We start from the raw sequence: 57,671 nt of genomic DNA on the forward strand, positions 1-57,671 counted from the left end.
CATAAATACCATTGGGGAAATTTTCATCTTGCCACTTAGATATTTCAGCAATATGCCTGTCACCACTAATTAATATTGGGTTTTTAACATTTGATTTTGCAATCAAATCAAAAAGTTTTTTTCGCTCATTGGGGAAATTAGACCATTTTTCATAAGGATGTTCAGTTGGAATATATTGGATTCCAGAAGCTATCAAATTCACTTGCGCTGTACTATTTCTCAATTCTTGTTCCAGCCAAGCCCATTGTTCCTCCCCAAGAATACTACCTGTCAGATTTGGCTGATAAACTTTATCCTCCGTGTAAAGCGTGTCTCGATTAAACCTAGCATCTAACAAGATAACTTTTACTTTTTGAGCGCCTATTCCATACTCGTAAGAGGCATAGGCCCCTTGCTGCTTTCTTCTTGGACTGTTAGCCTTCTCATCTAAAAAGTCTAATAGTAGTTGAAGAGATTCTTCTTTTTTACTATAAAATTTTCCACCATCGTTGATGCCATAGTCATGATCGTCCCAAACTCCAATTATTTGTGATTTCTCCTTCAATGTTTGATATGCTGGAATAGCGTTTTGAGCCATATACTTTTGTTTGAGCAAGGCCATATCATGAGTATCGCCATAAATGATATCTCCGAGCCACATAAAAACTTCCGGGTTATCTTGAGTGATTGGTTTCCACAAGGGTTGAGGAAGATCATGTTTATTGCAGGATCCAAAAGCAATTTTTGTAATAGTGTATTGCTGTGCCAAAACCGAACTACTAACAATCAAGGAACACAGCATGATGGCTGTGATAGCACTGATGATTTTTTTTAAATGCATTTTTTAGATGAATTAATCTTGTTGATAAATTGATATTGTGAATTACTTGAGTTTTCAATCTTTAACTTTTCTAACTTTTTTAGCAACTTCGATGTGGTTTGTCTACTTAGGCCTGACATCTGACTTACGTCTACAATAGTAAGCAATGAATTCACTGAAACAGTTGCTCCTTTAGCATCTACAACGCTTTCAGAAAACTCCTGAAATAACGCTTGCAACCTGCTGATGGGACTCATCGTGCAAATTTTAAACAATCGAGTTTCCATCCTACACCACCTCATAATTGTGGACCGATTAAACCAATCCGAAATAATGGGGTCATGGACAATCATTTTTTTGTAAAAACCTAATTCAATGGTGACAATTCTACAATCAGTTAAGGCCTTCGCAAATTCAAAAAACTGCCCGTTGAGATACCTTAAATTCCCAAAAACCTCATTTCGATATAAGATATCATAAGACACTTCTGTACCGTCCTCCAAATAAGTTCCTATTTTAACTGCACCTGCTTTGACCTGAAACATTTCTAAAGGCTTATTGGGGGGTATATAAATGTAAGCCCCTTTTTTAATGACTTTTGTGGTAATCAGGTTAGCATACTCCTCTTCAGAAAGGACCTCTTTAAAATAAGCAAGAATATCCATTTTTATTTTAAAAATGAGAAAGAGCTAAAAATAAATCTATACCCTTCCTCATTTTTTACAATAACTTAATTTTCACTTAATCACAAAGCCATGAACTAGAATGAATATCTAAGCCCCAGTTGAATTCTCCAAGGTGTACCATTGATAGGCAAAACACCTACACTTTGCTCCACATTGTAGATATATTGTTGAGTGGCTTGATTAAATCCCCTGATGCTTTGAAGGTTTCTGGAGCTACTCAAATTATTATTGACTCCCCAATCCTTGCTTAACATATTCATAAAGTTAAAGACATCTGCAGATAATTCTAGTTTTTGGTTTTTGACAATATTGATGTTTTTGAGCAACCTTAAATCCAGGTTATAAAACATGGGGTTTTCTCCCCCGTTTCGTTCAGCAATTCCTCCAAAGCTTTCTCTTAAATATTGCTTAGCGCTTTCGGCTGTGTTAGGATCATTAAGAATTGCATTATATCCATCACGGATAGCCTCAGGTGTATTGGGGTCATTAGGATCAAAAACGAAGGCTAGGGCATTGTTTAAAGGAAAATCACCTTGTAACGACCCGTTTGACACTAAGAATGAATACCTAGAACCTCCAATTCCTATCAATGTGGCTCCCATTACGAAGCCTTTCCAGGTAGGTGTGGCACCGTTCAACACGATCTTATCTCTAAATTGATTGTCAGAGTAGGACCAATTTAATTTTCTTGAATCATCTACAACAGGAAGGAAAGTAGAGGTATTTGCTACACAGCAATTGTAGGAACTATTGTCAAATGCTTGATTAAAGGTATATGAAGCGGTGAAATATCCATCTTTACCAATCCGAACACTTCCATCTACAATCAATGCATACTGATAACCTGCTGCAATTGAATTTAACTCTAGTACTCTTCCGACCTCTTGAGACTTTCTCGAATTTAGCCAATTGGTTTGACCATTGGCACCTATGGTGTTTGCTGGTACAAAAACTCCTCTATTCCCCTCATTAGTCAATCTAAAAAATGGCTCATCTACTAAATTACGCTCTAAATAAACATAGTTATTGAACGTATGTGAGTAAATCATATTGACCCCTGCCCGAAAGCGGTCATTGAATAGTTTGTTATAATTCAAATTCGCTTTAAAGGTATTGGGTACCCTAAAATCATCTGCAATACTATTAATGGTAGAGATAAAACTGGCACCTTCTGGGATTCCTGGAGCTTCTACACCATTCCTGTAACCAATGAAATCAGCTTCAGGAACCAAAGCCCCTTGCACATCTATTGCCGCTAGCATCACACCAGAATTTTGAATATTATTTACTTGGGCATAGTAATGCGGTTGCGCTGCAAACAAACCTGTTCCAAACTTCAATACATCTGTATTTTTTCCTTTAATATCCCAGGTCAATTGAACTCTCGGCTGAATATTTCTATAATCTGCAGGCTTATTGTCCGTGCGAAGGCCCAACTGATTGAAAACACTTGGATTAAATGCAGCTTCATTCATGAAAATAGTAGCATCGTACCTTACTCCCAACACCAGATTCAAATCTCTATGAGGATTGTATTCCATTTGACCAAAAGCTGATAAATCAACAACTGTTTGCTTAACAATCGGTAATCCTTGAAGTGGAACCTCTCTAGCATATCTAAATGGGTTGTTATTTTCAAAATCTTGCATTGAATTGTAAAAAAAGCGTCCATTTTGCTCATTTGACAACAAGGTTTCCAAATAAGTGACCATGTTATCCGTTCCAAAGGTGAAATTAAACTTCCCTCTTTGCATGTACGTGGTATTGACAATATGTACTTGCTGCTCTTTGTTGGTTTCGGGGAGGAAACGTTGCCCACCAATTTGCACATTCGTTGTCTGAATTGCGTTGGGATTGTTTTCCGTAGGGAATGGTGAAACTATCCGAACGATGGCTCGGGGCATGTTTGAGACAGGCAACTGTCTATTGACGGAAAATGCCCGTTCTGCATGCTGAAACTGAACCTTCAACTCATTAGTTGTACTTGCGTTTGCAATAGAGCGCAAAGAAAACAATAAGCTATTTTCTCTGGATGAAAAATCACCCCAAACTTCCGCCAAATTGATCGCAGTATTATCATTTACAGAAAAAGGGTTATTCCAATCTGTGTAATTGTTCCTTATGGTAAGTTTGTTATTCTTATTAATCTGCCAATCCAATCTGGCAAAAAAAGTGTTTGCTACGGTTTTCCTAGAAAATTCACCCACTTGTTGTTCAGGACCGACTCCATAAAGCCTTCTTGCCACATCAATAAATTTATCCAACGAATCTTTTCTTATTCTAAGTCTGCGTTCATCATCCTCATCCCGGATATCGGCAATAAATACAGGTTCTCCAGCATCCTGCCTATCAAAAACAGTGAAAAAATGAAGCTTATCTTTGATGATAGGACCACCCAAGCTAAAGCCCCATTGATAGTTGTAGAAACTCACATCCCGACGATTGCCTCGGATGTCATTAGGGCTTGCAAGGTTATCATTTCGATGATACATAAATGCAGAACCTTCAAGTGTATTCGTGCCAGCTTTGGTTACAGCATTCAAAGCTCCGCCTGCTTGCCTTCCTTGAGTCACATCATATGAGTTTGTGGCAACCTCAAATTCACGAATTGCTTCTATGGATACGGTGTATGGCCCCCTTCCGATTTCACCTGCTGTGAGCTGATTACGTGCATTAACCCCATCCAAAGTTACATTCGTAGATGTTCTCCTTTGCCCACCTAAATTGAGACCTCCACCACCTTGGAGTGGCGACAATGCAGTCAAATTAGTGAAATTCCTTCCTTCTGTAGGTAAATTTTTGATTTGTTTGGAATCAATCGCAGTGACAGCACCTAGCTTATCCAGTTGATTTTTAAAACTATCACCGGAGACGACAACCTCTGCCAAATCTGAATCCCCATAATCCATGGCAATTTCTAGGTTAACTCTATCCCCTTGATTCAACTGGTAACCCGTAAGTTTTTGAGGATTAAAACCAATGAAAGAAATAGAAACAGAATAAGGCCTTCCCAAAGGAAGCTGCTGTAGTTGAAATCTTCCATCCACTCCAGTAACCGTACCGGCTTCAAAGCCTGTGGACTCATTTCTAACTACCACCGTTGCTCCAACCAGTGGTTGTTTAGAATCATCTAGCACAAGTCCCGCAATTGTTGCGTTCGTAGCTTGTGCGTTCACTTCATTGAGCGAAAAAAGGGCTATAAGGAGTACTAGGACTCCCAAGCCTTTCGCAATTGAACTAACTGTTAATTTGGTAATCATGTGATAAAGATTGATGGTTTGTATACCACAAATCTCTATGCTTCCAAATTCCTCAAATGTTAAAAATTAACATGTTAAGCATTAGTAAATATTCCTTCACATTGAATTAAAACCGATTTAAAATAACTGGGGCACAAACTGACTTAAATAAATGCGCCAATTTCTCCAGATATGCCCACCTTCAGTTTCTACATAAGTGTAAGGCATCTCCACGGTATCCAACTTTTTGATAAACTCCTGATTAGCATCATACAAAAAGTCGGTTTTCCCTATGGCTATCCAATACAATTGATAGCCATTATCCCGCTGTTGCTGTAAGGTAGCATCGATATCCTTATAAACTCTTCCGGTAGCATCTTCCCTTGGCATAATAGCCGCCGAAAACAAGCCTACATAATCAAAGGTATTGGGATAGAAGCGGGAAATATGCAGCGTATGAAATCCACCCATGGACAGCCCTGCAATGGCTCTTTGGGATTTTTCTTTGTTCACCCGGTAATTGGCTTCTACAAAATCTATTATTTCGTTGAAATTGGCTTCATAAGTACCATCCATGGTTTGCGGAATCATAAATTGAGGTTTATAAAAACCCCGACTTCCCTCTCCTGGAGCAGCATCTTGGATCACATTTCCATTGGGCATTACAACAATCATCGGTTTTGATTTGCCTTGGGCTATGAGATTATCCATAATCTGGGCAGTTCTTCCCAAAGTTATCCAAGCTTCCTCATCTCCTCCTGCACCATGCAAGAGATATAACACCGGATAGGCTTGCGTAGAATTTTCGTATCCTGGGGGAGTGTATACCGTCAATCTTCTTTCCATTCCCAAACCCACTGAAGGGTACCATCTCTTGGCCACTGTCCCATGAGGTACCTGCTGTACTTTGTACAGATCGGCTTGTGCTCCTCCTACAATGAAAATATTGGTAACTGAAGCTACATCTCTAATCAAAAAAGGATTATTAGGGTCAATGGCAGGAAGTCCATCAACCAAAAAGGAGTAACTATACAACTCAGGAGCAAGCTTATCCGCTCGAAACTCCCAAACGCCTTTTTCATCTTTTGTCAATAATACTTTACCTGGCGCATCTACAGTTCCCATGGATGATTCTACTTTAATAGAAGGTAAAAAATCACCAGTAATTTCTACTTGTTGAGCCTGAGGAGCGAAAAACCGAAAGGTGACTGCATCACCCTCAATTTCAGGAGAAATCAAGTTTTGAGACCGAAAAATTGCCTCTTGAGCATAGGTGCTAGTTGCAAACAATAGAAATGCAAAGAAACGTAACATTTGATTTTTCATAAACCTTAAAATTAATAATGGATTTAAGTCCACTCAATTGAATGGCTTTTCTTAGGTAAGAATCGGTACACAACCTGTAAATGATTTAGAAACCATCAACTCTAGTAAAGATATTAAAAAAACGTGGTTAACAATCGCTAATACCCCATCACGACAACCACATTCCCCTTTTTTCGCCCGCTATCCACATACTGGTGTGCATCTGCTATGGCTTCCAAGCTAAAAACTTTGTCGATAACTGGTGTCAACTGTTGTTCCTCTGCCAATTTCTTTATCAGTTTTAACTGATCGACTGACTCAGATGCGTACTCAAATCCACCAACAGTTTTAAACACACCCCTTGCAGCCAAGTAAGGTTTGATTGTATTTTTGGAATACTTACCCACGGCATCCAAGATGAAATCGAACTTGCCACCAAGAGCCTGGAGCCCATCAGCATCGTAAGTAATTACATACTCGAGACCCAATCGTTTCACAAGGGATAAACCATCACTACTACAAACAGCCGTGACTTCTGCGCCATAGTATCGAGCCACTTGTACGGCTGCAACTCCGACCGAACCGGTCGCTCCCAAAATCAGTACCCGAGGTTTGGTGAGAGGAAGCTTTTTTAGGAATTCCAAGAAAAAAATAGCTGTCTGTCCTCCAAATATCAAGGAAGCAGCTTCTTCGTAACTTGTATTGCTAGGCATGGCAAAAAGGTTCCCATTTTCTGAAATGCACAAGTATTCGGCATGTGTCCCAAACTTAAATCCAGTCATCCCAAATACCTGATCTCCAACCTTAAACTTGGTTACCTTAGCTCCAATAGCCTCGATTTCTCCGGCAAATACGGTTCCCAAAATTGGATTTCTCGGTTTGGTAATCCCGATTGCCAAGCGCATAAACACCTTCATGATTCCCTCCGCAACCAATCCTCTCACCCGCACATCACCGGAATTGACCGCAGTAGCTTTCACAGCAATCAATACTTCATGACTTTTGGGCTGAGGCTTAGGTACCTGAGCGATTTTCAAGACTTCAGGGCCTCCATAGGCTGTACATAGAGCTGCTTTCATTGAAATTTAAAACAAAACAATTGAAATACTCACCTCACCTTTTCCAACATACTCATCGCTTGCTTCTGAGTTTGGGCATTAGATGAATGCGCTAAAATTATTCGTTGATTTTGGTTGAAATTCATGTCAAAGTACTCCGTAAGCGTTTGAGTCATCTCTCCGAAAAGTTCAATAGGACAATCAAATTCAAAATCAATTCTTTGCAGAGTTGGATTGAAACTATAGGTTCCTGTTCCACAAGCACCAAAAGCAGAATAAATGAAGTTATTGTCTTTCAGAAGTTCTAACTTAAATCCATCCTCGACATCATTCCATTCCCAAGCAGTTGGATTGGTGGACCCATCAGCTAGATCAAAGGACTGTATTTGCACCCATTTACCTAAAATTCTTTCAGATACTTGGGATTGATCCATAAAATCATTTTCATTGTCACACGATGATAAAAACAATGAAAATAGTAAAATGAAGACGGTTGTAAAGCTACTTTTGATTTGCATAAAAGATTACTGAGTTAATTGAAAATCACCACATTTAGAAAAATACCCCCATCTCCAAGTTGCTTGAAAGAAATAAGTGGTTTTTCCGATAGGAAAGATAAACTAAATCTTTATATATTTCCTAAATACGAAGATTTTAAATTTACTTTGCCGTTTAACTTTGGGAGGTTCTATCGCTGCGGTGGTTGCGTTCAATCGAAGTGATTGTTGCGTGAACTCATATTTCTGAAACTTCCCATCACTTACTTTTTTTCTTGGACGATTGTAACTGCTTCAACAATCGCTCTTCTTTGACAATACTGTATAAAATCAACACGATAATCCCTCCTATGGAAACAGCTCCTGAAACCTGAATATAGGTATAAAATCCCTGTGAAAAATATTCTTTAAAATAGGGCAATAGCAATGTATAACCTATGATATACGTAATGATACAAACAGGCGTGATCAGATAGTTGATAACCCGTCGAATGCCATAATACTTTTTAAGATAGGCATGATAAGAGTTGTGATCCATAGCAATTAATCGGCTTTCTTTTCGATAGATTGAAAGTAATTCAATGATCACTCTCAATACCAAACTTGAAATCATCAGTAAGAGCCCTAGATTAAAGCTATTCCATTGATTGAAAGCGTATAAAAAAGCATACACGCTCAATATGACTACCGTAAGCATCAACACTAGGATGCTGATGTATTGCCCTTTTCGTTGTTTTTTAGCCTTTAACAGGATATCGTCGGGAGTAAATGAGGGCATTTTTCCCCCTTGTTGATTCCACAATTCTTGTAATTTATCAGATTCCATGTTTGATACAGTTGAGTAATGATTTTCGAATTCGGCTCAATCGGGTTCGCAAGGTTCCATGCGCCAGCCCCACACTTGCCGCGATGGTTTCTTGAGGGATATTTTCAAGCTCCATTAGAATCAGCGTTCTGTTTTGCTCGCTCAATTGACTTATACAGCTATACATTTTTTCTATAGTTTCTCCCTCATCATTGACTGGCTCTTCAGTGATGGATTCCGTCAATAGCTCTTCTTTGACGATCACCTGCTTTTTAATCTTCCGAATATCTCCCAAACAAATATTGGTAGCAATTCTATAAATCCATGTGTCTATAGAAGAGTCTCCTCTGAATGCATTTCTATGATTCCATACTTTGATAAATGTCTCTTGCAGCCATTCATTGGCAAGATCCAAATCACCAGAGGAATAGCCTAAGCATAATCGGTGGACTTTAGGTGCATAGGCATGGTAAAGCTGGTTAAAGTCCTGTTCAGTCATTTCTTTGATGCTAAAATCTGCTGGATTTGCTCCATAAACCAATCGGGTTTATCTAACATCACAAAATGCGCACTATCTTCTGCGATCACAAGACTATAATCATTTAAATTAGCGTATTGACCGGTATAGGTTTGTCTGACCATGGCCTCGCCGTATGGATTGGTAGCTGCGATAATCGTAACGGGAATCGAAATAGCTTTCAACCCTTCTCTCATATCCAATTTCAGGTAATCGGTATACCCATAAACATACGTTTCTCTGTCAGCTTCTAACATCCAAGTATGTATCCGCTTTTGCTCGGCTTCCTTGATACTCATCCCCTTAGACATAAACGTGGCCATTTGTTCAAATGCTGCATCAGTCATGTCCAACTGCTGCTTGTTGTAGGGACTCTCATAGGCTAAGTTATCAGGATTAAAGTCGGGAAACATTAATGCTCCGGCAGCTGGCAGGGCATCCACCAAAACAAGTTGAGCGAGGCTCAAATCACTTTGGGTCGCAAGCCAAGTGGCCACAGTTCCTCCCAAGCTATGCCCAATGATGGTAGCCCCTTGCAGGTCTTTGGATACAATATAATCCTTAATGGCTTCATTTACCTGTGGAAGCCATGGAAAACCAATAGGCTCCTTTCCTCCAAATCCTGCCAAGGTAATGACATGGCATTCATAGGTGCTTTCCAATGCCTTGACAACTGGCTCCCAAACCTCTCCCGGTACGGTAAATCCAGGGATAAAAAGAATTGGATGCCCTTTTCCTGAAACCTCCACATGTATGGCTTGTCCATAAAGATTGGCATGCATGGAGAAATGAATGATTAATGCAATGAATGTTACTGCGATCTTTTTCATGGCTTTTAACGTTTGTTTTGCCTTTAGATGCAGAAAATCCAAAATGTTACATGGGATTGAAAAGTTTTTTCGAAGGATCATCCTTCCTGGTAGGCACAATAAAAATTAAAAGGCAACCAATCAGCTGATAAAAATGATGCTAGAGCTGACTGGATCAGTACGTTTGTATGTTGATGGTTTACTATTGTAATTGTTGCTTGAAGCCGCTTATTACCGGTACCCTCTTTTCAACTTTTGACCTCAAAATTTAACTGCCTTCCTTCCTTTAATGCTTTTTTATCTATATTAGAGCCAACAGCCATCCCAATTACCATCCCGATGGGTAATCCAATCCCTAAAAGCCCAATATTTCCCAGACTTAAACCAATCGATACTCCCATAGGCAATCCAAATGTAGTCATCCCGAGAACTAACCATAAATTACGGTAATAATTGATAGGAACTACTTTCATCTCTTTTTCGAGTTGCTTTAGAATGAGGTTTTGCTCCTGTTTGATCAGCTTTTTCAATTGTTTGCTCTCAGTTGTTGAAGCATTGATTTTATCTACACTAAGGTTTATTAAGCTTATTAGATTTTCAGTTAAATCTCTAGTTTTTAGCTCCTTAAGAAGTTCTGAAAATTGTGCGAAAACTATTGCAACCTTATCTTCAGACAAATTATTCGACAGACTATCTAAATCTTTAAGTTTCATGAATAGTTCCTTTGTTATGGCTTATGTTTTAAAGGTACGAAACTTTCTATTTGCTAGGAAGCGCTCGCTGTATATAAAGTGAAATTACCCTTTTTATGCAATAATCTTTTCTTATTTTCCTTAATTTCTTCAAGCTCAATTTTGAGAGTCTGACTGCCATAATTGACATAATTCATTTTCACAAACCCCATTTCTTCACTAACCATAGAAATACTTGCGTATTTTTCCCCCCTATTGCCACATACGCGCAGCTATTCACGTTATTCTACTATTTTTTTCAATTTTTTTGCTGACTTTTTATTGTAACCTTTGATGATTTCGGTCAATTGACCCTCTTCATTGATGACATAGAACATTGGCCACATGGTTCTATTCAAGTAAGTTGATGCAAATCCATATTCATCCCATAGGTTTGTCCAAGTGATTTTTTCTTTATTGTCTTGATATGCATTAAGCCACGTTTCTTTGGTTGGATCTTCCCAAATTGTAATCAGTTCTATATTATCATTATTCATTTCAGAGAGTTGTTCAAGAATGTCAATACTGGCAATAGAAAATACGCATCCCGAGGAAAATAGGCTGATAATTCTTTTGTTAGTATTCCCATTTATGACTGAAACTTGTTTTCCCTCCTTATTTGGTAATTTAAAGTCTTCAACTTTTTGGCCTTTCTTTAATGCCTTACGATTTTTTGCAGACAAATAATTTTCAATTCTCTTGTAATAAATAGTCTGTTTATTTTCTTCGCTGACTTCTTGAGAAAATATTTTCAAGTCTGAAATTGACATATTTTCTTTATTCATTTCAGCAAAATACAAACTAGGTATACTGTTAGGATTTTTCAGTATGAACTCGATTTGTGATTTCCCTTCTAAAGTCTCTATATGTTCGGAAATGGATTGAAATGGCGAAAAATCAAGAACTTCGAAAGATTTATCAACCCAATCTAACGTTAAGTTAAGACTATCACCTTCAAACCAAATCAACGGGGTCTGCTTTTCTATTTTACCACGTTTTGAAATTTTCGCAAGGTACACAAAGGAAGGCGTTTGCGGAATATTTCCGTTAACCGAAAAAGTCCCATTTTCTACTACTTTTAATGGTAAAAGAAACCCGTCTAATCCTAAATAGATTAACTCTGCAGAATTAAAATTTTTAATTTCCCCACTGAAATTCACATTTTTTTGAGCCTTAGCATGAAATAGTACGGAACACAAGGTTAGTATTAAAAGAACTTTCTTCATTTTGCCTGTGGTTTTTTTACTTCTAAACATAATTTCCCTGTCCTCAATGCCAAAACGCATGTTTTTGGGGAATGTTTCCCTGTAGTATAACGGAAACATTTTTTTAAAGCTACTCATTCATACCAACTAAACAAATACCCAAAATAAGGTATTTTAAATCTCTTATTCCCCTTCCTTATAAAAAACTCAGTCCCGAATCTTTACAGTTCAGTCAGCTAATCCTACACCTCAGTCAGCTTTTTTTTCCTAGCCCTCTCCTAGCCCCCACCTTTGGGATAAATCACAAAGAAATGAAAGCTTACCAACTATTACTATTCCTACTTTTCTCTCAAGCTGCATGGGCACAGACGACCATCCGCGGAACAGTCCAAGACCAGCGAGGAGAAACCATCCCAGGCGTAAATATTTTCGTCAAAGGAACGTACGTAGGCACTAGCTCGGAACTGAATGGAAGTTATGTGTTAGTTTTTGAGGAGTTAGGAGATTTTGTACTGGTATTTCAGGCTCTAGGGTTCAGAACTCAAGAAATACCAGTTCAACAAAGACAAGAACCACTAGAAATTTCCATCACCCTCAAAGAAGCCATCAATGAAATGACTGCAGTCACCATCACAGCGGGGGCTTTGGAAGCTTCGGATGAGAAAAGGGCAGTAGTGCTCCGCCCCTTGGATATCGTCACAGTTCCCGCCGCCATGGGGGATATCATCGGGGCATTTCAGACACTTCCGGGAACTGCCACTGTGGGTAATGATGGACGCTTATTTGTACGTGGTGGGGATGCCAGCGAAACGGCCATTTTCATCGATGGCCTTCAAGTGGGCAATGCTTTTGGCACCACTGCTAGCAATGTGCCTACACGCACCCGCTTCAATCCCAACCTCTTCAAAGGATCTTTTTTCAGCACAGGGGGATACTCTGCCGAGTTTGGCAATGCCCTATCCTCTGCCCTCTCACTTAATTCGGTGGATATGCCTCTGAGAAGTCAGGGGGATATCAGCATCATGGGAATAGGCGGGGGAATCAATCAAACCCTAGTAGGCACCAACAACAGCCTAAATGCCGGGGCCAACTATACCAACCTAGGCCCCTATCAAAACATGGTCCGACAAAACTTCGATTGGGAACAAGCACCTGCGAGTTGGGATGCGGAAATTCTCGGTAGGCAAAAATTAGGGAGCAACACCCTGCTCAAAGCATATGCCCGCACCGAACGGGGCAGCATGAAAATCTGGCAAGCCCAACCCGGCATACCGCAGGAGCGCGGCATCCTATTAGGCGTAGACAACCGATATTCCTTTGCACAGGTGTCTGCTAAGCATACAGGAAAAAAAGACTGGAGTATGTACGGGGGGATGTCTTTCTCCACCAATAGCGACTTCCTTACGGTAGATCAATTAAGTATCCGCAATACGAACCGGGTTTTTCACGCCAAAGGAGTAGCCATCAAAGAGTTCTCTGATAGGTTTTCTTTAAAATCTGGACTGGAGCATTTCAGGTTTGAGTACAGGGAAGCCCTGCCTGATGAAGGATTGGAAAGAAGTTTTGAGGATCAACAACTAGCGCTTTTCTCGGAAGCGGACCTGTACCTCAGCAATCGCCTGATTTTTCGGACAGGCCTACGAGCTGGCTACAGTGCGCTTGCCTCCCAAACATGGGTTGATCCTAGGGTATCCTTTGCTTATAAATTTGAGCACGAAGGCCAATTATCCTTAGCCGCGGGAAAATACAGCCAAATGCCCGTAGAAGAAATCCGGGTGAACCAACCTACCCTGCAAAATACCGAGGCTATCCACTACATTCTGAACTACTTTTTGACCAAAAATGGGCGGACCATCCGAGCGGAGAGTTTTTACAAAAACTATGATGGACTCGTGACCTACGAGGGCCGAAGATTTGCTTACCAAGCTATTCAACAGCAAGGAGCTGGTTTTGCACGGGGATTTGACCTCTTCTTCCGGGACCAACAAACTTTTGAAAACACAGACTACTGGGTCACCTACAGCTTTGTAGACAGCAAACGGCAATTTTCCACATTCCAATCTCAGGTGCAACCAGGTTTTGCTCCTAAGCACTCGCTGGCTGTGGTTATCAAGCATTTCATTCCCGCTTTGAAATCTCAAGTAGGCACCTCTTGGAGCATGAATGATGGCTATACCTATACAGACCCCAATCTTCCTGGGGAAATGAATAGCAAAACTCGGGGATTTCAAGACCTGAGTCTGAGTTGGAGTTACCTCCCCAAGCCGCATTTGATCATCCATTTAGCTTGTTCCAATGTCCAAGGGAGAGATAATATTTTCGGATACAATTTCAGTCCAACACCAAATGAGGCTGGCCAATTTGATCAGCTCCCCATCAGACAAACAGCCCCTAGATTCCTATTTCTAGGCATATTTATCACCCTTAGTAAAGATAAATCAGCAAATCAATTAAATAACTTATAATCTAAACACCTATGAAAACGTACCTTTCCCTTTCCGCCATCCTCATGATCTTCACATGGAATCTAAGCTTTGGCAATCCCCTCAATGACGCATACCTACAAGCCATGTCCACCGAAATCTCCAAGCTCTACCAAGCAGCTTCCGTAGAAGAGTTACAGAAATCAGCCAATGCTTTTCAGCGAATTTCTACCATGAATCCTTCGGAATGGTTGCCTGACTACTATGCCGCGTGGGCATATGCCAACATGGGTTTCCGCAGCCAAGGAAGCGCACAGGACAAAGACAATTACTTTGCTCAAGCCAAGAAATTAGCCGATAAAGCGGCTCAAGTATCTCCCAATAACTCCGAAATCGTAGCCATGCAAGGATACATTACCATGGGAGAATTATCGGTAGACCCTGGCAGCCGTGGGCAGCATTTATCGCCTGTGGCCATGCAGACATTTGGCAAAGCAATCAATCTCAACCGCACGAACCCCCGTGCGATATTGCTGATGGCTCAGATGGAATATGGCATGGCTCAGTTTTTTGGACAAGGACCAGAAAAGGCCTGTGGGTTGATCCTTTCGAGCCTTGAATTATTCAAAAAAGAAGCAGCCACAGTGAAAAACAACAGCATTGAGCCTCTATGGGGAGAAGACTATGCCAAAGGACTTTATCAAGAATTATGTGGAAACTGAAAAAAACACTACCTTGATTAGTTGTAGCCCTGCACGAATATGAATAAAAATTTCTTTGCCAACGCCACAATCTTCAATAGCTTCGGGAAGTTTATAGGTTTAAACTTCCTGATTGCTACTGTCTTGATGATCATTCAATGTCCTTCGTGTTTCCTAAGCTGGGAAGGCCTTTGGAGTTTGAGATTTGACTACATCTTTTCATTTTTGATGTCAGCGTCCATCAGCTTGGGTGGTTTTAAAGTAGAGGAGTTCTATGACAAAAGAATATCCTGGATAGCAGCACCTGTAAAGCGCCTTTTACTCACCACAAGCACGTATTTGCTATACACATTCATCATCAGCTTTGTGCTGATATCGGGATATGTGCTGACCACGGTCGAAGGAGTACATCTGGGAAATATGAATTGGTATCGCATACTGAACAGTACCCTGTCCACCATTGTCATCGCAGTCATCATCATTACAATTTTTATTGCTCGCTCCTGGCTGTATGAATGGAGGCACGCCGCATTAGAGGCAGAGCGGCTAAAAACGGAAAGTATCTCCTCCCAGTTTCAATCCCTCAAAGACCAACTCAACCCACACTTTCTATTCAATTCCTTGAATGTACTTTCCAATTTGGTCTATGAAAGTCCCGATAAATCCGCTGCATTTATTCAGCAGTTGGCAAAAATCTATCGCTATGTACTCGATATTCAAGAGGAAGAGTTGGTGCTAGTAGCAAGAGAATTGGAATTTGCCAACAGTTTCTTAAGCCTCCAAAAAATCCGACTAGAAGCTAATTTCACCTACAAAATCGACATTCCGACTATTCCTCCAGCATACATCCCCCCATTATCCTTGCAATTGTTGCTGGAAAATGCGTTGAAACACAACATTTCTTCCCAAGAACAGCCGTTGAATATTCACATTACCCTAGCAAACGACTCCTTGGTTATCAGCAATAACTTGCAACTGAAACACTCAGCGGACATCCGCTCAACAGGAATCGGTCTGCGTAATATTGAAAAACGCTATCAGCTCTTGAGCAATAAAAAGCCACAAATCATGCAGACAGCTAAGGAATTTACAGTCACCTTACCGCTGCTTCGAATATCCGCCTTATGAAATCAAGCATGCTGAGGCCGTCAATCGCTGGAAAGACTATCAGCCATGCAAGATTCTATCTGACCATTAAAAATAAATTGATAGCTAGATGAACATCCTTATTATAGAAGATGAAGCCCCTGCTGCCAAGCGACTGGAAAAACTCGTGTTGGAACTAGCCCCATTGGCGAGTATTCAAGGGCGTTTGGATACGATTAAACGTGCAGTGGCTTATTTACAGACACAACCCCCAATAGACTTGGTCTTCTGTGACATTCAATTGGCCGATGGCTTGAGTTTTGAGATTTTCAAGCAAGTCTCCTTGGACTGCCCATTGATTTTTACCACGGCATTTGATCAGTATGCCATACAAGCATTCAAAGTAAATGCCATTGACTACCTGCTCAAACCAATCGATCCACAAGAGTTAGCCACAGCTTTGGACAAATACCATAAACTCCAACTGAAGCCCACCATGGACTTTTCACACCTGCAGCAGCTGATCCAACAATCTCAAAAGACTTATAAATCACGATTTATGGTGAAAGTTGGTGAAAAAATCAGTGCCATACAGCTTACGGATATCCAATACTTTTTCAGTGAAGAGCGCATCACATTTGCAGTTACATCCTCCGGCAAACGCTTTATTTTGGATTATACCTTGGAGCAATTGGAAAACCAACTCAACCCAGATGACTTCTTTCGACTGAATAGAAAATATTTGGCAAGCATAGCATCAGTTGAGGAAATCATCAGCTATTCCAATAGCCGGTTAAAAATCAAACTCAAGGATTGTTCCGATCAGGATATTTTGGTCAGCAGGGAACGAGTGATGGAATTTAAAACCTGGCTGGATTCGTAAATTGCTGATTTGGAACGAACATGTAGATTTCTCAAAAATTTACACGATAGAAGACACCAAACTGAGCATTCTCAACACAATATTCATTGCATTGGTGATCTTTTATGTTTATCCACTGCGGTTTTTAACTCTTTTCCTAACCAATCTGATTTTCCAAACAGATATTGAAGTCAGTATTCAAGGTGAACAGGTTCCTTACTTGATGATTTATTATGGTTTTGTGGCTTTTGCTTTGTACTTCATTTTATTCCTTTTTTACCAAAGAGCTTATCAGATTAAGGAGCATCTCCAATTAAACGCTTATGAAGTTTTTTTCACCCAATCACAAAAGCAACGGTTATTGATCATGTTTATCGTACCCTTGATTTCCATCATCATCACGGTAGCCCTTTTCAAATTTTCATTTGTCTGGGCCTCTTTTTTGGGAGGAGTAACCTACATTGCATACACACCTCTGATCCTGTGGTGGCACTCGAAATTCACCAAAGAAGCGAAGCAATTTTTAGAGGAATAATTTCGTCAAATTACGTGTAAGATGTTTTTTTTAGCAAAAAAAGACCTTGGAATACTTTTAAAAAAATTTCGATCCTAAATTTTTAATTTTTTAGGAAAAAATATTTTTTAGTCAAAATTAAAATCCTAGATTTCTGCAAAATTATACCATATGAAATCATCTTTACTTCTCTCAGTCCTTGCATTTGGACTTTTATTTACACTTGGGAATGTGTATGGCCAAGATGCTTACAATGCCAATCCTGAAAAAGCGCAAGTTTACTTTATGCGGGTAAACGGTACTGGTGCTTTGATCAACTTCAAATACTTTCATAATGATCAGTATTTAGGTAAGTTTTCAGGCCCCAATTACTTTGTCTATGAAGTTGATCCAGGAACTCATTTGTTTTGGGTAACTTCTGAGAATAGAGATTTTATTGAGGCTGAATTGGAAGCAGGTAAAACCTACTTTATTGAGGTGCGTCCAACCATTGGCGCTGTAAAAGCTGCTGTAAAAGTCCTCCCTATTGATCCATCAGATGAAAAGCGAATGAAGTTGGTCAATAAGATGATTGCCAAGAAAGCACCAGTCTCATTTGATCCAAACAAAGTGGAGGAGGATAAAAAAGAGATGGATTTTTATATCCAAAATGGCCTGGAAAAATACAACAGCGATAAAGCAAAGGGGAAGGCCATTGCTCAATTAAATCAATCACACGCAAAAAATTAAGCTGATCTTCACGATGAAAAAATATATTTTAATGATTGCTTTGGGCATTTTCCTATTCCATGCACAAGCATCCTTTGCTCAAAATGAAGTTCAAACTTCCAGTGAAAAATACGGCAGCTCCAAACAAGGTAGTACATCGGTAGGTGCTGGTATAGGGCTACTGTATGGAGGTTTCGGTTCCCGCTTAACCTATCATCCTGTTGACCAATTGGGGCTATTCCTTGGCCTAGGCTATAACGTTGTCAATTTAGGTTATAATGCAGGTTTTATGTACTCCTTTCCAAGTACGAAGCAAGCAGAGTTCTTTGTCACCGGAATGTATGGCTACAACGGTGTGATTCGCGTAACAGGAGTTGGAGGCTTTGAAGATAGTTACAATGGCGTAAGTGCCGGTGCAGGTGTGCGGTTGAACTCCAATCGTAAACGTGGGCAATACTGGGATTTTGGTTTGTTGGTACCTTTCAGGAGCAATGAATTTTCGGAAGATTACCGATTTGCTCAAAGCATTTCAGACATCCAAAACTTGCCTCCTGTTCTGTTTTTTGTGGGATTTCACATCCCACTTAACTCGAATTAAAAAAAATTAAGACTTCGATTAACTTTTTTTAGGAAAGCTATTTTCATTATTCTGAGTGTTTTGATGAAATTTATCTTATTAACTATTGAAAAGATGATAGCTCAACCAACGATTACCCAAGAACAAAAAATTAACCAAGTTTATAGCTATGGAATTCACCAAAGTTATAAACTTGGTTTTGAAAAGAGCCTAAAAGCCTGGAATAGCCTTCAAAAAAGAAGAAAGTCAGTCCAGGAGAAATAATGTTATTTCAGAAGGTTCAATGCCTCTTTGCGTACCTCCTCGCTAGGATCATTGATTGCAATACTGGATATAACCGACTGATTGGTCACTTTCCTTACTGCTTGCCTCCGAACATCGGCATTTCTATCTTGCAGTGCTACGGTAGCCAAGGTAGATTGGTTGGAGAGTTTTTGTACTGCTAATTTCCGTACTTCTTGATCTTTGTCCTGCAAAGCTGCTGTTGATATTACCGATTCATTGGATAGTTTGCGCAATGCCATTTTGCGGATATCTGCATCTCGATCTTGGAGACAGACCGTAGCAAGCACTGACTCATTGGTAGTTAGTTCCACCGCCAATTTTCTCACATCATCATTGCGGTCATTCAAGGCTACTGAAGCCATGACGGATGCATCTGTGATTTTTCGTAAAGCGAGTTTCCGTACATCGGCATCTTTGTCATTGAGGGCAACCGAAGAGAGGGCTGATTCATTTTCCAAACGCTCGACTGCCATTTTTCGCACTTCATGATTTTTATCATTGAGTGCCACAGCTGCCAAGACAGCATCATTGGTCAGTCTTCTCAAGGCTGCCATGCGGACATTAGCATCGGTATCATGCAAGGCTACAGCCGCAAGTACAGATTGGTTAGTCACCTGGTCAACAGCCATCAACCGTACTTCAGGGCTTTTATCATCCATGGCAACCTTAGATAATACGGCCTCATGGGCACCCATTGTCGCCTCTTCCGATGGATCAAAGGCATAAATCTTCACCGGCTTGGCATTCATACACGAAGCCATCACCAAAACACACAAAATATAAATGGGTATATTTTTCATAAAACAAGTGTTAATACTAAAGAAATACTCATAATTGAAATAAACGCAAAGGTCATTCGGCGTGTTTCAATAGCCTCAAAAATTTTGGGTTTATGGGATAATTTAAAATCGGGTGCACCTACACCGCCAGGAATCAATTGGCCTACTGACTCTACGCTGGATTACCCAGTAGCTGGCTTGTAGGGGTACTTAGCTTGAATAATTGCTCCTGTGGTTTCGATAGCTATCGGGATGAGCGAGGGGTCTGGTTGCAGGGTGGCCCCGACGACTCGAAATGAAAAAAGCCAAGCTTTCGCTTGGCTTTTTGAATGCAGGGAAATTGGGATTCGAACCCTTGGATTAAGCCATTGACTGTCAATATTTTATTCCCCTATATATTTAGAGGTCTCGATTTTTCCCCAGGGATTTTTTTCGGAAAATTGTAATGAACGGTAAAAGTGAGGATTCGAACCCTTGGTACCAACAGTTATTTTTTAAATTCCATGAAGGAAAAACTTCTTTAGAATCTTTCCTTTACCCCGACCAAAAAGGAATCCATTAAAGATAATGTATATTCTACAGGCTCGCTCAGCTTTACTGCCCAGTTTTTTGCAATGACTGAATCAAATCCTTGAGACAAATTATCTTCCAGTACCATAAATATCCTGTCACGTACCTTTTCTGACTTCATTAAAATAGAAGAAGATTCTCTTCCTAATATCCTGGCTGCCACCAAACGCTGACTCTTTTCCCCGTCTTCTCCTAAATTCTCAAGCAAATCAAAGTGGTTGTCCAAAATATAATCCCACATGATCATGTAATATTTCGATATGATTAAAAGAATATCTCCCAGATCATTTTCTCTTTCCTCAGGTCTATCGGACCATGCAATTAATTTCAAAATAATAAGCCCATGTAAGGTTGGAATATTCACCAAAACATCATCAATATGGACATATGTTGGCTCGGACATTACTTCAGTTAATCCAAGCACATGAAGGTCTGTATGTCGTTGATTAAAGTCAGCAGTATAATTCTCCTCAATTTGACCAAAAGGTAAAATATCTACAACAACGTCAAATCCGTTATGCAGGAAAGTCCATGGAGCAGAAACCTTAGTAAATCCTTTCTCTTCCAATTCTTTAGTGAACGCTTCATAATCAGACTTTGAGCTAATCATGATTGCAAAATCAATATCTTTTGTACCACGAGCAGGCTTTACCCCGTCTTTAAGAAGTTCTAATGCTATTGCAGTTGCACCAATCAAGTAATAGGGAATTCCCCTTTTCTTGAATGTGTCGTCCAGCAAGTCAAATACTTCTTTAAAATAGGTGATACCAAGTTCTTTATAACTCTTTGATGTATCTGTCATAGATTAATTGGGCTGTATCGAGGCTTCTTTTATCTCCATTAATAAGTAAATCAGCATATACCAAAAGTGGCGGTGCAACACCCAACTGCTGATTATCAAATTTCCAAAAGGTATCATAAACCTCTATTTCACCTTTCAAATCAGGCATTAGTCTCGTCTGTTTAATGAAATCGTTTTTATTGAGATCTGTGAACAAAATAAACTTTTCAGGTCTAAGGTATTCAGTTAATATATCTGCACCGGGTTCTCCTCCCCAAGTGGTTTGATCTGTAGGGAGTTTGATCTCTTTCCAATTTTTGTCTTTGGGCAGCCCGTACTTGCCTTTTAATAATGTTGGCTTTAAGGTTGTTTTATAAGCATTCACCCACTGAGTAATGGCTTCCTCCTTATTTACCCAATCATGTCCAAGTTTACCTTTACTAACCAAGAGACCGGCTGCTTTAAGCCCTTTAAATACTAAAGGCATATTCCCCAGTGCTACTCCGACTATTTCGGCAAGATTCCGTTGATTTGTGTTTAAATTTCTATCATCTAACAGTAAATGAAAAAATACTTTCAATCCAGTCTTTGTAAACGCCCTATTGCCTTCTTCTTCATCCCCCCTTATTGTTTGGAATTTATCTATCCATATAAAGTGATTTTTTGTCTTTACATAAGCGTTCCCATTTGCTTCCAAATAATTAACCCCCATCTCTCTTAGCAGGTCCCTGTATTTTGGATAAATTCGGTAAGCAACCAAAATAAAGTTTGGGTTTTCTTCATTCATCTTTTGAATAGTTCTTAGCGCATGTTCTCGTACCTCTTGCTTTACCTCGACTTCCATCTTGAGATTTCCTTCCGAGACTCCCAAATTTAAGCACCACCCACTTTTCATATCTCCATGATATTCCCAGTTAGCCTTACTATTAAGTAGTGGCCCTATGGCATGAACTGCTTGATTCAAAATTTCTTCCTCTTTCATGTTCACAAATATAACTTGTTCACGTGACGTGAACAAATAAAAAAAATGAACAACAAAAATTAATCCGATTCAACTCTATAAGAAAAATTGAACACACAGCTCCTGGAAAGTGAAGCTACCAAAGGAGATTAAATTAGGAAGAAATCAATTATTGGTTCGGAAGAAAATAAAAAAACAATTCATAAGAAATCTGTCCTGAGTTCGTAAGAAAAGAGATGCAGTTCGTAAGAAACCTATTTTGAGTTCGTAAGAAATGTAAATCAGTTCGTAATAAAAAACAACTAAGGTTCGGATGAAATGCAATTCCATTTCGGAGAAAATAGTCAACATCCCTACTTTCAGTTCGGAGAAAAACAAGCCAACGTTTTCAGGAAATCAACTATCCCGCTAAAGAAACAGTCAAAAAGTTCGGAGAAAGGTTCGGAGAAAAGTTCGGAGAAAATCAGAACGAGGGTAATTTTTTGCTTTTTTTACCCTTGTTCTTATCTCAAGAGTAAATATTACCCTTGAGCGCTTCAACATTCATCAAGCTAAACTATATTGAAATACATATAAAATTAGCATCGAATCATTCATTATATTTATTTACATATAATTAATGATAGTTGACTCATAGTGTATTCAAAAGCATAAAATGAAAAAGCTGGCAGCCTTTGTTAAAGAAAAAAGAAAGGAAACAGGAAGGACTCAAGAGGAGTTTCCTGACCGCTGTGGCTTGGCCTTAACCGTGATCAAAAAGATCGAACAAGGGAAAAACAACCTTAACCTGGATAAAGTCAACTTGGTGCTCCAAATGTTCGGGCATGAGCTTGCTCCTTTGAACAGTGGACCATGGAATGATGAGACAAGCAAGTCGAATGAATCTTCAGGCGATTAATAAAATTCAACATGAAGGCCCACCAATGGATCCAACAGTCTTTTCTTTCTGAGGAAATGCAGGAAGCTTATCTGGGGTTGATGGAGGAGTGGTATGGGAGGATTGGGGGTTAGAAAATAGATCAAACAAAACTACCATGGGAATTGCGAAGTACCTTAAAGCAGGAAAGATTCAAATCAATAGTAATGAACAGCAAATTGAAATTGCTGATAAACAACTTATTCTTCCCTTCGATAGATTAAAGGAGTCAGATTGGGGATATGTATATGAAAAATATGTTGGCCAGGTATTAGAAGAAGAAGGGTTTCTTGTAAGTTATCATGGACTTGAAAAAGGATGGTTAGATAGTGGACTTGACTTGATAGCCACCAAAGATGACCAAACTTATTTTATTCAATGTAAGTATACCCGAGCCAAGATAACAAAGAGCAGAATAGAATGGATACTTTACAAATCCTCAAGAATGCTACTGGAAAAATACAAAGAGCAAAATAAAAAATTGTTTTTTATGCTTGTGGTCAACAATACGGATGAAAACTTCACAAGAAGAAAGCCTAGAAACTTTAACTCAAATTTCCCAGAAACATCCAAAGTTGTCTATCCAGTTCTCCAATATTTTCTAGACCATAAGTATACTCAAGATAGGGTGAAACTTGTTTTTAGAGAGATACCCATGATCAGGAATTGAAAAACTTGGATATTTCAGACCATTAACTGAGATTGAAGGATAAATACGACAACATATCCCAGCAGCAGGAAAATATAAACATATCCCCTAAAATTCAATGGCTATATGACTTAAAACTCTATTTTAGATTTAAATAACTAAAATAAATCTATACTTGAAAAAAGCTGACAGCTATCGCGACTACTCGGGGATGAAAGGAGATTTAGCTGTGGGGATTGGGATGTTAGATTTTAGAAGGCAGATTTTAGATTTGGTTTGTAAATAGTTGATTGGAGAATAGTTGAATAAGTGGTTGGTGATTAGTTATTTGTTTGAGAGAGGTGTGTTTTTAATCCATTGAATTTCAGTGTTTTTATACATTCTGCGAGAGACTTTTGGGTTGTTGATGGGTGGCATTGAGCTTGTCGAAGCATCGGCTACTCTGACGGGGTTGTCTTTGGGAGTGGCATCTTCAAAATTGGATAAGATCACTTGAAACCAGTCTATTCCTAGGATCTGATTCATGGAAATTTGTTAGTAGTCATAAATTCCTCCCCCGCCGGACATGCAATTACAACTAAATTTACTAATTTTAAAGGGAATGAAAAACCGTTGAATGAAGAAAAATGAGTGACTTTTTTCACAGGTTGCCGTTATCAAATAAAACTAAAAAGATAATAATTGAACATGAAAATATTTTTAGAAGACGTTTTTAAAACATCAGGAACACCAACATATACTTTTGTTAAGCCAATTGAATATACAAAACTCCTTGTTTCTTTGCGAACAAAAGGAAGAGGACTTGTAATTGAAGGACCATCAGGTATTGGGAAAACAACAAGTATAAATAAAGCCATCGATGAAATTGGACTCAACGCAGCAGTGACATCTCTTTCAGCAAGAAAAAAGGAAGATGTTGATTTGATTCAAATACTTCCTGAGTTTAATAATTTTGGAATTGCGATAATTGACGACTTTCACGTACTTCCGAACGACATCAAACAATCGTTATCAGATTATATGAAAACTCTAGCTGATGAGGATTCAATCTCCTCAAAACTAATTCTAATTGGAATTAATAAAGCGGGAGATTCATTAGTCTCATTTTCTCCAGATTTAAATAATAGAATTGACACCATTAGATTTGAAGCTAATCCAGAGGAAAAAATTGAAGAAATGCTCACTTTAGGTGAACAAGCTCTTAATGTTAAGCTAAATATTAAATCAGAAATAGTTAATGAATCCAAAGGCAGTTTTCATATAGCACAATTATTGGCTAAAGAAACTTGTATTAGTTGCGAGATTATTGACAATGAATCGGATAAACCTCAAACAGACACGAGCCTAGAGACTATTAAAGCAAAAGTTAATCACGAACTTGGGAGATTATTTTATCCGAAAGCAAGAGCATTTGCAATTGGTTCGAAATTAAGAAAGGAAGGACGAGCACCATATCTTCATTTGTTGAATTGGCTGGCAAATAGTCCAGATTGGTCTATTCAAATTGATGAGCTTCTTAATCAACATCCGAACATGAAATTAAGTATCAATCAGGTTGTTGAAAAAGGTTTCCTGAAAAAACTCATTGAAGATAATTCTCTACTTCAGGACGTAATACACTATGATGACCAATCTAATGTTCTAACTATCGAAGACCCGAAATTTTTGTTTTTCATTCGAAATATTCTATGGAATAAATTTGCTGAACAAATTGGATTCATTGGGATTGAATTCACTAAACCATACGATTTTGCTCTTTCATTTGCTGGCGAGAACAGAACCCTAGCGGAGAATTTATTTACAAAGCTACTTGAAAGAGAGATTTCTGTGTTTTATGATAAGAATGAACAACATAGAATTTTAGCATCTAACGTTGAAGACTATTTGGCTCCTATTTATAATTCAGAAGCTGAATTTGTCATTGTTCTGCTTAGCAAGGACTATCCAAAAAAAATCTGGACAAAATTTGAATCAGATCAATTTAAACAAAGATTTGGTGACAACGCAATAATTCCAATTTGGTTTTCTGACACAGATACTAGCCTTTTTGACGAAACTAGAAAATATGGAGGACTATCTTTCAATGTTGAAAATGACTTAGGTAGTGAAGCGGAAAATATTGTAACAATTGTTTCAAAAAAACTAGAAGAGAAAAGAAAAGAAAAAAGTTCAGCTAGTAAGATATAAGGGCTAAACCGAATTGGAGCAAAACGGTATTTCGAGATTTAACAGAATTGAACAAAATAGTACAGATTTGTGTAATAGTTTTATATAAAAACACGTACTTTGTTTACAGGTAAGCTTTATACTTGCCCTGAGTAAAGAGTAAAATTGTAATCCTTTGACACAGTTTGATTTTATCAAAGATATTGCCCGATTTGGTCTGGAAAATGATCAGGAGAAACTGAAGTTTTCACTTCAGGAGATGATAGATCATGCCAGAAAAACAAAGAAAACCAATTTGGCTATCCAATTACAATCTATTCTGAAAGAAGCAATACGTGTACACTCTACTGGATCTGCTTCAAAAGTTAGCTCGGGAATTAGATTTGATAAGCCTTCCCAAAACAAAGTAGATGATTTAATTCTTGAACAGATTACTTCTGATTACCGCATATCAGACCTTATTTGTAAACCAAGAATTAAGGAATCTCTGAATCATTTTATACTGGAACATCGAAAAAAATCCCTTTTAGAAGCTTTAGACCTTCCCATTGCCCATAAAATATTATTTCACGGCCCTTCTGGTTGCGGTAAGACTCTTGCCTCCTACATTATCGCCGGTGAATTGGAAAAGATGCTCATGGTGGTCAACCTTGGTGCTATTGTTTCTTCAAAACTTGGTGAAACAAGCAAGAATTTAGCTAAGGTTTTCAAAATGGCAGCTGCTGGGGATTGTATATTATTTTTAGATGAGTTTGATTCTTTGGGGAAAGTGAGAGATTATAGCCAAGACCATGGAGAAATGAAGCGGGTAGTAAATACTATACTTCAGCTTTTTGACTACCTTCCACAATCCACCATTGTCATAGCAGCTACCAATCAGGTTGGTATGCTAGACGATGCCCTTATCCGAAGATTTGATACGCAGATAGGTTTTGAATTACCCGGTGAAGACGAAATTATGGCATTGATCGATTTAACCCTTAAAAAAGGTGTGTTTTCAGTAGGGTCGAAACGTGAGCTCAAGAAAATTATCCAGCATGCAAAAGGTCTTTCTTTTTACAGTATTCAGAAAACTCTCATTACAGCAATGAAGCGCAGCCTTTATCAATTGAACACTGATTTAATACCAGCACAGGTTACGATTGATATGAATATTTGGGGATCTTTAGTGGATGATGAGAAAGATTCTCAGAACCACAAAGTTTAAATTCCTCCATCCAAAGATGCTCCAGCTTCCAAATCCGAGATCAATTCTAACTCATTGAGTATTTTCACTTCATTATACAGAGATCCCGATAGCTTAGCCTTTTTATTTTTCCTGATTTCCCTTAATCTTATGACTAAGGAAAATTCATGGAGATTTTCTTTAAGGTGTCTTTTTGCTGCTTCGGGAATATTAGATTTCCCAAAGCATCTGATGGCAATAGCTACATTTGGGTTGTCCGATTGAAAGTGCTGACTAGACAAATTAAAAGAAATCTTTTGTACATTAGAAAACACTCTGTCTTCCACTCCAAAATGATCTTCTGCCCAAGATACTCCAGACTTTAATTGAAATTTCTCAAGGTCTTGTTGAGAAAGCGTGTTAATATCCAATGGTTTAAAAATTCCAAATGAAATATGGAGTGGTAGATATGCTAACTGATTATTTGGTACTGGTTGGAATTTAAATACCAGTGTACCGGTTACTTCTATTTTATTGGTAGTTGTTAATACCCAATCGGGAAACTGAAGATTAAATGAGTAAAAATCATCATAGGAAACGTTGTCTTCGATTATAAATGTGATTGTGTTTTCATCATTTTCAAGAATCTGTTTGGGGTTAGGTCTTCCATGCCCAGTAAGTCTTCTGTACACCTTTTTATCGATCCTGGAATTAAAATGTACCGGATTTTTCCCAGCTGGAGATTCTGCTTGATTGATTAGCAATGCCTTAATACTTACCATATTTAAAAAAGGATAAGCTCTAACTAATTCTGCTACCATGGAGGAAATTAATGGGGCCGCAATGCTTGTTCCAGCTAATCTTCCGAAATATGGACTTCCTGCATCAAATGGAGTGGTAAGTACTTCCATGGCAGCTTCTGTACTTAAGTAATCTCCACCTTCAAAAACTAAATCGGGTTTGTTTAGATGCTTATTGAACTGATTATCTTTAGGTTTTTTCCCATTGATGAGAACCTCATGGTCCCAATGGAATTTGCGGGTATAAAATGCAGGGTATTCTTTTGCAGGGGTAATGCCATCTGTTACCATATCTTCAAAATTCCCTGCGAGTGCTCCTACAGAAAGGATATTCATCGCTTCTGATGGCTCTTGGATATTCGTTAATTCACAAAAATGAAACTCAATTTCAGGGTTAGTTCTATAAAAAAAAGAAGGATAATGTGTTTGTATGTCTAAATTCCCCAACAAAATGAGTGCGTCTAAATCATCTTTTAGGTAATTACCTACTGAATTAATGATAAGTATGTCTAATTCATAGGAGAGTTTATCTAACTCATATGCAACTCTCCCGATAGAGGAATTATATTGCTTTGATCCTGGCAGGTTCAAAGAAATATTAAAAATCCGAATTCTATAAATTAAGTAAAGTTCTTTGATGTCTTCCAATAATGTCACGATATTGATATCATCATTTGTCTGATGGATTACCTTTAAAACCGCAATTTTTGCTTTGGCATCAATTTCCTTTTGCAAACTGTCAAAAAAATCAGCTCCAAAAGCTATGCATCCAGCAACAGCTGTTCCATGACCTGCTTCATCCCAATAAGAACCGTTACCTGTGTGGTCAATATTTATATCGGTAAGGATTTCTTTCAGAGGTTCAATATTATTTTGGACCCCCGTATCAATAATACATACAATGGGAAGATCCTCTTTCACATTCACTCCAAATCCATAGCTTCTGATAGGAGTTGATACTGTTCCAGGTTTAATTAGGGGTACTCTTGCTGAAGATATTAGCCTAATTACGTCAAAATTATCGACTAAAATCTGCTCTAACGAGGTATCTACTCCATTAATAAAAGCCAAGTTCTTTTCATTATTCAATGCAATTTCTATGTTTCGAGATTGTAGGTAATCTAGTAAGAAATTGAGTTGGTTCTCAGCATTGGGGTGGTGAAGGACATCACAAATGCTAAGAAAATACCCTTCTTTTCCTGAAAGGATTCCTTTTCTATGTGAACTATCCAAGAGATTGAAGTTACTGATGAGGGCAATCCTAGAAAAGGGCTTTCCCCTATGGTCTTCATTGGGTTTGAGATTTGAAATTATATTGATGTGTTCGGAAAAGGATAAAAAAAGCGTTGAATCAATAATGTTAAAAAGAATAGTTTTATTGAAATTAAATTTTTCTATCGGTTCAAGCCCATAGGTACTATAAAAATGGTTTTCCAAACTCTTATCAAAGGTAGTATGGAAATCAATTTGGATAAGGTCGAAGTTTGAAGGGACATTTAATGTCTTTTTTTGCAAGCGAATTTGCACAGAAGAATCGTAATCTCTTAATTTTTCGAGAAGTCTCCCTTTTTTTTCCTCTGAAATAGGCTTCTCTTCTTTGGTTTCTTCTTTTTGATTTTGAGAATCTCTCCCTCTAGTTTTTCTGAACCCAGTAATTTTCTCAGGATTTCTAGTATACAACAAATGTGGAAAATCAGCCATTGAGTAAAAATTATCGGTTAAAGAATAAGTTTAAATATAACTAATTTTACTTTCTCAACAGATTATCTGAATTAATTTTCAAGCCAATTCAGCTTATTTTTCTCAATACTATGGATAGTTTCTTTAACTAATTTGAACATATGAATACCCCTGACACTCACCTGATTGCTATCTTTAAAGATTTTATAGGTAGGGTTTAAAACCAAATCTCCACTCTTTTCCTCAGGGATTAACTTCCACTCTATCTTGTATGGGCTAATGATATAAGTACCTGAGATTTCCTTATTGGTTTCAAATTCAAATAAATGATCGGAGTAGGTCAAAAAGGGGATTAGTAAATTCAAATAGTGCTCTTTGGCATCCGCATACGAATTATTTTGAGAATCTTCATTTATGGATTCCAGTTTATGCATTAGATCTAGCATATCAGGATAAATAGACTTTAACAATTCATAGACAATTAAAAACCTGAAATTATCAACTGTTAAGTATTTTCCTTGAATCTGTGGCGAGAATCTTGAAATTGTAATTGATATTTTTTTACCAATAAATTTTAATAATTTCCGGATTGGCAGTTGACCTGAATTATTCAAACTAACTATAATATAAATAACTAACCTTACATCGTGATAACTTTTAATTCTTTCCAAGTTGTGGGTACTTCCTGAAGTAGTTAATTCTATAGATCCAAACACATCCAATAACTTTTCTTCAACTTCTTTAATGATATCAAACTTGAATACTTCTTTCGAATAAAATTTATCGATGTACCCTGAAAAATCAACGTCTTGGCCATATCTTTTCGCATAGATCTTTCGAATATTGTCAATATCGCAAACCAAAATAATTTTATCGAAATCAAACTTATTACCTTTTGTTTGATTGTCCATATGAGCTGAAAATACATTCAGAATCCGGAAAATATGATCTGGATCAATCCTATCTAGATCATCAATTATCAGAACTGTTTTTTTCCCATCGGTATTATCGGCCTTGATTTGAGCCATTAAATCACAAATCAATTGCGTATAAAAGTCATCATCCTTTATTGACCCGATTTTTTTGTTCAACTGAGTAAGGAAATCAATGACTTGTTTTTTCTGATCAACCTGATTATGTTGATGTTCAATCTCAAATTTTTTATAAAGGTTGAGAAGATTGGAACTTACGTCAGATAATGCTTTACCAATTCGTGGTATACTCCTAATGAATGGCATAATGATATTCTCGATGTTGTTTTGAACAAAAAATCCAAATGAAACATCTTTAGTAATAGTAACCTTCTCAAATTCAATTTCTAAACTTAGAAAATGAAATAGAATGTCATATTTGATTAATTCAAAAATATCCTCATTAGAAGAGACTGAATAATTAACTGGATACAAATGAAAAGCTTGATATTCATTTTTGTTCTCTATAAAAAAATCCTTTAAGAATGTGGTTTTACCTGAACCAAAAGGAGCTGAAAAAATGATCCTAACATTATCAGGATCATCCAAGTGTTTTCGGAAAACTGAATGATTTCTAGGTGTGTCTAATTGAAAAGTTTTACTTCCCATAATCTTTAACTTTCTAACTCATATTTTAGAATTTCTGCCTGCTCTTTTGTGATAACAGGTAGAAAATGGTAGCCTTCAACCTCAACTAATTCCAAATACATACCCCACTTGGTATGGAAAAAGATTTTATTTGGAATTTTTGTCTCGATTAATTTTTCATTATCAGATTGATTGTATATCAAAGAACCTTCTTTTTTATATTTTTCAAGAAACCGGACTATATCGCTGGTTTTTGTTCCAGTTGTCTGGTTGATATGGTATTTATCTTTTCTATAAGCAACTTTTCCAATTCCTCTTTCATAATCTGGCTTAAGAACTTTTAAAAGTTTAAAATCAAAATAAAGATGGTAGAGGTCTATTGTATGCAATAAAACTATTTGAGCCTCCTTAAAACTTTCAAAAACATCTAAAATCTTTATTTTCTTTTGCCAATCTAAAGATCTTTCTTTTATTCGATTAGGGCGGATTGAGTATTCATATCTATAAGTAGTTGTTTTAGGATTTACTTCACTTATAAATTCGTTTAGAAAGATGATTTTTTCTCGGAATGGTTGTTTTTCATCTTTAGGAATAGCAGTTAAGATTTTGAAAGCATGATTAATGAAGCTTTTGAAAATTTTAGTTAACTCCCAGCAATCATGAGATTTTTCAATTTCACAATCAGTTTTTAGGTTGGTTTTTGGATTGTGTTCTGGGAAAATCTTCTTTAATTCAAAAATATTTTCTTTTAAGCCTATTTCAATGGAATGGCTCATCAAATGTAAAATAGGTAAAGACATTTGATTGTACTTATCAAAATCCCTATCAAAATAAGAGAAAATCTCTTCGACTAGCCTTCTATATTCATTCCAAATTGAAATGTTAGTACTCGACATGCCAATGTGGATTAATTCTCTTCCTTTTTCGTTCATACTATTTTTGTTATTTTTCAAAACTCCCCCTAAAATACCCAAAACTACTACTCAACTTGACCTCGTCATGAGGAATCAAGAGGTACTTCCAAGGCTTGCCTCCGTTGGGAACGGTGAATTCTGATGCATACTTACAATAACGCAAAGCCGCTTTTTTCTTGTCCAAGACCTCAGCGGTATTTAATTGGTCAGCAGCCTTGGTTTCTACCATGTAAATGGCATCAGCAGTCTCTACGACAAAATCCGGATAATACTGCTTGCTGTTATTGGCCCAGTAGATCCGGAACTGATTAGGGGCAGGCCTCAGCCACTTTTGTATAGCAGAGTCCTGCTCCAAGATAAAAGCAAAATCTTTCTCAGTCTTGGAATCAAACTTGTATTCCAAATGGCAAGCTTTCTCAAAGCCTGTAAATACCAGCTTAGGAATCAAACTTATGGGACTGATCACATCCTTGTAATGCCTTCTACCTCCCGGCAAAGCTGTGAAATTCCAAGGCTCGATCTTTACAAATGGAAAAACTTTGGGTTCTAAATAATCAGGCTCAGAAATGCGGAAATTGGCCCGCATCTGCTGATAGATATTGAAGGCAATGTGCTTGCGGAACTGCTTGATGGTAAGCTGTAGTTTGCTGGCATCCTCCAATCGATCGCCCAAATGCTTCAAAGCCTGTTGGGCCAATTTGAATAACAAGTCCGCATTTTCATCGTAATCCACATCCGGATAGTTGATCAACTCACTGACTATTTGCTGTAGAGGATTGTCTTTGGAATAGGCTCCAAACTTAACCCCAATACTATCCGTTTTTCGCTCTCCTGTCAGCTCCACTACCATGATTTCTTCCCCAAGGGGCGTGTAATTAAACCCTGTAGCAGTATCTAAGTCAAAATCCTCGAACCACACCCGTATTTCTTCCTGAACCAAATCAATCCGTGGGATTTCGATGATGTTTTCTTGGTAGGACTTGATGATTTTCTCGTAAGTAGCTTCTGCCTCGGCTAGAATATTGGATTCAAACAACTCGGTTTGGTCCTTGTACAAATTCTTTTTAACCTTTTCGATCACAGCTGCCTTAACTTCAGGTTTGTGCAGATCTGCAAAAGACTTAACGGCTTGGGAACTCCCGAAACTTGGAATGGCAGCAATCACGGCCCGTTTGGCATCCAAACCCAACTGTGCACGCTGTTTTTCTTCGTGATTGGTAAGGGTTGCTATGCGTTTTTCTTCCCTAGCGAACCCTACTTCCGTTGTAGATGGACTGCTGATAACTTCTGATTTTTCTTTTTCAGGAGAATCGTCGATTTCTACAAAGGAAACCTTGTTCAGGATAGAATCCGGATTCTGTGCTTCGCCAATTACCGCTTCAAAGTTATCATGGGCAATTACCGTCAGTTTGTCTATTTTCTCCACTCCTGTTCGCTCCCCATTAAAAGGTAAGCGTAAGCCACGGCCAATGGTCTGCTCAATCAATACCGCTGCATTGGCTGCTCGAAGCGGGACAATGGTGTACAGGTTGGATACGTCCCAACCTTCCTTGAGCATATTCACATGGATGACAATCTCAATATCATTGTCATATTGCTCCAACGCGACAAACTGCTTGTCCACTTCCTCATCCTTCTTGGTACTGGAATCAATCTGAAGCACTTTTCCCTGATATGTACCGCCATAGAAAGCCGTAGAATTGATATACTGATACACTTCTGAAGCATGGTCTATATCCCTGCAAACGACCAGAACAAAAGGCTTCACAAGTTTGGCCTGATAGTTTCTGGCATAGATTTCCAGTTCGTTTTTAGTATCCTGATGGATGGAAATAGCATCCTCCAATTTGATTTTTTCGATTTCGTCCCGGGTTAAGCCCTGTGTGCGGAAGTTCTTTCGGGTGGCGATGGCCGGATTTTTCACATACTTCCCATCTTCCAAGGCTTTGGCCAAGGAATATTCATAGACTACATTTTTGAATGGCTTTCCTTTTTCGTCGATAGGAGTTGCGGTAAGTTCAATCCCCAACACAGGTTTGAGTTCATTAATGGCTTTCTTGGATGCATCGGCATGATAGCGGTGGGCCTCGTCCATGAGGATAACCAGGTCGTCCAGTCCGGAAAGGTATTCCCAATAGGATTGTCCTAAGTATTCCGATAGGCGCTTGATGCGGGGGGCCAAGGCTACTCCTCCTTGTTTGGTACCTTTGTTTTCAGAGTTAAACTTGGCAACATTGAAGATATTGATGCGGATTTCCGTATCGGAAAAGAGGTTACCTGCCTGATTGTAATTATCTCCGGTGATGATGACTGGTCGGTTGTGTACAAATTCCGAAATCCCCTGAAATACATACTTGTGATAGGAAGGATTGCCAAAATCCTCAATCAGTTTCTCGTAAATGGTAATATTAGGAGCCAGCACAAAGAAGTTTCGGATACCGTGCTGTAGGTACAGGTAGGTGATGCAGGCTCCCATTAAGCGCGTCTTGCCCACCCCTGTGGCGATGGAAAAACAAATGGAAGGAAAATCCCGCTCAAAATCCGTGCAGGTAGGAAAATGTTGCTGTATGATTTTTAACGCTTCCTGAAGGTCAGCTTCCTTTTTCAGTTCCAATGCGCTACTCAGGGTAGCCAAAATATCCAGGGAGTCTTTCAAAGGGGCTCTCAAAGACAGGCGTTGCTTGATATAATTTGCTTTTTGATTCATGACTTGGTGTTAAAAAATGGATTTAATCAAATAAAGAAGGCTGGTCCGATGGCTTGGACTTGCTTGTCGTCGGTTTGGAGGTGATTTCCTCCATAGGGTCCAGAAACTCTTCCTCTTCACCTTCTTCTTTCGGGAGGTTCACGATTTTGAAGGAATAGTCATCCTTACCAAATTCGCATTTGCCCAAGAGTACCGTCGGGATTTTTTTCACGGAGATATTGGCATGCCTGCCTTCGCATTCGGGAGCAAAAATCTTGCAGCAGATCAACAGGTTTTCGTCCGGCTGCATCTCGTCGTGGATCCGGTCCAGCATTTCTACCGTGATATACTGTGTGGTAGTAAACATAAAGTCTTTCTCCGAGCTCACACCCTGCTTCCAATACGTATATGGGTCAGGCTCGTAGCGGAACCCTTCCTGCTTGGCCATGGCGGCTGCCAACATATCGGGATTATATTCCTTATTGATCACCCAATTACCAAATTTATCCTGATTCAGTAGGCTTGGAGCTAAGGTATAAAATTTAAAGCCACCTCCACCCTTCCAGTCCACGGATTTGCTGATACCTCCCTGTTCTCCGTCCACCACTTGCTTCATTCTTGGATAACAATGCGTCACTGCATGCTCTCCCAATTCCACCCCAATCCATTTTCTACCCATCTTATGGGCAACTGCTGCGGTGGTACCGGAACCAAGGAAGGAGTCAAGCACAATATCCCCTTCTTTGGTTCCAAGAAAAAGGATCCGCTCAATAAGCTTTTCAGGCTTTGGAGTGGCGAAAACACTTTTAGAATTAAATGCTCTAACTTCTTTTTTAGCTTCTTGATTATCACCAACCTCATCCCTGAAAAATATTGTTTTAGATGTAACACCTTGCTTTACCTCTGATAGATATCTTTTTAATTGAGGGGCTCCTTTACCATCTTTTCCAAAGTAAAAACGATTTTCTTGTAAAAATTTATTTGCAGTTGATTCATTAAATCTATAACAACTTCCTTCGGGTGGCCAGTATTCTTTTCCTGTATTGGGATTTTTGATAGGGAAAACACCTGATTTAGAAAATGATTTCACTAAAACATTATCTGACCTCCAAAAACCTCTGCCATCATTATCATTATATTTGTAATATTTGTTTTGTTGATCACCTCTAGGTAGTAGGTTTGGTCTCCATATTTCCTTATTTTTAGCATATACTAAGATATGGTCATGGCTATCAGATAACCATTTGGCATCATTTTGTGGAGAATATTTTTTTTCCCATATGACGTTATTTACAAAATTCTTTCTTCCAAAAATTTCATCACAGAGCACCTTTAAATAATGACATTCGTCATCATCAATAGAAATCCAAATAGAACCATCTGTTGCCAGAAGGTTTCTTAAAATCTTTAATCGTGGGCTTATCAAGCGTAACCATTCACTGTGTTCTACCCCATCATCATATTGCTCAAACGCATTCCCTGTATTATAGGGAGGATCGATATAGACACACTTTACTTTACCCGCATATTCCTGTTCCAATGCTTTCAGCGCAAGGAGGTTGTCTCCATGGATCAGCATATTCTCGGTACGCGGGTCCCCATAGCTGTACTCGGGATTTTCGATCAGGATACGGGGTTCCAGCTTGGGTTCATCACCCTTGCCAATCCAGGTCAGTTCGAGTTTTTGGGGGTTGGAGTTTTGTTTACTCATAGGGGTAACAATAAGAATCAAATGAAAGGAAAAATTCCAATAACTAAATTAAGGTAATTTGGTTGTATGTTCCAATTTTATCGTTCATTCCATCGCAAATTGTCACTTTTTGTTAAGGACATCTACTCATGAATGATTAATTTCCATTTTTGAAGTATAAACTTTTGACGAATATTCTCTGTAGAAGTTTTGCAAAGCATTTGTGAATAGACGTTTTAGAACACAACATTTAAATTAAAATCACGTGAAAAATTCTCTAAATCGAAAAAATAACACATAAATAGACTTGATTTACGTGATAATGATGTATTTTTGAGTGAAATTTTCACGTAAAACCATGATCATTCGCTTTGTTTTGGATAATATTTTTTCCTTTGGAGAAAGGAAAGAATTCAATACCCTTCCCAATACCCGATTAAAAACATTGGAAAGTCATACCTATGGATTGGGAGATATAGAGTTGTTGAAATTATCAGCTTTGTATGGGGCCAATGGTGCAGGCAAATCCAATCTTTTTAAGGCAATTTATTTATTGCAACGCTTGGTTTTGGATCAAAAAATCCCCTTTGGGTTAAGGGAGAGTAGATTCAAGTTTATAGAAAATCCCAATACTCCCCAATTGCTAGCAGTAGAATTTGTGCAAGAGGAAAAAGCCTATTACTACGGGATTGAATTCATTGGAGAACGGATCGCAACAGAAGAATTATATCTTTCAGGGTTGGGGAAAAAGTGTGATACACTGATTTTCGAGCGAAAAACAGATAGTTCAAAGGTAACAGCTATGCACTTCAGCCCGGAATTTGAGCACGATGAAAAAAGCCAATTGTTAAAATCTGTTTTATTGGAAGACTTTGTAAAACCAGATGAACCTGTATTTAAATTGCTTTCCAACAGGGATAATAAGTTTCTCGGGGATGTAAAGAAAGCCTTCCAATGGTTTTCTGACACCTTGCAGATCATCACCCCTGATTCCAAACCAAGAGCATTGGCACACCGCATCGATATAGACAAGGAATTCAAAAGCTATGCTGAGGACATGATGTGTTCCTTTAATTTGGGCATTCAATCCTTATCGACGGACAAGATTCGTGTGGAAGATTTCTTTGGCAAGGATAATGAAAACGAACTCAATGAACTTGTTAAAAAAGTTGAGGAGTCTCCCAATAAGATGTTTGGATTGAGAAGCAGAAGAGGAGATGAAATTGTCTTGGTCAAGGAAAATGAGGATATCTGGGTGAAAATCCTAAAAATATCCCATATGGGAAAAAATGATCAAGTTGCAAAATTTGATTTGGATGAAGAATCTGATGGCACTGTCAGGTTATTGGACTTTGTACCTGCCTTTAGAACAGTGGTATCAGAACCCAAGGTATTTTTGGTGGATGAAATCGAACGTAGTATTCATCCCCTTTTGATCAAAGAATTGGTGCGGAAGTTTTCACATGATCCTCAGACCAAAGGGCAGTTGATCTTTACTACCCATGAATCCAATTTATTGGATCAGGAACTGTTTCGACAGGATGAGATTTGGTTTGCAGAGAAAAACAGGGATGGAGTGACCGACCTGTATTCATTGAGCGATTTCAAGGAGCACAAAACCATTGATATCCGAAAAGGCTACCTCAATGGACGATACGGTTCCATACCGTTTTTAGGAAATCTCAAGGATTTAAATTGGCATGACTATGTTACTGAGCAGGAACCGACTCTTTGAGAGAAAGGCACCTAGCAGGGAAGCCAAGAGTATCTACATTTTTTGTGAGGGAAAAAGAAGAGAAAAACATTACTTCGACTATTTTAAGGAGCTTGATTCCCGCATTAATGTAGAGGTATATGAGCTGGATGAAAAGGAAGACAATTCCCCCTTAGGACTTCTAAAAATCGCCCAACGAAGTATGTTGGAATCAGATGATAATCCCAATCCTATGTATACTTTCCAAGACAATGATGAGGTTTGGATCGTTTTGGATACCGACCCTGATAAGCATGAATCAAGGAAGGAACAAATCGAGCATATAAGAAATGAAGTCTCAAAATTAGAGGCTTGGAGCGTAACAGAAAGTAACCCTTGTTTTGAAGTTTGGTTGTATTATCATTTTCATGAACAATTCGAGGTTTTTGAATCAAGTGACTTTTGTAAAGGCTGGAAGGACAAGGTAAATCAGGCTATTCCTGGAGGGTTTGACTCTAGAAAGCATCCAATTTTCGTACAAAGAGCCACGGTCCATGCAGAGAAAAATTTCAAAAGTCATGAATCCGGACATCCATCCGTAGGTTCTACAGAAGTATATCATTTATCCAAAAGTATCCTTCCCCTAGTTCATGATAAAATTAAGGACGCTTTAGAGAAGAGTGGATTAGAATAGGATATTTTTTCAAGCGGGTTTACTTGACAAACTTTCTAAAGGCAGAAACGATTTGGAAGATGAAGAAGGCTAAGATAATCCGATGAAGTCCATCCAGAAAATGAAGCGAGAAAGAATTTGTATTATCAAACAAATCAGAAAGTCTTCTGGCAGGATTGAACAGCTGTGGTATGGCATGGCTATTTTTTGTAAAACTATCACAGAATAGATTCCAGCCTTTTGGAGACCAATCCCAAGCAAATGTTATTGCTGGATCTGATAAGATCATTAGAAAAGGATAAAATGCCAATGTAATAACGATAATCAAAAATAGAGGGTATAACCAATTTTGGCCGTGTTGATTCGTTTCGCCAAAGTAAATTGAGATCAGATCGGACAGCTTTTGAAACCTTTGGTGAACACCTGTTTGCTTTTTACTTTTAATCACATCTTTATGCAATTGTATTTCTCTGGCTTTGAAGAATAATGAGGTGATTTTATCGGATTGCTTTTCAGCTGCTAATTTTAATTGCCTGTAAATTTCCCGTTTCTGGGAAAGAATTTTTGATGGAGAAGTTTCATTGTCATCGACATGGAGTTGGCTGTCTTTAAACCATTCTACACCGAAAGCATAGATGTTATCTACTCTGGAATCAATAATTCGGATAATCGGATAAACCGAAAAGTCAAAATCATAGAATTCGGTATTGCCAAGATTGGAATTTTCGATTTTGAGTTCAGAATAGTCAGCCTTGGAATTATTAGGCACATTATTGTTGAATGAGACCAAGGCCCGATTGAAAAAATTTATAAATGACAGGACTTGGTAGGTGCTGTCTCTGAAAAACACCGAGTTGTTAAAATTATTTCCTATCAAATTGACTGAATTGAAAAAAGAATTATCAAACTCCATCACCCCTGAGGATTTTTCTGAAAAAACAATGGTAAGATTTTCCACATTCATCTGTTCTGCATCAAATCTAAAACCATTTTGAAATTGATTATCTTGAAGAAAAATCTCACTAGGCTGTAATTTTGATTTAGAATTATTAGTTACATCTAAGGATTCGAAACTGAAACAATCATGAAAAGTACTTCCTTTTATCTTCAATTCTTCCCTAATACAAACAGCTACTAAAGATACTTTTCCATAAAATTTACTATCATTAAAATCAATTGAGATGTAATCCCCATGGTAAATGAAAATCTCTTTTTTAAAAATAGAATCTTTTCCAAACGAATAAAGACTTCCTACACCATTATTAAATGAAGCCCTAAACCCTGAGTTTATTTCACTATTAAAAAACCTAATAGTTCCTGAATTAAATTTATTAAAGTTAAAATCAAACATTCGATTTAACTGAGTATATTCAAATGAAACGCCATCATTAATAAAGTGACAGTTATTTATATCAAGCCATTCAATTACAAGCTTCTTTTGTTCAATCCCACTAAAATTAATTCCATTTGATAATTCTGATTCTTCAATTTTCAATGAATCATATACACCATTTATAAACTGGATGCTTTCTTTCCCTAAATATGCTTCTTCTTTGGATTCAAAATTTTCTGAAACACAATTTAGAAAATGTAATCCCTTGGTGAATTTACAATCGATTAAGACCAAATTCTTTCCTAATTTTATTTTGTTTCCATTATCCTCTCCCTTGAAGTAAACAATTTCGGTAAATTCATAATTTTCAATTATTCCACATTCTTTTTTGAACCTGGCAGGATCAATTCGAATTACTCCTTTAACCCGAATAATTTTATCTGGTGAGCCTAGATGATAAATTTCTCCCAAAGAATAAAGATTTTCTAAAAATTCTTCAGCTGTAATTTCTTCAACTTGTACCAAATAACCATCAGAGTCCCTCTCCATATTCATCATATTTCCTTAATTAATTTTTGAAGCCATAGGCTGAATGGCATCATACACCCCTTTAGGTATCATTGACAATTTACTACAATCAAATTTGGGAAAATCCATATCAACCTAATTCAATTTTTTCAATTATCCCATGCATCAACCCTTGCCCATGACTCAATATTTCCTTATGTTCCAATCTCCCCACAATAATAGCAGGATGGGTATGTATTTCCTTGGCAAAAGCGTAAACCAAGTCTATTGTTAGGCCTTTTACTTTGGCTAAATCCATAAATTCCTTTTCCTCTTTTTCACTAAAGATAAACTCTACTGCAAATTGGTTTGCTTCTTCTTCTTTTTCTTCCCCTTCCCTGGTGTATGAAAGACCTTCCACAAACAACTCTTTTTTACCATGCTTTAGAATATGACCTGCCTCATGAAAGAAGGTAAACCAGAAAATATCGTTCCTCTTAAATTGATTCGAAAGCTGAATCAAAGGAGTATCATTAATCCAACGGGTTGAACCATGGACTTTGCTATTGGGAAGTTTGGGAGTATACACAAGTTTCACTCCGGCTTCTGCACATAATTGCTGAAGTTGATCAAAAAAATCCTCTGGGTGTGCTACCATAACATCTTTAATTTTTTCAAGATTGGATTTGAAAAGCTTTTTATCAAATTTCCCAACATCCAACCGCTCAGCCTGTTTTTCTCCTTGTTTCAGCCAAGCGGCCAATGCATATGGATTCTTTTTTTCTTGATTGGTCAATCTAAATGCTGAATTTTCGATGTAGGCATAACAGGTCGCTTCGTAGAATGCATCTTTGCCACCAATTCCAAAGAATTTTAGCAAGGCATCCATAAGATCGACTATTTCTTTGGACTTGGGGATAAGCCAACCCATTGCCATCATTTCTTTAATGGGGAAGTTTTTCAACCAATCCTTTTGCTGGATCAGCTGTTCTGCATCTTCAATTTCAGCTAATTCCAATCTGTAGTTCCTTTCACGCTCTAGCCAAAAGCTAGCAGGAATATCTAGTGCCCTTTCCAGTTGAATGGCTGTTTCGGGAGTGATTTGTGCTTTTCCTTGGATGATTTCATTGATGGTTTTGATAGGCCGTCCCATTCTTTTGGCAAGCTCTGTTTGGGATATACCTTTGTATTCAATGGTTTCCAAGAGGGTATCACCTGGCGGAGAAATTAATTCTTTCGCCAACTGTATATCTCCGAGGGTTCTTAGTTTCATAGGGTTTCTGTTTTGCTTTGGGTTTATTGCAATCTATTGGATTTAATGATAATCTTCTCCAATAGCAATTATGGTTATTGCTGTCACTTGGCCCCAATCAAGGCCTCCATCATCCTTTTTCGGGGGAGGATCGTGGTCTGGTTTAAAAATGATTCTATGATTTCCAGATACATCCACTGCTAAATATCCTTTTAAGTTTTCTTTTAATTCATGACACCTTGCTCCTGGAATCTTTCTTAATACCTCCAGATTTTCGGCAGCTTTTATATCTTCAAGCCTTTGTATTACTTTTTTTGCCCTAGTTCCATAATTCTTGGAAATAGCCCTTAAGTCTTGCGTGGTTTTTTCGAGTTTTTTAGGTTGGTAGTTAATCTTCATTACAAATATAGTGGTTAATTTTTTTTCTTTAACCCTAAAGGTTAAAATAAAATTACTAAAAAATGTTAAAAAAGAGGAGGTTGATGTCCTAAAAATGGTCAATATTAATTATAATGTATTGCTTATCAGTTATATAATTTTCCACCTTATAAGGAATAACTCCTCTATTTTTTCCTCCTGATTCAATTGACTTTCTACCTCGGACAACAATTTTTCTTTCTGTTGTTCGATGGTATCTTGGGCCTCAAAGAGTTTTTTTCGTTTCTCATTTCTCTCTTTTTCCAAATCCTTGATTTCCCGTTGGGCAGAGACCTTTGCTTTGAGTTCGGTGATTTTACGGGCTTCGGATTTCTTTAATTTGATTTCTGCATCCAGATCAGCCAGTTCCTTCTCCAAACTGATTTTCATATCATCCGCCCAATGGTCCAGCTTTTCGTACTCTTCCGAAAAATAGGCTGTGTTTTTTTCCATGGAATAAGCTCTCATTTCTTCGCATAGCTCTTCGCTGATACTTGCTAGCTGGCCCAGAGATTCCTGGCTGGGAGAAGCTGGACCCATTACTTCAGCATGCAATGAAAAAAAGCGGGGCACCAATTCTGCAGGAATGGTGTAGCCTTCATCGGTAATGGCTGAAGCAATCAGGTAATCTTCATCCTGAAAGGATTTGATAAAAAGTTTGCTGAACTTCAACCAACCGGATTGTCCAACCAAGGATTCCAATCCGGATATTTTTTTAGGCGTATTCGTGTAATCAAATAGCACCTCCTGCGTATCCAAAATGGCATTTTCCCATTGGGCAATTACCTGTTGGGCCAAAGGGTGCTGGATTCGGTAGGTGAATTGGTTTTCAGCGGCATTCTTCCCCAATTTAAATATGCCTTGGATTGTTACTTTTGAAGATGGAGTGACTTCAAATACCAAGTTTTCGTCATCAAAAGTCGCCTCATCTTGAAGGGAATATTTGGTCAAGTTCCAAAGCATGTTTTCGTACTTGCTGATGTATTCCCTACTGGCAGCAAGATTCACCCGTAGCTTTTCATGAACCTCCTCATCGAAATTTTCCAGGAGCTTTTGCTTGGTATGCTGCATCTGTTGGTTGATGCTGACTTCCAGTTCCTGTTGAAGAAGATTGAAACTCTCATTGATCTCCTCTTCGGTACGGCATTCCTGATAGATTTGGGCGATTTTCCGCTCTATATCAACACCTGATTCTATGGTGCCCAAAACCTCATCACTTGCTCCAAAAACCCCATTGAAAAGATTGAACTTTTCATGAAGGAGTTTGTACACCCGTTCATCTGCTGCATTTCTTTTGTTCAGGAAGTTGATCACAATGACATCGTACTTTTGCCCATATCGATGGCATCTTCCTATGCGCTGCTCGATCCGTTGAGGATTCCAAGGCATATCATAGTTGACGACAATTGAACAAAACTGCAAGTTGATCCCTTCCGCCGCCGCTTCCGTAGCGATCATGATTTGGGCCCGCTCCTTGAATTCATCCACCAGAGCCGCTCGCATGTCTGCTGTGGGAGAGCCTGTGACTTTATCAGAACCTTGATTAGCAGCCAGCCAATGTTGATAAATTTTCTTGGAAGCTTTATCTGCATTGGTACCGTTGAATAAGACTATCTTTCCTTCATACCCTTTTCTACCCAAAAGCTCGGCCAGGTATTCTTGCGTTCTCTTACTTTCCGTGAAAATGATGGCCTTCTTGGGAGCTCCTCTTTTTTCCGCCTCTTTAAAACCAGATTCCAAGGCAGCTGCCAGTTTTTCACCTTTAGCATTTACTTCGATGGATTCAGCAAGCTCAGCAAAAGTTCCTAGGAGCTCATATTCCTCTTTGACCTCCAATAACTCATCTTCCGTGAACCAACTTTCATTACTCTTTGCTTCTTCCTCTTCTCCCCATTCGTCTTTCAGCTCATCATAATCTTCGTATTCCGCTTCCAAGTAGCTTTCCCAGATACTTTCTTCCCGGTCTTCATGACGCTTCAAGATCTCTCCCAATCGTTCCTGCATTTTTCTAAAAGTACCCGAAATCGCAAATGAGGAGGAGGCCAAGAGCTTTCTCATGACCAAAGTCATCAGCTTTCGTTGGGATGCAGGAAGGGCATAGGATTTGGGTCTTTGCAAATAGGCCGAGACCAGATTGTATAATTGTTGCTCCCTATCGGAGGGAAAAAACTCAAACACGAATGCCTTTCGCTCCGTGTATTTAATGTATTCCAATACCTGCCTTCTTAGCGTTCGGATAGAGACGGGCTGTATCCTTTCTTTCAGTTCTTCATAGACCAAGGGATCTGGATGGTTCTCTACACGGCTGTATTGGGCTTTGAAACTTTTCAGGTCCCCAAATACGTGGTCATCGATAATAGAAACCAAGCCATAAAGTTCCAACAGGGAATTTTGTAAAGGAGTGGCCGTAAGCAAAACCTTTGGAAAAGGCTCTAAACTCTGTTTTATTGTTCTGGCAATGATATTACCCGGTTTGTAAACATTTCTTAACCTATGAGCTTCATCTATGACCACCAAATCCCATCGAGTATGCATGAGGTAAGGAGCTTTTGATTTGGCAAACTGGTAGGAGCAAATGACCACTTTGTTTTTTTGATCGAAAGGATTGAGATTTCCTGCTTTAATTTCTTCCTGAAAGGATTTAGATTCCAAAATGAGTGCCTGAAGGAAAAATTTATCTTGGAGTTCCTGTCCCCACTGTTTCCGAAGGTTAGCAGGGGAAATAATTAATATATTACGTTTTTGTTCAGCCCATTTTTGTGAGATCACCAAACCAGCTTCAATGGTTTTCCCTAAGCCCACCTCATCGGCCAGAATAGCTCCTTTGGAAAGAGGCGATCTAAACGCAAAAAGTGCTGCTTCCACCTGATGGGGGTTAAGGTCCACTTGGGCATCCACCAGCGCAGAAGCCAGTTTTTCCACCGAATCGGAAGCCACCCGTTTGGTCAGTTCAAAGGCAAAATATTTGGCGTGGTAGGGGGTAAGGGACATGGTTAAATGGTTTCTATGAATTCGCTAAGAAAGTTATTATTGGTTTTAACTACAAATACCAATAAAAATCTCCCGAAACTTTGAGAAAAATTTTATTACCGTTTAATTTTGAAGAAAGGATTACTAATTCCCATTAGTTCATCCTTATATTTTTCAACAAAGCTATTTAAGTCAATATTCCTTGATCCTTTACTGAAATTTTCCTTATGCCTTTCGTCTTGGTTTGCATGGCAAAGGATGCACAGGCACCTTAAGTTGTTTTCAGAATTATTTGTTTTATCCCCATCCACATGATGGACTTGGATAAAACGCTTGTCTAAGGCCTTTTTAACCTGTATTCCACATTCTTCGCATGTATAGTCATGCATTTCCCTAAATGCCCTACTCAATTGATCCCAACCTTTTTGATATCCAAAAATATCAACTTCAATGTCATCCACCTTTTCAAAATCTCCAAGTAGTTCATAAAAATCTCTGGTAGTATCAATTTCAGAGTTAAGAAGTGTGCGACAGTTACTACACAAATTAAGCTCTTCGTCTTTATACAAATTGCCTGAAGTCTTATCTATTAGGTCATTTATTTCAGAGTTTGAAAAATCATACCTTTTATCAAAAAGACCTTTATGTAAAAAATCTTCTATTGTTTTACATTTCACAATATGAAAACGTGGATATGATCCATACTTTTCAATATATGGTTCTCTGATAAACATATATCCCTTCAGGCTAAGATCTTCAAAATCAAGGTAAATCCCATCATCTTCAAATCGAATATTTCCTGCTTTATAGGCTTTTTCAAAATCAACACCTTTGATGACCTTAAATCCGCTTTCAAAATCAATTGTAGGAAATCCCCATTTATCCAATGCTCTGGACAAATTTTGAAACTTATACAAATCGAGATCAAACACCTTATTTTTCATCTTCCTGAAAGCTCTTGAATAACCCGTTCTACAAGCTTATCACTGGTCGTGACAATCCTAAATTCCACTCTACGAGAAAACTCGTTATTCACTGGCAAGCCAGTTTCACTTGTTAGATTTTTATTATCATCCAATGTACGCCCATACGAAAGACCATTAGCCGTCAACCAAAACTGAATCAACTGAACGGATTCCTCAGGAAGGGAGCGAAAGAAGTCCATATTTCTAAAATACTTTAACACCTGAGCAGATCGAAGCTGAGACAACTTGATATTGCCAATGTATGGATCTGTATCAAAGTTGTATGCGGGTACTTGATCTGTATGTCCTTCTATTCTGATTTCAGAAATTTTATCACGATACCTATCCTGTAACACAATCTCAAAATACACGGGCAGGAACTCATCTAAGATCTCTCTGAAATACGGCCTGATTTCCGTTTGTCCCGATGCAAAGAGAACATCTGGGTTTGTGAACTTAATAGAAAGATCTTTATCCAGTTCTACTTTCCATTTATTAAAATCTTCTCGAAAAGCACTGTCTAAGGCATTGTAAAGACTTTCTTTTGTTGCCTGAAATTCTTCAAAAAGTTCGTCCCTTTCTTCCTGTTTTTTTTGAACTTCCAAGATGTAGGAAATGGCTATAAACATGAAGATAACCATCAAACCTGTCATGATATCGGAGAAAGAAACCCAGTTGCTTTCTTCGGATTTGGAGCCTTTTTTGGTAAGTGACATAGTTTTTGAGATTATCTATATTGAGCCATTACTCGTTGGATCAAATTATCCAGATTTTGGAAGGTATCATTAAGCTTGGTATAGAAATGACCATGAATCTCCTGAACTTCATTGTCCAAATCTTTAATGGACTTTTCTATAATACTTACGCCGTCGTTTAACTGGGATTTCAGGTTCTTCCAAAACACTTCGTTGATATCTTTGATTTTCTCGACCTCTTCAAGTTTAACAAGGAGTTTGGCCACACTGTCCGAAAAATCACGTTGCTTCTTGACCCATTGATTGAGCTGCTGAGTAGTCGCATCAAATGCCTCTGTATTCGTTTTTAGGGTTTCTACTGTATCAGCAATTTTAGTGGTAATCTCAGAGAACTTCTTATCGTCCACCATTACCTTCTTGAGTGAATCTACTATTTGTGCCAACTGACTGTTTTTGTCCGTTAGCGTAGAAGTGTTTAGGGCTACTTCTTTCAAGGCATTTGAAGAAATTGAGAAATCATTAGACACCCCCTTAAACTGATCAGTCAACTTGGCAATCATTTCTTTATTTTCCATTTGCCATTGATTCAGCATTTTAACGCTGTTGTTGAGCTCTGCAAAATTCTCTTGAACGAGTTTATTGATCAATGCTGACATTTGATTATTAAACTCTTCTGTCGCTTTCTTCATGACATCGACAAGCGCCTCTGTATTGTTTTTAGCCAATAGAACCGCGAACTCGTTGAATTTCTCCTCGATAACTTTATTGTTTTTACCCATGGACTCAATGATCCATTCAATGCTTTTTTTGTTAGCCTGAGAATATTCATTTTGCTCGGACCTCAACTTTTGAAGCTGCGTCAATAAACTCGTCTCTCCATCTCCTCCCAAGGATTTCTGGATTTTGTCAAAGGCAGTTTTTTGGCTTTCAGTCTCTTTTAATAAATCCGAGTTTTGATTCCTGATTTTTGTGAGATGTGTTGCCAATGATTCATCACCTTCTCCATTGATAGCAGCTTGAAGGGATTTAAATACCGATTGATTTTTATCATGCCCCATTTTAATAGCAATTAAAATTTCATTGAGCGCTGAGATCTCGTCTGATGGTTTTGGAGGTTGGTTAGATTCAATCTTTCCGTAAATCAATTTTGACGCCTTCCCAAATCCTATTGAAAAAACAATTCCTATAATAGAGGTCAAGAATGCAGTTTTTAAACCCTCCAGAAGAAGAGGTATACTTTCATTGATATTATTAACATCAAAATCGATTAAACCGATATAAATACCTAAAAAAGTCCCTAAAACCCCTAAAGTTGTAAAGACGCTTGGTATAGAATCATATAAATATGGATTTACTGAATGAATATCTTTAGTCTTACGAATGGTTAGCATTAACCTAACCGAAACAATAATCCAAGTAAGAAATAATGCGCCTATAAATAATTGATAATTATCCATCGATAAAATAATTTTTTAAAAGAATTAATTGATCATTTTTAACCACCATCACGATTAGGATCTCCTGAGGTTGCCGAAATAATACAAATCAGATGAAGAATTATTCCGGGTAGCACGAGTGCCATGTAACCAATTATTACAAAAATCAGCCAAACAAGGCCTGTAAAAATATTTCCTTTATACATCTGCCCAGCACCTGGAATTATAAAGCTTAAGAGTGCAGCTACTCCTGGACTCCATTTCCGTTCTTGAGGTGCGTTAATAAATACCTGACTTTCTGTTTTCCTTGCTTGTCTTAAACTACTATCTAAAAACTCCCCACAGTGCTTACACTTGATAGCATCCCGATTGATAAGCTCTGCGCAGAAGGGACATTTCTTTTGGTTTTCTTCCATTTTTTACTTTACAACTTCTTTACATTGTTCTACAAACTAAGGTGAAAAGTACTAAAAAATAATTTTACAAAACTGCAAATTGAGTAAGCGTAGCAAAATAGACCAAAAGTGTCGGTTTTTGTAGATAAGTGATAACGTATGACATTTGCTAATTGTATTTACGTAGAATCTTTCAATATCTAAAGCTTGGAATAAGAGTAGATAATTGTAAATTACATACAAATGTATTTAAATCATTTACAGTATAAATGATCTTGAATAATTATTGAAAACAGATTTAACCTTGCAACCAATAGTTTTTGATCATTATGAATATTGACCTTTCAAATTGTCCTACAAAAGTGGTTGATGGCCAAACCCTCTATTACTATTTAGGTACTTGGATGACAAAACCAGAACCAATCGATGTTACCACAAATAAGGGTTACTTGATGCTCTCAGTGGGGACAAAAAACTACACTAATGAAGACTTTCATACCTTTGCATCTTCACCTCAGGCAATGATTGAAGGATTCTATAAAATAATCAATGTAAGAAAAGAGCTTGCCGAAGGAGAGTACGACTATTCAGGTAGGTTTATTGCAGATGTTCACTTTAAATATAAAGAAGACATTTCTTACATTGATCCAGATGGAACGCCAGCCTTATTTGTTGCGAGGCTTAATCCATTATTCAATAAATATTCTATTGGCAAGTCGCTAAGCGGCACTATATTAAACCTTCCATGGAAAACTCTTGAAAATTTTATTAATTATTTTTTAAATTGTGAAATTCATCTTGAAAAAATCGAACTTACTGAAGACCCAACGTATAATTCCAAAGTATATAAATACACGTGGAGATATTTATAAAGCACTTCCTGATAAAAAGCAGGTACCTACCATTAGTTTAGTACCAAGATATATAGTTACACCTATATTAATAATCAATCATTTACTTTTTTTGCTTTATCATTTGGTGCCCGCTCCTTTCAAATAGGTACCCAGTTGAAACAATGTCGGAAACAAGCAAGAGAAAATGGATACATACAGAGAACAATTAATTAACAGCATCAATGAACTTTGGGAAGCAAGGGTAAAGGTATTTGGCTGTATTGTAAGTTTAGCGATGACAAACCATCTCAAGGAAATCAATGATGCTTTTGAAATCGGTGACGTTTTCGAATTTCAATATGCCCATTTCGAAGACATAGACGACAGCAATATCCAAAGCATGATCGCACTTTGCAAGGAAATGGATGATACCATTTCCCGCCTGATGAACATCAATGGAATTGGAAAGGATGAGGTGAATTTGGATTGAATTTAGCGACGAGCCAAGTTGCAGGGCTGCTCCCGACGACTCGAAATGAAAAAAGCTAAACTAACTCTTAGCATTTGAATGCAGAGGAGGAGAGGACAAGCCGTTAAGAAAATGTCCAGTGGACATTTTTAGGCTTGGGCCAGGTTGTAGGGTGGCTCCCGACGACTCAAACAAAAAAGGCTGAGCAAATGCTCAGCCTTTTTGTGCAGAGGAGGAGGGATTCGAACCCCCGGTACCTCACGGTACAACGGTTTTCAAGACCGCCGCGATCGACCACTCTGCCACTCCTCTATTTTGGTCTCAAAGCAGTTGACTGCTTTACGGATTGCAAATGTACGGGTAAAGAAACAATTTACAAATACATATAACCCTAAATTTTCAAATTCTCCTTAACCTATTGATTTTCAAATTTCTTTTTTTCTCATTTGTCCATCGTATTCAAGAAGCCAACCAAGCATCTATGCTTAAAATGGCAAAAACACTGGAATCAAGAAAACACTTAAGAGTAAAATCAGAATCGTAAATGGCACCCCCATCCGTACAAAATCCCCAAAAGCATAATTCCCTGGAGCCACTACCAAGGTATTGACAGGAGAAGATACCGGGGTCATAAAGGCAGAAGAAGCTGCCAAGGTCACTGCCATCGCAAAGGGATAAGGAGACACGCCTAACTCCATTGCCATGGAAATGGCCACAGGTGCCATCAAGACAGCTGTAGCCGTATTGGATATAAACAACCCTAATATTGCCGTAATCAAAAACAACGCACCTATTCCCACCCGAGGAGCAGAATCCCCTACTAAATCGACTAATACATCAGAGGCTAACTCAATTCCGCCAGTTCGCTGCAAGGCTAAAGAAAATGGCATCATGCCAACGATCAATACCAAACTCTTCCAAGAAATGGCATTATAAGCACTATTCATGTCAATGATTCGGAATAGCCCCATCAATAAAGCTCCAATCAAGACCGCTAACACATTCGGTATAATTCCGGTGACCATGGCAGTCACAACCAAAGCCAAAATCACTATCGCATGTAGGCCTTTCGTACGGGCTGGCAACATATCATCAAACTCGGCGGGCAGGTGCAACAAGACCACATACGAACGATCATCTTGCTGAAAACGCTTGATATCATCCCAAAAACCTGCAATCAACAAGGTATCCCCTACCCGAATTTCTTCATCCAAAAATGTATCTTCAATCAAGCCATCTGCCCTCCACAAACCCAGTACCGTCACTCCCGAATCCGAACGCACTCGGGCATCATGAATCGTCTGACCTACCAAAGGGGAGTTGACCGGGATAATTGCCTCTGTCATTCCAAGCTCTTGTGACAAATCGGTCATATATCGCTTTCGATCTGTTAAGAGTAGCCTTTTTAGTCCATATTGCTTCGTGAATTTAGAAAGTTGCACTCCTTGATCTGCTACATCAAGTAAAAGTACATCTCCTTCTTGCAAGGCCATCTGTTTACTGGGACGGTGAAAAACGGTCTGCCGTTTATCTCTACGTTCGATGGCAAACAAATGGAGTCCACGCTCTGAAAAATCCAATGCATCAAAATTCAAACCCAACAATGAAGAATCTTCTTGCACCTCTAATCGGTACTGTCGCAGCCTAAGTTTGTATTTGTGCATCCAATCATCAATCGTAGGACGTTTCTTTTTACTTTTCTTTCCAGCAGACCGGTCGGGGATAAACTTTCTTGCAAAAACCATGTAGCCTAGCCCCATCAGCAGAATAGCGATTCCGAAAGGAGTAATCGCAAAAAAGGAAAACCCATCCAATCCCTGACGAACCAATTCGGAGTTTACCACGAGGTTAGGAGCCGTAGAAATCAAGGTCATCATCCCACTGATCAATGCAGCAAAACTCAACGGCATCATCAACTTGCTGGGAGATATCCCTGTATTTGAAGAAATCCTCAAAACAACCGGTATAAAAATAGCCACAATTGCAGTAGAACTCATCACCGAACCCAACCCTGCAACCGAAACCATCAACAAAAGCAGTAATTTCGTTTCTTGATTCCCTGCTTTTTGGTAAATCCAATCACCTATATCCCGGGCAACTCCAGTACGCACCAGCCCTTCACCCAAAACAAACAAAAGCGCAATCAACACAATATTGGGATCACTGAAGCCTGTCAATGCCTCATCAATACTCAAAATCCCTGTAAGGGGCAAGGCTGCAAGCATGAGCATTCCTACCGCATCCATGCGGGGCTTATTTTGAACAAACATAATGATGGCCGAAAAAAGAAGCCCCAAAACCAAAAGCAATTCCCAATTCCAATCATCCAAAAGAACTAATTCACGCATACAGTAACAAAATTATGTTGCCAAATAAGACCATCTATTTCACCTATTTTCAAATGTAAAAATGGGAATATTGACGTAAATTTTAAATTATCTTCAATATAAACCCGATAGATTCATAATTAATTTTAGAAATAGCACTCCATCGACTTCCAAATCCCGATAAAATGTTTCAATTTAGATGTCTAAACATCAGTCTTTGAATTTAATTAGCCGTGAGAGTATTCCTAGTTACCTTTGCTTTTTTATTGATATCTCTTAATACCTATGCTCAAAAAGATAGGATTGAACAGTTGATTCAAAAGGGAATAGGAAAACGGTATAGTTCAGTGGACTCCGCCCACTTTTTTATCGATGAAGCTGAAAAAATAGCCAAAGAAACAGGTCTTTTCACTGACTTTGAAGCACAAATACTCCTCCATAGAGCAGGCAACAACTATGTAGCAGGACGCTATGTGGCCTCTATGGGAGATTACAAAAAAGCCTATACCCTTCTCGAAAATACCATCAATCAAAAGACAGATTTGATCAGGGCTATGAATGGGCTTGGCCTAATCGAATTAGCACAACACAATTACCAATCAGCTGTGAATTATTGGGAGAAATGCCTGGCACTTTCTTATGAAGTGCAGGACTCCGTAAGTATGATCCGGACCCATTTTAACTTAGGGTTGGGATTATCAGAACTTGAAAGATTCCCTGAGGCTATTGAACAATTGGAAAAGGCGATAAACATGTCGATTCAAACCTCCGACAATACCCTCGGAATGATGAGTACCAACAGGCTGGCTTATGTTTACTACCAATTGGAAGATTTAGAACTTGCTTTTCAACTTTACGAGCAGGTACTTCTGCAAGCAGCTGAATCCAATTCATGGGAACAGGCCTTTGCTTATACTGGAATAGCAGAAGTTTTGCTCAAACAAAACCAAATGAATGAAGCGCTTAAGTATGCATTGCAAGGCTATGAAAGCGCAAAACTTGTAGGTGCATTTTGGGACAAACAGCGTGCAAGTGCTGTGCTTACCCAAGTTTATGAACAGTTAGGACAATATTCTAAGGCCTTGGCATTTGCCAAAATCAATAAGCAAATGGGCGATAGTTTGTATAGCAGAGATAAAGCAACCGAAATCAACTTTTTAAAACTTCAATTGGCTAATTCGGAGAATCTGAAACTTAACCAAGAAAAGGCAGCGATTCAGAAACAAAATAATCTGTACAGTTTTATTTCTGGGATCTTGATCATATTTATTGCTTTGTTAGGAATTGGCACTTGGGTGATTATTCGCAACAACCGTCAAAAAAGTAAGCTAAACGAGGATCTAGCAGAAGCTAATCATATTTTAGAAGAACAGAAAAGGCAGATTGAAGAGCAAAATAACTCCCTTAATGAGATCAATCAGGCAAAAAACAAACTCTTCTCTATCCTCTCCCATGACCTCCGATCCCCACTCAATTCCATCAAACAATTTATGGAATTGGAAAAACAAAATCTATTCTCAGAGGAAGAAAAACTGAAAGCTAAAGACATGATGTATCAACAGGTACATCAAACAGATCGTCTACTCAACAACCTATTAGAATGGTCTAAATCCCAGTTGGAAGGTCTGCAGACTTCACCTTCAAGTGTGGATTTACGTAAGGAAATGCAGGAAATCATCCGAAGGTTTGATTTTCAGATTCAACTCAAAAATATAGTGGTAGAACACCAAGCCGTCGAACTCCCTACTGCTTACCTCGATAAAAACCACCTTCGAATCATCCTTCAAAATGTATTTCATAATGCTATAAAATTTTCCCCAGTAGCAAGTACAGTACACATTCAATATACCTTACACAAAAATACAGTTGCAATTAATATTCAGGATTCAGGGAAAGGAATGACGGAAGAACAAAGAAAAATACTGGAATCTTCCGTAGAAATGGCTTCAAGCACACCCGGCACATCGAATGAGACCGGTACCGGACTCGGCATCTACTTAGTCAAGCAATTCATTCAAATCAACGGTGGTGCTTTACAAATAGAGAGTTCCTTAACCAAAGGAACTACCTTCATCCTGCAATTCCCACTTACCACCACTATCAAAGATCAAAATACCTCATCCTATAGGCCTGCATGGCAAAGTGCCCAAGCTTAGCACTTAACTTGTAATTGGTTACGGCCCCTACCCCCGCACCGATGATAGGTATCAACTGCAACAGCTTCGCCAAGTCCAAATAATCCCTATAAGCTAATTGAAAGGCTCGCCAATCGAAGGCTTCAACATGCCCAGGATATCGACCTACATAGTCTTGCCAATTCTCCAACAACCGAATGGTTTCATTTCTGCTTTCCTGAGAAGAAAATGTAAGTTTAAAAACATACAATAAAAAAATACGCTCCTGTAAGTTGGAGGTATCATACCCATAAAGGCGGGCAATTTCAAAAAGCATCTTCATTTTGATCATTAAAAAAGCAGGTAAATCAGCCAATCCTAGTAAAATCCCCCCTGCACCTGTCACGGCACCTTCCACGCTTGCGGTCCGTTGATAGAGGGTGATGATATCCTTTACCTTGGTTTCACGATCCACCAAGTTTGCTGTATGGAAGGGATCCCCTGTAATATATTGATTGCCTACCAACACTGCCTTCACCATTTTTTCCATAGCAAATGTAATCGCTTGATGAACTTTATCTGGGATAATCGTATTGAACGCCTGCTGAGCTCCAGCAGTTACAATACCCATGATACTTGGCCGCTGCTTTACTTCCATGAGCCAAGCCATCATTTCAGCCAAGGCAAGTTGTTCGTAGGTAGATTCACTTTTCCCCATACGGAAAGCTACAAAAAATAAAATTCCTGCCTTGCTATTGCTCACAAAAACAAGGCAGGAATTTTACGTATACACTTTTTTACGCGAAATTTTGTTGGTTGGATGAAGGATACTCTCGAATGAGTTTAGAACTAAACTCACTGAGATAAGAGTCTCCCAAATCCCTTAGCACAATGACCCAATCTTTATTTATCCGATAAATGCCTCGTTCGAAGCAAAACTGATAGGATAAACTATGTTTACACACATTCGTATGGGTATGATACTTAAAATTGTACCCCAATTCACACAACCTCACAAAAGAAACCTTAGCAAACTCCTCTCCATCCCGGAGTACTGTTGCTAAAATTTTTTGGTTTGTTTTCAAGATGCTAAGGATGGTCCGAACCTCCCCGCTATCCACCGAGCGCCTATGATTATTGTGGCTATTGCGGCAATAATCATCACAAAACTTCTTGTCTGACCGACCACGAACAAGCTTTCCGCAGTACAGGCAAAAATTCTTGATAGTGTACATGGTGTGAAAATTAAAATAGTTAAAACCTTATGTTTCAGCATTTCAAACATAAACAAAACTATCATTCGAAAAAATACCCAAAATTGGGTATTTTTTGATTCATTTTTTTCAATTTAAAATTTTATGGATAATTTTTCGATCAATTTAAAATAATATTTGGAACAAAAAAGAGCTGAAATCCGTGGACTTCAGCTCTCAATAAATTTTAAAGCTTTTAGCTGATTAATTTGTAGCCTGATAGACTAGATCAAAACGATCCAAATGCATCACTTTTGTCCAAGCTTTTACAAAATCCTGAATGAATTTTTCTTGGTTATCTTGCTGTGCATATACTTCTGCCAACGCTCTTAGCTCAGATTGTGAACCAAAAATCAAGTCTGCGCGAGTGGCTGTATATTTTGCAGCACCCGTTTTTCTATCAACACCTTGAAATTTTTCCTTAGTATCATCCAAGGCTTTCCACTCAGTACTCATATCCAACAAGTTGACAAAGAATTCATTATTCAACTGATCATTTGCTGCTGTGAATACTCCATGATTAGATCCGTCATAGTTTGCCCCCAAGGCTCTCATTCCACCTACCAATACGGTCATTTCAGGTGCTGTCAAGGTTAATAATTGCGCTTTGTCTACTAGTAATTCCTCTGTAGAAATCGTGTATTGAGTCTTAAGGTAGTTTCTAAAACCATCTGCCATAGGCTCCAACAAATTCATAGACTCTACGTCTGTTTGCTCTTGCGTAGCATCCATACGTCCCGGAACAAATGGCACCGTTATATTTTGACCAGCGTTTGCAGCTGCCTTTTCAACCGCTGCTGAACCAGCTAGTACAATCAAATCAGCCATGGATATTTTTTTGTTCCTTGACTTAGCATTGAAATCAGCCTGAATTTTTTCATAAACAGCCAACACCCGCTGCAACTCTGCTGGATTATTCACTTCCCAATCCTTTTGAGGAGCTAGTCGGATTCTCGCTCCGTTGGCACCACCTCTTCTGTCAGAACCTCTATAAGTAGATGCAGAAGCCCAAGCAGTAGAAACCATATCTGAAATCGACAAACCGGAATTTAATAAAGCAATCTTTAAAGCCGCAATATCCTGGGTATTTACTAAAGGATGATTAACTGCTGGAATTGGGTCTTGCCAAATTAGATCTTCCTTAGGAGACTCCGGACCCAAATAAGTGGTTTTTGGACCCATATCTCTGTGAGTCAATTTAAACCAAGCTTTAGCAAATGCTTCATCAAACTCAGCTGGGTTTTCATAAAATCTTCTGGAGATTTTTTCATAAACAGGATCATATCTCAAGGACAAATCGGTGGTTAACATGGTAGGCGTATGCCCTTTGCCTTCTTCAAAAGCATCTGGATAGAGTACTTCGGCATTGGTTGCCACCCACTGATGTGCACCTGCAGGACTTTTGGTCAATTCCCACTCGTGTTCAAATAAACTCTTAAAATAGCCTATAGACCACTCGGTAGGGGTCAATGTCCAAATCACTTCTAATCCTGAGGTGATCGCGTCCGCACCTTTCCCAGACTTGTAAGAACTCTTCCAGCCAAAGCCTTGCTCCTCAATACCAGCAGCCTCAGGTTCAGGGCCTACATGATCCGCAGGTCCAGCTCCATGAGTCTTTCCTAGGGTATGTCCTCCGGCAATCAAAGCCACTGTTTCCTCGTCATTCATACCCATTCTTCCAAAGGTCTCTCGGATATCATGAGCTGCCAACAGTGGATCTGGAACACCATTAGGTCCCTCTGGATTTACATAAATCAAGCCCATCTGAACAGCTGCAAGGGGATCTTCTAATTTTCTTCCTTCAGAATATCTCGCAGCATCGTCTAGCCACTTGCTTTCTGCACCCCAATAAACATCGATTTCTGGTTCCCAAACATCATCTCTACCTCCTGCAAAACCATAGGTTTCGAAGCCCATCGATTCCAACGCCACATTACCTGCTAATATCATCAAGTCAGCCCATGAGATCTTATTTCCATATTTCTGCTTGATTGGCCAAAGCAATCTTCTTGCTTTATCCAAATTGGCATTGTCTGGCCAGCTGTTTAATGGTGCAAATCGCTGTTGTCCAGCTCTTGAACCACCTCTACCATCACCAGTCCGGTATGTACCTGCACTATGCCATGCCATACGGATAAACAAACCTCCGTAATGTCCATAATCAGCAGGCCACCAATCTTGTGAATCGGTCATCAAATCCGTCAAGTCTTTCTTCA

The 57,671-nt window shown here is 38.5% G+C and carries 48 protein-coding genes and 1 tRNA gene (2 of these 49 cut by a window edge); 16 read left to right on the forward strand and 33 right to left on the reverse strand.

What is annotated here, in order from left to right:
• From IPZ59_RS00190 to IPZ59_RS00240, 11 genes are all read right to left on the reverse strand, one after another.
• Positions 1 to 820, reverse strand: partial view of an alkaline phosphatase D family protein gene (locus IPZ59_RS00190; RefSeq protein WP_236137877.1) — the 5' portion only. It extends 194 nt beyond the left edge of the window; only the first 820 of its 1,014 coding nucleotides appear in the window; it begins with the start codon at positions 818 to 820; the stop codon falls past the left edge of the window.
• Complete coding sequence (locus IPZ59_RS00195; protein WP_236137878.1) at positions 811 to 1,464, reverse strand: Crp/Fnr family transcriptional regulator; 654 nt, start codon at positions 1,462 to 1,464, stop codon at positions 811 to 813. The genes IPZ59_RS00190 and IPZ59_RS00195 overlap by 10 nt, the downstream gene beginning before the upstream one ends.
• A gap of 95 nt (positions 1,465 to 1,559) precedes the next feature.
• The gene (locus IPZ59_RS00200) at positions 1,560 to 4,745 is read right to left on the reverse strand and encodes a TonB-dependent receptor (RefSeq protein WP_236137879.1); all 3,186 of its coding nucleotides are present in this window, start codon (positions 4,743 to 4,745) and stop codon (positions 1,560 to 1,562) included.
• A gap of 117 nt (positions 4,746 to 4,862) precedes the next feature.
• Positions 4,863 to 6,050 carry an esterase gene (locus tag IPZ59_RS00205; protein WP_236137880.1) on the reverse strand — a complete coding sequence of 396 codons (1,188 nt, stop codon included), beginning with the start codon at positions 6,048 to 6,050 and terminating at the stop codon, positions 4,863 to 4,865.
• A gap of 137 nt (positions 6,051 to 6,187) precedes the next feature.
• A complete protein-coding gene (locus tag IPZ59_RS00210; protein WP_236137881.1) occupies positions 6,188 to 7,108 on the reverse strand; it encodes an NAD(P)-dependent alcohol dehydrogenase in 921 nt (306 codons plus the stop codon).
• Positions 7,109 to 7,137: 29 nt separating this feature from the next.
• Complete coding sequence (locus IPZ59_RS00215) at positions 7,138 to 7,521, reverse strand: hypothetical protein (RefSeq protein ID WP_236137882.1); 384 nt, start codon at positions 7,519 to 7,521, stop codon at positions 7,138 to 7,140.
• Between the two features lie 322 nt (positions 7,522 to 7,843).
• On the reverse strand, positions 7,844 to 8,410 hold the full coding sequence (locus IPZ59_RS00220; protein WP_236137883.1) for a hypothetical protein: 567 nt from the start codon (positions 8,408 to 8,410) through the stop codon (positions 7,844 to 7,846).
• Complete coding sequence (locus IPZ59_RS00225) at positions 8,400 to 8,888, reverse strand: RNA polymerase sigma factor (protein WP_236137884.1); 489 nt, start codon at positions 8,886 to 8,888, stop codon at positions 8,400 to 8,402. The genes IPZ59_RS00220 and IPZ59_RS00225 overlap by 11 nt, the downstream gene beginning before the upstream one ends.
• Positions 8,885 to 9,736, reverse strand: a complete 852-nt coding sequence (locus IPZ59_RS00230; RefSeq protein ID WP_236137885.1) for an alpha/beta fold hydrolase — start codon at positions 9,734 to 9,736, stop codon at positions 8,885 to 8,887. Before IPZ59_RS00230 ends, IPZ59_RS00225 begins: the two co-directional genes overlap by 4 nt.
• A gap of 227 nt (positions 9,737 to 9,963) precedes the next feature.
• A complete protein-coding gene (locus IPZ59_RS00235; RefSeq protein WP_236137886.1) occupies positions 9,964 to 10,428 on the reverse strand; it encodes a hypothetical protein in 465 nt (154 codons plus the stop codon).
• 260 nt (positions 10,429 to 10,688) lie between these two features.
• Positions 10,689 to 11,732, reverse strand: a complete 1,044-nt coding sequence (locus tag IPZ59_RS00240; protein WP_236137887.1) for a thioredoxin domain-containing protein — start codon at positions 11,730 to 11,732, stop codon at positions 10,689 to 10,691.
• A 230-nt stretch (positions 11,733 to 11,962) separates the two neighbouring features.
• Here IPZ59_RS00240 and IPZ59_RS00245 point away from each other — a divergent pair, with 230 nt between their 5' ends.
• The 7 genes from IPZ59_RS00245 to IPZ59_RS00275 all read left to right on the forward strand — a co-directional run bounded on the left by IPZ59_RS00245 (position 11,963) and on the right by IPZ59_RS00275 (position 18,543).
• Positions 11,963 to 14,116 (forward strand): TonB-dependent receptor, encoded by a 2,154-nt coding sequence (locus tag IPZ59_RS00245; RefSeq protein ID WP_236137888.1) that lies wholly within the window; start codon positions 11,963 to 11,965, stop codon positions 14,114 to 14,116.
• An 11-nt stretch (positions 14,117 to 14,127) separates the two neighbouring features.
• Entirely contained in the window at positions 14,128 to 14,796 is a 669-nt protein-coding gene (locus IPZ59_RS00250) for a hypothetical protein (RefSeq protein WP_236137889.1), read from the forward strand.
• Between the two features lie 39 nt (positions 14,797 to 14,835).
• Positions 14,836 to 15,903: a sensor histidine kinase gene (locus tag IPZ59_RS00255; RefSeq protein ID WP_236137890.1), complete on the forward strand. Its 1,068-nt coding sequence runs from the start codon at positions 14,836 to 14,838 to the stop codon at positions 15,901 to 15,903.
• Between the two features lie 88 nt (positions 15,904 to 15,991).
• Positions 15,992 to 16,744, forward strand: a complete 753-nt coding sequence (locus tag IPZ59_RS00260; RefSeq protein WP_236137891.1) for a LytR/AlgR family response regulator transcription factor — start codon at positions 15,992 to 15,994, stop codon at positions 16,742 to 16,744.
• 1 nt (position 16,745) lies between these two features.
• Positions 16,746 to 17,258 (forward strand): hypothetical protein, encoded by a 513-nt coding sequence (locus tag IPZ59_RS00265; protein WP_236137892.1) that lies wholly within the window; start codon positions 16,746 to 16,748, stop codon positions 17,256 to 17,258.
• Between the two features lie 150 nt (positions 17,259 to 17,408).
• Positions 17,409 to 17,966, forward strand: a complete 558-nt coding sequence (locus IPZ59_RS00270) for a DUF2846 domain-containing protein (RefSeq protein ID WP_236137893.1) — start codon at positions 17,409 to 17,411, stop codon at positions 17,964 to 17,966.
• Between the two features lie 13 nt (positions 17,967 to 17,979).
• A complete protein-coding gene (locus IPZ59_RS00275) occupies positions 17,980 to 18,543 on the forward strand; it encodes a hypothetical protein (protein WP_236137894.1) in 564 nt (187 codons plus the stop codon).
• 245 nt (positions 18,544 to 18,788) lie between these two features.
• Here IPZ59_RS00275 and IPZ59_RS00280 read toward each other — a convergent pair whose 3' ends face one another.
• The 3 genes from IPZ59_RS00280 to IPZ59_RS00290 all read right to left on the reverse strand — a co-directional run bounded on the left by IPZ59_RS00280 (position 18,789) and on the right by IPZ59_RS00290 (position 21,919).
• Complete coding sequence (locus tag IPZ59_RS00280; protein ID WP_236137895.1) at positions 18,789 to 19,607, reverse strand: hypothetical protein; 819 nt, start codon at positions 19,605 to 19,607, stop codon at positions 18,789 to 18,791.
• A gap of 499 nt (positions 19,608 to 20,106) precedes the next feature.
• A complete protein-coding gene (locus IPZ59_RS00285) occupies positions 20,107 to 20,958 on the reverse strand; it encodes a hypothetical protein (protein ID WP_236137896.1) in 852 nt (283 codons plus the stop codon).
• On the reverse strand, positions 20,933 to 21,919 hold the full coding sequence (locus IPZ59_RS00290; RefSeq protein ID WP_236137897.1) for a type IV toxin-antitoxin system AbiEi family antitoxin: 987 nt from the start codon (positions 21,917 to 21,919) through the stop codon (positions 20,933 to 20,935). Before IPZ59_RS00290 ends, IPZ59_RS00285 begins: the two co-directional genes overlap by 26 nt.
• Before the next feature lie 634 nt (positions 21,920 to 22,553).
• On the opposite strand from IPZ59_RS00290, the gene IPZ59_RS00295 reads away from it, so the two are divergent.
• Both IPZ59_RS00295 and IPZ59_RS00300 read left to right on the forward strand, forming a co-directional pair.
• Positions 22,554 to 22,796: a helix-turn-helix domain-containing protein gene (locus IPZ59_RS00295; protein WP_236137898.1), complete on the forward strand. Its 243-nt coding sequence runs from the start codon at positions 22,554 to 22,556 to the stop codon at positions 22,794 to 22,796.
• A 136-nt stretch (positions 22,797 to 22,932) separates the two neighbouring features.
• Positions 22,933 to 23,484 carry a restriction endonuclease gene (locus IPZ59_RS00300; RefSeq protein WP_236137899.1) on the forward strand — a complete coding sequence of 184 codons (552 nt, stop codon included), beginning with the start codon at positions 22,933 to 22,935 and terminating at the stop codon, positions 23,482 to 23,484.
• A gap of 303 nt (positions 23,485 to 23,787) precedes the next feature.
• Here the strand turns inward: IPZ59_RS00300 and IPZ59_RS00305 are convergent, their stop codons facing one another.
• Positions 23,788 to 23,988: a hypothetical protein gene (locus IPZ59_RS00305; RefSeq protein ID WP_236137900.1), complete on the reverse strand. Its 201-nt coding sequence runs from the start codon at positions 23,986 to 23,988 to the stop codon at positions 23,788 to 23,790.
• Positions 23,989 to 24,150: 162 nt separating this feature from the next.
• Here IPZ59_RS00305 and IPZ59_RS00310 point away from each other — a divergent pair, with 162 nt between their 5' ends.
• On the forward strand, positions 24,151 to 25,650 hold the full coding sequence (locus tag IPZ59_RS00310; RefSeq protein ID WP_236137901.1) for a TIR domain-containing protein: 1,500 nt from the start codon (positions 24,151 to 24,153) through the stop codon (positions 25,648 to 25,650).
• A gap of 154 nt (positions 25,651 to 25,804) precedes the next feature.
• Positions 25,805 to 26,836 carry an AAA family ATPase gene (locus tag IPZ59_RS00315; protein WP_236137902.1) on the forward strand — a complete coding sequence of 344 codons (1,032 nt, stop codon included), beginning with the start codon at positions 25,805 to 25,807 and terminating at the stop codon, positions 26,834 to 26,836.
• Here the strand turns inward: IPZ59_RS00315 and IPZ59_RS00320 are convergent.
• The 5 genes from IPZ59_RS00320 to IPZ59_RS00340 all read right to left on the reverse strand — a co-directional run bounded on the left by IPZ59_RS00320 (position 26,833) and on the right by IPZ59_RS00340 (position 36,144).
• Complete coding sequence (locus IPZ59_RS00320; protein WP_236137903.1) at positions 26,833 to 29,295, reverse strand: S8 family peptidase; 2,463 nt, start codon at positions 29,293 to 29,295, stop codon at positions 26,833 to 26,835. The genes IPZ59_RS00315 and IPZ59_RS00320 overlap by 4 nt on opposite strands.
• Positions 29,296 to 29,366: 71 nt before the next feature.
• On the reverse strand, positions 29,367 to 30,854 hold the full coding sequence (locus IPZ59_RS00325) for a P-loop NTPase fold protein (protein WP_236137904.1): 1,488 nt from the start codon (positions 30,852 to 30,854) through the stop codon (positions 29,367 to 29,369).
• A 5-nt stretch (positions 30,855 to 30,859) separates the two neighbouring features.
• The gene (locus IPZ59_RS00330; protein WP_236137905.1) at positions 30,860 to 31,765 is read right to left on the reverse strand and encodes a hypothetical protein; all 906 of its coding nucleotides are present in this window, start codon (positions 31,763 to 31,765) and stop codon (positions 30,860 to 30,862) included.
• Between the two features lie 10 nt (positions 31,766 to 31,775).
• Positions 31,776 to 34,454, reverse strand: coding sequence for a DEAD/DEAH box helicase (locus IPZ59_RS00335; RefSeq protein ID WP_236137906.1), 2,679 nt, complete (start codon positions 34,452 to 34,454; stop codon positions 31,776 to 31,778).
• 22 nt (positions 34,455 to 34,476) lie between these two features.
• Positions 34,477 to 36,144: a site-specific DNA-methyltransferase gene (locus IPZ59_RS00340; RefSeq protein ID WP_236137907.1), complete on the reverse strand. Its 1,668-nt coding sequence runs from the start codon at positions 36,142 to 36,144 to the stop codon at positions 34,477 to 34,479.
• A gap of 337 nt (positions 36,145 to 36,481) precedes the next feature.
• Between IPZ59_RS00340 and IPZ59_RS00345 the strand changes: the two genes are divergently transcribed.
• Complete coding sequence (locus tag IPZ59_RS00345; protein WP_236137908.1) at positions 36,482 to 37,858, forward strand: AAA family ATPase; 1,377 nt, start codon at positions 36,482 to 36,484, stop codon at positions 37,856 to 37,858.
• Entirely contained in the window at positions 37,830 to 38,510 is a 681-nt protein-coding gene (locus IPZ59_RS00350; RefSeq protein ID WP_236137909.1) for an RloB family protein, read from the forward strand. Before IPZ59_RS00345 ends, IPZ59_RS00350 begins: the two co-directional genes overlap by 29 nt.
• 19 nt (positions 38,511 to 38,529) lie before the next feature.
• Here IPZ59_RS00350 and IPZ59_RS00355 read toward each other — a convergent pair whose 3' ends face one another.
• The 8 genes from IPZ59_RS00355 to IPZ59_RS00390 all read right to left on the reverse strand — a co-directional run bounded on the left by IPZ59_RS00355 (position 38,530) and on the right by IPZ59_RS00390 (position 48,480).
• Positions 38,530 to 40,380, reverse strand: a complete 1,851-nt coding sequence (locus IPZ59_RS00355) for a hypothetical protein (RefSeq protein ID WP_236137910.1) — start codon at positions 40,378 to 40,380, stop codon at positions 38,530 to 38,532.
• A gap of 100 nt (positions 40,381 to 40,480) precedes the next feature.
• Positions 40,481 to 41,602, reverse strand: coding sequence for a HigA family addiction module antitoxin (locus tag IPZ59_RS00360; protein WP_236137911.1), 1,122 nt, complete (start codon positions 41,600 to 41,602; stop codon positions 40,481 to 40,483).
• Positions 41,603 to 41,644: 42 nt separating this feature from the next.
• Positions 41,645 to 41,980, reverse strand: coding sequence for a type II toxin-antitoxin system RelE/ParE family toxin (locus IPZ59_RS00365; protein WP_236137912.1), 336 nt, complete (start codon positions 41,978 to 41,980; stop codon positions 41,645 to 41,647).
• Positions 41,981 to 42,109: 129 nt separating this feature from the next.
• Positions 42,110 to 44,989 carry an SNF2-related protein gene (locus IPZ59_RS00370; protein ID WP_236137913.1) on the reverse strand — a complete coding sequence of 960 codons (2,880 nt, stop codon included), beginning with the start codon at positions 44,987 to 44,989 and terminating at the stop codon, positions 42,110 to 42,112.
• 95 nt (positions 44,990 to 45,084) lie between these two features.
• Positions 45,085 to 45,912 (reverse strand): HNH endonuclease signature motif containing protein, encoded by an 828-nt coding sequence (locus tag IPZ59_RS00375; RefSeq protein ID WP_236137914.1) that lies wholly within the window; start codon positions 45,910 to 45,912, stop codon positions 45,085 to 45,087.
• Entirely contained in the window at positions 45,909 to 46,649 is a 741-nt protein-coding gene (locus IPZ59_RS00380; RefSeq protein ID WP_236137915.1) for an OmpA/MotB family protein, read from the reverse strand. Before IPZ59_RS00380 ends, IPZ59_RS00375 begins: the two co-directional genes overlap by 4 nt.
• An 11-nt stretch (positions 46,650 to 46,660) precedes the next feature.
• Positions 46,661 to 48,085 carry a MotA/TolQ/ExbB proton channel family protein gene (locus IPZ59_RS00385; RefSeq protein ID WP_236137916.1) on the reverse strand — a complete coding sequence of 475 codons (1,425 nt, stop codon included), beginning with the start codon at positions 48,083 to 48,085 and terminating at the stop codon, positions 46,661 to 46,663.
• A gap of 38 nt (positions 48,086 to 48,123) precedes the next feature.
• On the reverse strand, positions 48,124 to 48,480 hold the full coding sequence (locus tag IPZ59_RS00390) for a DUF5683 domain-containing protein (RefSeq protein WP_236137917.1): 357 nt from the start codon (positions 48,478 to 48,480) through the stop codon (positions 48,124 to 48,126).
• Between the two features lie 308 nt (positions 48,481 to 48,788).
• Between IPZ59_RS00390 and IPZ59_RS00395 the strand changes: the two genes are divergently transcribed.
• Both IPZ59_RS00395 and IPZ59_RS00400 read left to right on the forward strand, forming a co-directional pair.
• The gene (locus IPZ59_RS00395) at positions 48,789 to 49,331 is read left to right on the forward strand and encodes a hypothetical protein (RefSeq protein ID WP_236137918.1); all 543 of its coding nucleotides are present in this window, start codon (positions 48,789 to 48,791) and stop codon (positions 49,329 to 49,331) included.
• 166 nt (positions 49,332 to 49,497) lie between these two features.
• Positions 49,498 to 49,782: a hypothetical protein gene (locus IPZ59_RS00400; RefSeq protein ID WP_189586464.1), complete on the forward strand. Its 285-nt coding sequence runs from the start codon at positions 49,498 to 49,500 to the stop codon at positions 49,780 to 49,782.
• 206 nt (positions 49,783 to 49,988) lie between these two features.
• Here IPZ59_RS00400 and IPZ59_RS00405 read toward each other — a convergent pair.
• Positions 49,989 to 50,073, reverse strand: a tRNA-Ser gene (locus tag IPZ59_RS00405).
• 173 nt (positions 50,074 to 50,246) lie between these two features.
• A complete protein-coding gene (locus tag IPZ59_RS00410) occupies positions 50,247 to 52,109 on the reverse strand; it encodes an SLC13 family permease (RefSeq protein WP_236137919.1) in 1,863 nt (620 codons plus the stop codon).
• A gap of 212 nt (positions 52,110 to 52,321) precedes the next feature.
• Between IPZ59_RS00410 and IPZ59_RS00415 the strand changes: the two genes are divergently transcribed.
• Positions 52,322 to 54,244, forward strand: a complete 1,923-nt coding sequence (locus tag IPZ59_RS00415) for a tetratricopeptide repeat protein (protein ID WP_236137920.1) — start codon at positions 52,322 to 52,324, stop codon at positions 54,242 to 54,244.
• Here the strand turns inward: IPZ59_RS00415 and IPZ59_RS00420 are convergent.
• From IPZ59_RS00420 to katG, 3 genes are all read right to left on the reverse strand, one after another.
• Positions 54,189 to 54,965: an EcsC family protein gene (locus tag IPZ59_RS00420; protein WP_236137921.1), complete on the reverse strand. Its 777-nt coding sequence runs from the start codon at positions 54,963 to 54,965 to the stop codon at positions 54,189 to 54,191. The genes IPZ59_RS00415 and IPZ59_RS00420 overlap by 56 nt on opposite strands.
• 34 nt (positions 54,966 to 54,999) lie before the next feature.
• Positions 55,000 to 55,437, reverse strand: a complete 438-nt coding sequence (locus IPZ59_RS00425) for a DUF2116 family Zn-ribbon domain-containing protein (protein WP_236137922.1) — start codon at positions 55,435 to 55,437, stop codon at positions 55,000 to 55,002.
• 222 nt (positions 55,438 to 55,659) lie between these two features.
• Positions 55,660 to 57,671 carry the 3' portion of a catalase/peroxidase HPI gene (gene katG, locus IPZ59_RS00430; RefSeq protein ID WP_236137923.1) on the reverse strand. The gene runs 259 nt beyond the window's last position, so 2,012 of the gene's 2,271 nt are visible here — the last part of the coding sequence; the start codon falls outside the window, past its right edge; its stop codon occupies positions 55,660 to 55,662.

Source organism: Mongoliitalea daihaiensis (genome assembly GCF_021596945.1).
GTDB lineage: Bacteria > Bacteroidota > Bacteroidia > Cytophagales > Cyclobacteriaceae > Mongoliitalea > Mongoliitalea daihaiensis.

What these genes read in the sequence shown, in the direction of transcription:
- IPZ59_RS00195 (WP_236137878.1), bottom strand. Translation starts at nt 1,464, where the DNA reads ATGGATATTCTTGCTTATTTTAAAGAGGTCCTTTCTGAAGAGGAGTAT.
- IPZ59_RS00200 (WP_236137879.1), bottom strand. Translation starts at nt 4,745, where the DNA reads ATGATTACCAAATTAACAGTTAGTTCAATTGCGAAAGGCTTGGGAGTC.
- IPZ59_RS00205 (WP_236137880.1), bottom strand. Translation starts at nt 6,050, where the DNA reads ATGAAAAATCAAATGTTACGTTTCTTTGCATTTCTATTGTTTGCAACT.
- IPZ59_RS00210 (WP_236137881.1), bottom strand. Translation starts at nt 7,108, where the DNA reads ATGAAAGCAGCTCTATGTACAGCCTATGGAGGCCCTGAAGTCTTGAAA.
- IPZ59_RS00215 (WP_236137882.1), bottom strand. Translation starts at nt 7,521, where the DNA reads ATGGATCAATCCCAAGTATCTGAAAGAATTTTAGGTAAATGGGTGCAA.
- IPZ59_RS00220 (WP_236137883.1), bottom strand. Translation starts at nt 8,410, where the DNA reads ATGGAATCTGATAAATTACAAGAATTGTGGAATCAACAAGGGGGAAAA.
- IPZ59_RS00225 (WP_236137884.1), bottom strand. Translation starts at nt 8,888, where the DNA reads ATGACTGAACAGGACTTTAACCAGCTTTACCATGCCTATGCACCTAAA.
- IPZ59_RS00230 (WP_236137885.1), bottom strand. Translation starts at nt 9,736, where the DNA reads ATGAAAAAGATCGCAGTAACATTCATTGCATTAATCATTCATTTCTCC.
- IPZ59_RS00235 (WP_236137886.1), bottom strand. Translation starts at nt 10,428, where the DNA reads ATGAAACTTAAAGATTTAGATAGTCTGTCGAATAATTTGTCTGAAGAT.
- IPZ59_RS00240 (WP_236137887.1), bottom strand. Translation starts at nt 11,732, where the DNA reads ATGCGTTTTGGCATTGAGGACAGGGAAATTATGTTTAGAAGTAAAAAA.
- IPZ59_RS00245 (WP_236137888.1), top strand. Translation starts at nt 11,963, where the DNA reads ATGAAAGCTTACCAACTATTACTATTCCTACTTTTCTCTCAAGCTGCA.
- IPZ59_RS00250 (WP_236137889.1), top strand. Translation starts at nt 14,128, where the DNA reads ATGAAAACGTACCTTTCCCTTTCCGCCATCCTCATGATCTTCACATGG.
- IPZ59_RS00255 (WP_236137890.1), top strand. Translation starts at nt 14,836, where the DNA reads ATGAATAAAAATTTCTTTGCCAACGCCACAATCTTCAATAGCTTCGGG.
- IPZ59_RS00260 (WP_236137891.1), top strand. Translation starts at nt 15,992, where the DNA reads ATGAACATCCTTATTATAGAAGATGAAGCCCCTGCTGCCAAGCGACTG.
- IPZ59_RS00270 (WP_236137893.1), top strand. Translation starts at nt 17,409, where the DNA reads ATGAAATCATCTTTACTTCTCTCAGTCCTTGCATTTGGACTTTTATTT.
- IPZ59_RS00275 (WP_236137894.1), top strand. Translation starts at nt 17,980, where the DNA reads ATGAAAAAATATATTTTAATGATTGCTTTGGGCATTTTCCTATTCCAT.
- IPZ59_RS00280 (WP_236137895.1), bottom strand. Translation starts at nt 19,607, where the DNA reads ATGAAAAATATACCCATTTATATTTTGTGTGTTTTGGTGATGGCTTCG.
- IPZ59_RS00285 (WP_236137896.1), bottom strand. Translation starts at nt 20,958, where the DNA reads ATGACAGATACATCAAAGAGTTATAAAGAACTTGGTATCACCTATTTT.
- IPZ59_RS00290 (WP_236137897.1), bottom strand. Translation starts at nt 21,919, where the DNA reads ATGAAAGAGGAAGAAATTTTGAATCAAGCAGTTCATGCCATAGGGCCA.
- IPZ59_RS00295 (WP_236137898.1), top strand. Translation starts at nt 22,554, where the DNA reads ATGAAAAAGCTGGCAGCCTTTGTTAAAGAAAAAAGAAAGGAAACAGGA.
- IPZ59_RS00300 (WP_236137899.1), top strand. Translation starts at nt 22,933, where the DNA reads ATGGGAATTGCGAAGTACCTTAAAGCAGGAAAGATTCAAATCAATAGT.
- IPZ59_RS00305 (WP_236137900.1), bottom strand. Translation starts at nt 23,988, where the DNA reads ATGAATCAGATCCTAGGAATAGACTGGTTTCAAGTGATCTTATCCAAT.
- IPZ59_RS00310 (WP_236137901.1), top strand. Translation starts at nt 24,151, where the DNA reads ATGAAAATATTTTTAGAAGACGTTTTTAAAACATCAGGAACACCAACA.
- IPZ59_RS00320 (WP_236137903.1), bottom strand. Translation starts at nt 29,295, where the DNA reads ATGGCTGATTTTCCACATTTGTTGTATACTAGAAATCCTGAGAAAATT.
- IPZ59_RS00325 (WP_236137904.1), bottom strand. Translation starts at nt 30,854, where the DNA reads ATGGGAAGTAAAACTTTTCAATTAGACACACCTAGAAATCATTCAGTT.
- IPZ59_RS00330 (WP_236137905.1), bottom strand. Translation starts at nt 31,765, where the DNA reads ATGAACGAAAAAGGAAGAGAATTAATCCACATTGGCATGTCGAGTACT.
- IPZ59_RS00335 (WP_236137906.1), bottom strand. Translation starts at nt 34,454, where the DNA reads ATGAATCAAAAAGCAAATTATATCAAGCAACGCCTGTCTTTGAGAGCC.
- IPZ59_RS00340 (WP_236137907.1), bottom strand. Translation starts at nt 36,144, where the DNA reads ATGAGTAAACAAAACTCCAACCCCCAAAAACTCGAACTGACCTGGATT.
- IPZ59_RS00345 (WP_236137908.1), top strand. Translation starts at nt 36,482, where the DNA reads ATGATCATTCGCTTTGTTTTGGATAATATTTTTTCCTTTGGAGAAAGG.
- IPZ59_RS00350 (WP_236137909.1), top strand. Translation starts at nt 37,830, where the DNA reads ATGTTACTGAGCAGGAACCGACTCTTTGAGAGAAAGGCACCTAGCAGG.
- IPZ59_RS00355 (WP_236137910.1), bottom strand. Translation starts at nt 40,380, where the DNA reads ATGATGAATATGGAGAGGGACTCTGATGGTTATTTGGTACAAGTTGAA.
- IPZ59_RS00360 (WP_236137911.1), bottom strand. Translation starts at nt 41,602, where the DNA reads ATGAAACTAAGAACCCTCGGAGATATACAGTTGGCGAAAGAATTAATT.
- IPZ59_RS00365 (WP_236137912.1), bottom strand. Translation starts at nt 41,980, where the DNA reads ATGAAGATTAACTACCAACCTAAAAAACTCGAAAAAACCACGCAAGAC.
- IPZ59_RS00370 (WP_236137913.1), bottom strand. Translation starts at nt 44,989, where the DNA reads ATGTCCCTTACCCCCTACCACGCCAAATATTTTGCCTTTGAACTGACC.
- IPZ59_RS00375 (WP_236137914.1), bottom strand. Translation starts at nt 45,912, where the DNA reads ATGAAAAATAAGGTGTTTGATCTCGATTTGTATAAGTTTCAAAATTTG.
- IPZ59_RS00380 (WP_236137915.1), bottom strand. Translation starts at nt 46,649, where the DNA reads ATGTCACTTACCAAAAAAGGCTCCAAATCCGAAGAAAGCAACTGGGTT.
- IPZ59_RS00385 (WP_236137916.1), bottom strand. Translation starts at nt 48,085, where the DNA reads ATGGATAATTATCAATTATTTATAGGCGCATTATTTCTTACTTGGATT.
- IPZ59_RS00390 (WP_236137917.1), bottom strand. Translation starts at nt 48,480, where the DNA reads ATGGAAGAAAACCAAAAGAAATGTCCCTTCTGCGCAGAGCTTATCAAT.
- IPZ59_RS00395 (WP_236137918.1), top strand. Translation starts at nt 48,789, where the DNA reads ATGAATATTGACCTTTCAAATTGTCCTACAAAAGTGGTTGATGGCCAA.
- IPZ59_RS00400 (WP_189586464.1), top strand. Translation starts at nt 49,498, where the DNA reads ATGGATACATACAGAGAACAATTAATTAACAGCATCAATGAACTTTGG.
- IPZ59_RS00410 (WP_236137919.1), bottom strand. Translation starts at nt 52,109, where the DNA reads ATGCGTGAATTAGTTCTTTTGGATGATTGGAATTGGGAATTGCTTTTG.
- IPZ59_RS00425 (WP_236137922.1), bottom strand. Translation starts at nt 55,437, where the DNA reads ATGTACACTATCAAGAATTTTTGCCTGTACTGCGGAAAGCTTGTTCGT.